We start from the raw sequence: 57,671 nt of genomic DNA, 5'->3' as shown, positions 1-57,671 counted from the left end.
GACGGAAGTCCAGCGACTCCTTGATGCTCTCTTCCACCAGCGCGGTGCCGCCGGGCGGCTCCATCATCGCAGCGGCCACGTCGCAGCTCGCGATGATCGAGTACTGCGGGCTGGTGCTGGTGTGCATCAGGTAGGCCTCGTTGAAGAGGTGCTTGTCCAGCTTTACCGACTGCGAGTCCTGCACGAGCACCTGCGAGGCCTGCGAGATGCCGGCCAGCAACTTGTGCGTGGACTGCGTCGCATACACCATGGCCTCCTTGGGGCGCAGGCGGTTCTTGCCCATCGCGTGGAACTGGCCATAGAAGTCATGGAAGGCCGCATGCGGCAGCCAAGCCTCGTCGAAGTGCAGCGTCGGGATGTAGCCGTCGAGCTTCTTCTTGATGGTCTCGGTGTTGTAGAGCACGCCGTCGTAGGTGCTCTGGGTCAGCGTGACGATGGAGGGCTTCACCGTGGCTGGGTCGATGTGCGCCAGCAGAGGGTTGGCGGCGATCTTGGCGCGAATGGTCTCCGGGCTGAACTCGCTCTCAGGGATGGGACCGATGATGCCGTAGTGGTTACGCGTCGGCGTCAGGAAGACAGGGATGGCGCCGCACATGATGATCGCGTGCAGGTTGCTCTTGTGGCAGTTGCGGTCGATGACGACCACGTCGCCCGGCGCCACCGTGTGGTGCCACACCATCTTGTTGGAAGTGGACGTGCCGTTGGTGACGAAGAAGCAGTGGTCCGCATTGAAGATGCGGGCGGCGTTCTTCTCGGACGCGGCAACAGGGCCGGTGTGGTCCAGCAGCTGACCGAGTTCTTCCACGGCATTGCAGACGTCGGCGCGCAGCATGTTCTCGCCGAAGAACTGGTGGAACATCTGGCCCACCGGGCTCTTCAGGAAGGCCACGCCACCAGAGTGGCCGGGGCAATGCCAGGAGTACGAGCCGTCGGCCGCGTAGTCCATCAGCGCCTTGAAGAACGGCGGCGCTAGGCCGTCAAGGTAGCTCTTGGCCTCGCGGATGATGTGGCGGGCCACAAACTCCGGCGTGTCCTCGAACATGTGGATGAAGCCGTGCAGTTCACGCAGCACGTCGTTGGGCAGGTGCTGGCTGGTGCGCGTCTCGCCGTAGACGTAGATCGGGATGTCTGGGTTGCGGAAGCGGATCTCGCCGATGAACTTGCGCAGGTTCAGCACGGCCGGATCGAGATCGGGGCCGGGCGTGAACTCCTCGTCGTCGATGGACAGGATGAAGGCCGACGCGCGGCTCTGCTGTTGAGCGAACTGCGACAGGTCGCCGTAGCTCGTCACGCCCAGCACCTCCATGCCCTCTTTCTGGATGGCCTCGGCCAGCGCGCGAATGCCCAAGCCCGAGGTGTTCTCGGAACGGTAGTCCTCGTCAATGATGACGATGGGAAAGTGAAAACGGATCATCGCGGCGCTCCAGTGGGCGGGCATCAAAAAATCGAAGCGGCGAAGTGTAGGGCCGCCATGTGCCTCGGCGATGAGGCAAGCCATCAAGAGACACCAGAGGCCGCCCCACATGGACAACAGGCATTGCCTGCGCCAGACAAACCATAGACGCGCTGCTGCCTCACCAACCAGCAGCGCCCTTCATCCCACACCAAGCACGCAAAGCCCTCAGGAATAGGTTATAATTGCTGGCTTGCAGGAGAGGTGGATGAGCGGTTTAAGTCGCACGCCTGGAAAGCGTGTGTGGGTTAATAGCCCACCGCGGGTTCGAATCCCGCCCTCTCCGCCAAGAGCTTGATCGGGCCCAATGGGCCCGATTTGCTTTCTGGCCAAGCCAGCCAAACTGCATTGCTGCAGTTCAGGCGCGAAAAAACGCAATTCGTCGCACATCACTGGCTTCGCTGCGGCACTTGCCGAACACTGCGGCCCACGCCTTGCAATCGCAAGGTCGGAGTTGGAAATGCGATCAAGCAAGGGATGGATTGCGCTCAGCCTCTCGCTGGGCCTGCTTGCTGGCGGGATGCCGGCACAAGCCAGTGAAGTCGTCAAACTCGCTCGTCTGGTGGTCAGCGGCAAGCGCGCGGCCACTGAACCCGTTCGCGCAGCGCAACCCGAGCAACGCACAACCCCAGGCAACAACCAGATGCAGAGCAGCAGTGGCGGCGGAGAAGACCCAGGAACCGCCCCGGCGCCCGCTCGCGGCATGTCCTGATACAGCGCAAAAAACAAAATGCGCCGAAACCCGCGAGGGCTTCGGCGCATTGCATTTTTGGCGGAGTGGACGGGGCTCGAACCCGCGACCCCCGGCGTGACAGGCCGGTATTCTAACCAACTGAACTACCACTCCGCGTGGGATGAATTTGATATTGTCTTTCCACAATATCCAAGCTTCATCAAACTCGCCCTGTCTTTCGACAGGATTTTCAAATTCCGTCTTGCGACTGAATTTGGCGTCCCCTAGGGGATTCGAACCCCTGTAATCACCGTGAAAGGGTGGTGTCCTAGGCCTCTAGACGAAGGGGACGTAACCTTCCAATTTTAAATCACGCTACCGATCAAACCGAAATTTGACTTGGTGGAGGTAAGCGGGATCGAACCGCTGACCTCTTGCATGCCATGCAAGCGCTCTCCCAGCTGAGCTATACCCCCGTGGAGCGTGACTCAAAAACGAGCGGCCAATAAATTGGCCGCTCGCTAATCGGGCAAACCCGATGGAAACCTTGGCGGAGTGGACGGGGCTCGAACCCGCGACCCCCGGCGTGACAGGCCGGTATTCTAACCAACTGAACTACCACTCCGCGTGGGATGAATTTGATATTGTCTTTCCACAATATCCAAGCTTCATCAAACTCGCCCTGCCTTTCGACAGGATTTTCAAATTCCGTCTTGCGACTGAATTTGGCGTCCCCTAGGGGATTCGAACCCCTGTAATCACCGTGAAAGGGTGGTGTCCTAGGCCTCTAGACGAAGGGGACGAATCCTTCATTACTTGAACCGCGCGCCACCTCGTGAGCAAGCTCATTTGGTGGAGGTAAGCGGGATCGAACCGCTGACCTCTTGCATGCCATGCAAGCGCTCTCCCAGCTGAGCTATACCCCCGTTGTTTTCAACGTCGTCGTTGCCGACTTGTCGTTAACAGCGCTGTTCAAGCGAGACCAAGAGTATATGACGAATTTCAGAGGGATTGCAAGCGTTCGAGAACTTTTTTCTGATCGAAGTGTTCAAGCACTGCATCCAGGCTGGGCGTTTGCGCGCGGCCGCACACCAGGACGCGCACCGGCACCGCCAGTTGCGGCATCTTCAGGCCAGCAGCCGTCAGCGTTTCCTTCAGTGCTTGCTGGATGTTCGCCTTGTTCCACTCGGCCACGGCGCCCAGACGCGCTGCCAGCGCGGCGATCGCCGGACGAACAGCCTCAGTCACATGCGTGGCAAGGTCTTCGGCCGACGGGGCCACGTTTACGAAGTACATGGCGAGCCAGTCGGCCAGCGCTGCAACAGTCGCACAGCGATCCTTGAACAGGCCCACCTTGGGCTGCACCTGCGCCACCGTGACGCTAATGCCCTTGCCGGCCAGTTGCGCCACGACCAGCGCGGCCAGACGCCCTTCGTCGATCTGCTTCACGTAGTGGCCGTTCACCCAGTCCAATTTGGCCGGGTCCCACTGGGCCGGGCTCTTGGACAGGTGCGTGCCGTCGAACCAGCTGACCATCTGCTCGGCCGAGAACAACTCGTCGTCACCGTGGCTCCAGCCCAGGCGGGCCAGGTAGTTCAGCATGCCTTCCGGCAGGTAGCCGTTGGCCGCGTAGTCCATCACGCTGACGGCGCCCCGGCGCTTGGACAACTTCAGGCCGTCGTCGCCCAGGATGATGGGCAGGTGGCCGAAGGACGGCAGCGGCGCGCCCAGCGCGTTGAAGATGTTGATCTGCCAGGGCGTGTTGTTGACGTGTTCGTCGCCACGGAAGACGTGGCTGATGCGCATGTCCCAGTCGTCGACGACGACGGCAAAGTTGTACGTCGGCACGCCATCTGTGCGGGCGATGATGAGGTCGTCGATCTCGCGGTTGTTGATCGTGATGGGGCCTTTGACGACGTCGTCCCACGTCACATCACCCTCGATGGGGTTGGCAAAGCGGACGACTGGCTTCACGCCTTCCGGCGGCGTCGGCAGCACCTTGCCGGGCTCGGGGCGCCAGCGACGGTCGTACAGCGTCTTCTCGCTGCGGGCCTTCTGGGCCTCGCGCATCTCGGTCAGCTCCTCGGGCGTCGCGTAGCAGCGGTACGCGCGGCCAGCGGCGATCAGCTGGTCGATGACGGCCTGGTAGCGGTCCAGGCGCTGCATCTGGTAGATCGGGCCCTCGTCGTAGCTCAGGCCCAGCCAGTTCATCGCGGCAATGATCTGGTCGACCGAGTCCTGCGTGGAGCGGGCGACGTCGGTGTCCTCGATGCGCAGCACGAATTCACCACCGTGGTGGCGGGCATACGCCCAGGAGTACAGCGCGGTGCGGGCCGTGCCCAGGTGCAGGAAGCCGGTGGGCGACGGCGCGATGCGCGTGCGGATCTTGTCGAAGGAACTCATTCGGGACTCGATGTTGTCGGGGTGCGCATTCAGCCTTCGCTGCCGCTCTGCAGCGCCAGGCGGCTGCGGGCGGCAGCGTCTTCCTCGTCGCCCTGCGACGTGCGCTGCTCGCGGATCGCGGCGAAGTCGGCCAGGCTGACGTCGCCAGTCACGTAGTGGCCGTCGAAGCAGCTGGCTTCGAAGCCGGCCAGACCGGGGCGCAGTGCGGCGACGACGCGCTTCATCGCATCCACGTCCTGGTAGATCAGTGCATCAGCGCCGATGTACGCGCGGATCTCCTCGATGCTGCGGCCGTGGGCGATCAGCTCCTCCTGCGTCGGCATGTCGATGCCGTAGACGTTGGGGAAGCGCACCGGCGGCGCGGCGGAGGCGAGGTAGACCTTGCGGGCGCCGGCGTCGCGGGCCATCTGCACGATCTCCTTGGACGTGGTGCCGCGCACGATGGAGTCGTCCACCAGCAGCACGTTGCGGCCCTTGAACTCGACGCCGATGGCGTTGAGCTTCTGACGCACGCTCTTCTTGCGGGCGCCCTGCCCCGGCATGATGAAGGTGCGGCCGACGTAGCGGTTCTTCACAAAGCCCTCGCGGTAGGGCTTGCCGATACGGTGCGCCAGCTGCATAGCTGACGGGCGGCTGCTCTCGGGGATGGGAATGACGACGTCGATCTCGTTCGGCGGCATCGTCGAGATGACGCGCTGCGCCAGCGTCTCGCCCATATTCAGGCGAGCCTGGTAAACGGAGATGCCATCCATGACCGAGTCGGGCCGCGCGAGGTAGACGAACTCGAACATACAGGGATTCAGCGCTGGCGCCTCATTGCACTGCTCGGTGTGCACCTTGCCGGTCAGGTCGACGAACAGCGCCTCGCCGGGCGCCAGGTCGCGCTCCAGCTGGTGGGCCGTGCCCTCCAGCGCCACGCTCTCGCTGGCGACCATGAAGTCGCCGTTGGCGCCGCGGCCGAAGCACAGCGGGCGGATGCCGAACGGGTCACGGAAGGCCAGCAGGCCTTGGCCGGCGATCAGTGCGATGACGGCGTAGCTGCCCTTGATGCGCTTTTGCACGGCGCGCACGGCGTTGAAGATTTCCTTGGGCGTCAGCGGCAGGTCGCGCGCGGCCAGCTCCAGCTCATGGGCCAGCACGTTGATCAGCACCTCGGTGTCGCTCTCCGTGTTGATGTGGCGGCGGTCGATGTCGAACAGCTCGTCCTTCAACGCGTGGGCGTTGGTCAGATTGCCGTTGTGCACGAGCACGATGCCGAACGGCGCATTGACATAGAAGGGCTGGGCCTCCTCCTCGCTGTATGCGTTGCCGGCGGTCGGGTAGCGCACCTGGCCCAGGCCGATGTTGCCCGGCAGCGCGCGCATGTTGCGGGTGCGGAACACGTCGCGCACCATGCCGCGGGCCTTGTGCATGAAGCACTTGTGGCCCTGCATCGTGACGATGCCGGCGGCGTCCTGGCCGCGGTGCTGCAGCAGCAGCAGCGCGTCATAGAGGAGCTGGTTGACGGGAGAGGCCGCGAGGGTGCCGACGATGCCGCACATGGCAGGGGTCCTTAATCAGTCAGTCGATGCCGCCCCAGGCGGAGTCATCGAGCGGGAAACAAAACGGGCAACAGGTTCGGGCAGCCAGGGCGTGGCCTCGCGCAGCACGCCGGCCAGCACCGGCGCCGCACGCGAGGCCTGCCAGGTGCTGGTTTCGGCCAGTGACGAGGCGCCGATGACGAGCACCAGCAACAACGCGATGAAGACGCCGCGCAGCGCGCCGAAACCGGCGCCGCCGAGGCGGTCCACCACCGACAGCGGCGTGGCGTGGATGAGCGTCTTGACCAGCCGAGTGGCCAGGCTCCACACGATGAGCACGAAGAAGAAAGCCAGCGCCAGCGACACGAGATGCAGCACGGCAGGCCCGAACTTGCCCTCGGGCAGAAAACTCTCGATGACGGGCGACAGCGGCGAAGCCGCGAAGTAGGCCACCACCCAGCCGGCCAGCGACATCACCTCGAACACCAGGCCGCGCCACAGGCCGATAGCGATCGACAGCAGCAACAACGCTGCCAGCGCGAGATCGACCCAGCTCAGCTCGACGTTCATGGCGTTCCGTCAGAGGGTCAGGATAGCGCCCGGCAAGCCGGCGCTCTTGAGCTTGGCGGAAGCGCGCTCGGCCTCATCGCGACTGGCGAACGGGCCCAGGCGCACGCGGAAGCGCTTGCCGTCGGCCGTGTCCACGGCCTGCGCGTAGGTCTTCAGGCCCAGCTTCTCGACCTTGCCACGCACCTCCTGCGCAGCCTTGCTCTCGCCATAGGCTCCGACCTGCACGATGTAGCGCGCCGCCGCCGGCTCCTTGCCCTCCAGCAAGGCCTGGGCGCGGGCGCCGTCATTGGCGGCTTTAGGCTTGTCGGCCGGCTTCTCGGCGACCTTGACCACAGGCTTCTCGACGGGCGGCTTGTCGACCGGCTTCTCGGCAAGCTTCTCCACCGGCTTCTCAGGGGGCTTGTCGACGGGTTTCTCCGCGACCCTGGGCTCGACGGGCAACTCCACGGCCGGGCTCGACGCAGGCGCCCTGGCCGGTGGTTCAGCCTGGCTCAGCGGCTCGCGCGTAGGCACGGTCAGCGGTGGCGCGGCCTCCTTGCGGGGGATCTCGATAGGCAGATCCACGGGAATGGGCCGCGGCTGGGTCTCGAAGATCAGCGGGAAGCCGACGACGCCGACGGCGACCAGCACCGCCGCACCGATCAGGCGGCGGCGCGCGCGCACGCGCAGGACCTGCACATCGTCCGCCGCGCCGGCCTTGGCTCCCGACTTGGACTTCTTGGGCGCCGCCGCAGTGGAGGCGGCGTCATCGCGCTTGAGGAAGGAAAACAGGCCCATCGGCGGCGTCTGGCTCAGTGGAGGGTGGGAGGCTGCGGCGCTATGGCGCCGGCGGTCACGCGCGGGATGCCCTGCTGCAACACGCCACCCACGGTGTAGAAGGAACCGAAGACCAGGATTCTATCGGCCGTGGTCGCGCCGGCCGCCGCCGCTTGAAGCGCATCCAGCGGCGTGGCGTGGGTGTGCGTCTCGACGCCGGGCGGCGTCTTCAGGCCAGCAGCCAGGAAAGCGGCTTCCAGCTGCCCGGCCGTCGCCGCGCGGGGAAGGGGCAAGTCGGTGAAATGCCAGACATCCACCAGCGGTGCGATGCGCGCCAGGATGCCGCCGAGGTCCTTGTCGGCCATCGCGCCAAACACGGCATGCGTGCGCGGGAAGAAGCCCATCTGGTCGAGGTTCTGCGCCAGCGCGGCGACAGCGTGCGGGTTGTGGGCAACGTCCAGCACGACGGCCGGCTGGCCGGCCAGCACCTGAAAGCGGCCCGGCAACTCGACTAGCGCGAGGCCCGTGCGCACTGCCTGTGCACTGATGGGCAGGCGGTCCGCCAACGCCTCGAAGGCGGCCAGCACGCCGGACGCGTTCAGCAACTGGTTCACGCCGCGCAGCGCCGGGTAGGACATGCCGGCGAAGCGCTTGCTGCGCCCTGCCCACTGCCACTGCGTGCGGTCGCCACTGAAGGTGAAGTCCTTGCCGAGCTGGCGCAGGTCGCAGCCGAGTTCGGCCGCGCGCGCGGCCAGCGACGCCGGCGGCACAGGATCACTGACGACGACCGGGCGGCCGGCGCGCATGATGCCGGCCTTCTCGCGGCCCACGCTTTCCCGGTCGGAGCCGAGGAACTCGGTATGGTCAAGGTCGATGCTGGTGATGACGGCGCAGTCGGCGTCTATGACGTTGACGGCATCCAGCCGGCCGCCCAGGCCCACTTCGAGAATGACGAGATCCAGCGGCTCGTGCTGCAGCCGCCGCATGATGGCCAGCGTCGTGAACTCGAAGTACGTCAGCGTGATGTCGCCGCGCGCGGCCTCGACGGCCTCGAAGTGCGCCTCCAGCGACTCGGCCTTCACGGGCTCGCCGCCCACGCGGCAGCGCTCCTGGAAGTGCACGAGGTGCGGCTTGATGTAGAGGCCCACCCGGTAGCCGGCGTGCAGCGCGATCGACTCCAGCATCGCGCAGGTCGAGCCCTTGCCATTGGTGCCGGCGACGACGACGGTCGGGCAGTCGAAGGCTATGCCCAGCCGCTCGCGCACAGTGGACACGCGGTCCAGCGTCATGTCGATGGTCTTGGGGTGCAGGCGCTCGCTGTGGGCGAGCCAGTCATCAAGCGTCATGGCGGATCACGGAAAAACAAAAGCCAGGCACGGGGCCTGGCTCGGAACTATCGCGACGTGGTTCAGGCGACCGCGTCGGCGCTCTGGCGTTGCAGCATGGCGAGCTGGCGGGCAATCGTCTCGCGCAGTTGGCGGCGGTCCACGATCATGTCGACGGCGCCCTTCTCCATCAGGAACTCGGCGCGCTGGAAACCCGGGGGCAGCTTCTCGCGCACGGTGTTCTCGATGACGCGCGGGCCGGCAAAGCCGATCAGCGCCTTGGGTTCGGCCAGCACGATGTCGCCGACGAAGGCGAACGACGCCGACACGCCGCCCATCGTCGGATCGGTAAGCACGCTGATGTAGGGCAGCTTGGCCTTGGCCAGGCGCGTCAGCGACGCGTTGGTCTTGGCCATCTGCATCAGGCTCAGCAAGCCTTCCTGCATCCGCGCGCCGCCGGTGGCGGTGAAGCAGATGAATGGCGTCTTCTGCTCGATGGCCGTCTCGACGCCGCGCACGAAGCGCTCGCCAACCACGGAGCCCATGGAGCCGCCCATGAAGTCGAACTCGAAGCAGGCCGCGACGACCGGCACGCTCATGACGGCGCCGCCGATGACGACCAGCGCGTCGGTCTCGCCGGTGTTCTCCAGCGCTTCCTTCAGGCGATCGGGGTACTTCTTGCTGTCCTTGAACTTCAGCGCGTCGACCGGCAGCACCTCCTGCCCGATCTCGTAGCGGCCTTCCGCGTCAAGGAAGGCATCCAGGCGCGGGCGCGCGCCGATGCGGTGGTGGTGCGAGCACTTGGGGCAGACATTGATGTTCTGCTCGAGGTCGGTCTTGTAGAGCACCGTCTCGCAGCTCGGGCACTTGATCCACAAGCCTTCGGGAACCGTGCGGCGGTCGGCCGGGTCACCTTGCTGGATCTTGGGCGGGAGCAGTTTGTCGAGCCAACTCATGGTCAGTCCTTCTTGTCGAGTGCGGCGCGGATTTCACGGATGAAGGCGGCGCCGGTGGAGGCCACATTATCGGCTGGCTGGCGTTCCAGCAGTTCGACCAGCTTGGAGCCGATGACCACCGCGTCCGAAACGTCGGCCACGGCGCGCGCCGTCGCGCCGTCACGGATGCCGAAGCCCACGCCCACCGGCGTGCTGACATGCCGGCGGATGCGGGGCACGGCTTCGGCGACGGCGGCGGTGTTCAGGTGCCCTGCCCCCGTCACGCCCTTCAAAGACACGTAGTAGACATAGCCGCTGGCAAGCTGGCCGACCTGGGCCATGCGAGCCTCGGTGGACGTAGGCGCGAGCAGGAAGATCGCATCCATGTTCGCCGCGCGCAGCCTAGCGGCAAATTCCTCGCACTCCTCCGGCGGGTAGTCGACGATGAGCACGCCGTCGACGCCGGCCACCGACGCATCGGCCACGAAGGCATCCAGGCCGTAACGCTCCACCGGGTTGGCATAGCCCATCAGCACGAGCGGCGTCTTGTCGTTGCGCACGCGGAACTCGCGGACGTAGTCCAGCACCTTGCGCAGGCCGATGCCGTGCTTCAGGGCACGCTCGCCAGCACGCTGGATGATGGGACCGTCGGCCATCGGGTCGGAGAACGGCACGCCCAACTCGATGACGTCGGCACCGGCCTCGGCCATGGCCAGCAGCAGGTCGACGGTGGCGGTCGGGTGCGGGTCACCGGCGGTGACGAAGGGGATCAGCGCCTTGCGGCCGTCGGCCTTCAGCGCGGCGAAAACGGTACCGATGCGGCTCATTGCTTCACCTTTTCGCCGGCTTGCGACGGGCGGTCGAAATAGGCGGCGCCGGACAGGTCGGCGACGGTGCCGATGTCCTTGTCGCCACGGCCAGAGAGGTTCACGAGCAGCACCTTGTCCTTCCCCAGCGTCGGCGCGAGCTTGATGGCATGCGCGACAGCGTGGCTGGATTCCAGTGCCGGGATGATGCCCTCGGTGCGGCACAGGCGGTGGAAGGCGGCGAGCGCCTCAGCGTCCGTCACGCCGACGTACTCGGCACGGCCGATGTCCTTCAGGTGCGCGTGCTCGGGGCCGACGCCGGGGTAGTCGAGACCCGCCGAGATCGAGTGCGTCTCGATGATCTGCCCGTCTTCGTCCTGCAGCAGGTAGGTGCGGTTGCCATGCAGAACGCCGGGCGTGCCGGCGGTGAGTGTGGCGGCATGCTTGCCGCTGGCCACGCCCTGCCCTTCAGCCTCGACGCCAATCAGGCGCACGTTCTCATGCGGGATGTAGGGGTGGAAGATGCCGATGGCATTCGAGCCGCCGCCCACGCAGGCGATGACGGCGTCCGGCTGGCGGCCGGTCATCTCGGGCATCTGCTCCAGGCACTCCAGGCCGATGACGCGCTGGAAGTCGCGCACCATCATGGGGTAGGGATGCGGGCCAGCCACGGTACCGATGATGTAGAAGGTGTTCTCGACGTTGGTGACCCAGTCACGCATCGCCTCGTTGAGCGCGTCCTTCAGCGTCTTGCTGCCGCTCTCCACGGGCACGACGGTCGCACCGAGCAGCTTCATGCGGTAGACATTCGGCGACTGGCGCTTGACGTCCTCGCTGCCCATGTAGACGACGCATTCCAGGCCGTAGCGGGCGCAGATCGTTGCCGTCGCCACGCCGTGCTGACCAGCGCCGGTCTCGGCGATGACGCGCGGCTTGCCCATGCGCTTGGCCAGCAGCGCCTGGCCGATGACGTTGTTGATCTTGTGCGCGCCGGTGTGGTTCAAGTCCTCGCGCTTCAGGTAGACCTGGGCGCCGCCCAGTTCGCGACTCAGGCGGTCAGCGTGATAGATCGGGCTGGGCCGGCCAACGAAGTGCTTGAGCTCGCGTTGGTACTCGGCCAGGAACTCGGGATCGTTTCGGTAGTGCGCGTAGGCGTCCTTCAACTGGTCCAGAGCATGGACGAGGGTCTCGGAGACGAAGCTGCCGCCAAACGTGGGCATGCCAGCATGGCGGAAATGCCCGGTCGCATCGGGCTGGTCGTAGGCAAACATGGTTTTTCCTCAGGTCAGTTCGGCATCGGCGCGGCGTACCGCGGTGCAAAACGCATGAATCAGGTCGGCGCTCTTGATGCCCTTGGACACCTCGACGCCGGAACTCACATCAACGGCCCAGGGCCGCACCCGTGCGATGCCATCGGCGACGTTTGCTGCATTCAACCCACCAGACAAAACGAGGCGAGAGCTGACGCTTGGAGGAATGAGTGACCAATCGAAGACCTTGCCGCCACCACCATAACCTTCGACGGGGGCGTCGAGCAGGATGGCCTGGGCGCTGGAAAAACGAGAACCGAAGTCTACCAAGTCGAAGCCCGGAGACACTGCGGCTGCACGCAGATAGGGCCGCTTGACGCGATCACAGTCGACAGGCGTCTCGTCGCCGTGGAACTGCACCAGCATGTTGGGCAGCGCGTCCAGCCCGGCCTGCAACTCGGCCTCCGTCGCGTTGACAAACAGGCCCACCGGCGTGACGAAGGGCGGCAGCAGCTTCGCGAGCGCCCTCGCCCGCTCCGGCGTCACGGCGCGCGGGCTCTTGGCGTAGAAGACGAAACCGATGGCGTCGGCGCCGGCCGCGACGGCGGCTTCGACGTCGACTTCGCGGGTCAGGCCGCAGATCTTGATGCGTGTAGTCATGTTTGCCCCTCGGCTGTCGGGTACGCCAGCCGATCCCCCGAGGGGATGCGGGCCGGCTTGGGGCGGCCCTGCGCTCGACCCGCCATCACGGCAGCCAATCCAGTGCGGCCACGTGCCGCGGAATGTCCAGCTCGGCGTCGTAGGTCGGGCCGAGGAAATAGAGCCCGTCGGGGGCGAAGGTCGGCGCCGCCACCTTGCGGTCACGGGCGGCCAACACGTCGGACACCCAGTCTGCCGACCGCGTGCCGCTGCCCACGGCCAGCAGGCAGCCCATCAGGTTGCGCACCATGTGGTGCAGGAAGGCGCTGGCCTCGAACTCGAAGCGCCAGTAGGCGCCGCGACGCTGCACGCTGATCTCGCGCAGCGTCTTGATGGGCGACGCCGCCTGGCATTCGGACGAGCGGAAGGACGAGAAGTCGTGTTCGCCGATCAGGCGCGCCGCCGCGGCTTCGAGCGCCGCCTGGTCCAGCGGCCGGAAGAACCAGCCGCACTGGCCCGACTCGATGGCTGGCCGCACAGGCGACTCCAGCAGCAGATAGGCGTAACGCCGGCCACGCGCGGAGTTGCGCGCATGGAAAGCGTCGCCTGGGAAGCGGCTCCACTGGATGGCGATGTCGGGCGGCAGGTAGCGGTTCACGCCACGCACCCACGAGAACGGCTCGCGCTCCACCTCGGTGTCGAAGTGGACGACCTGGTTGATGCCGTGCACGCCGGCATCCGTGCGGCCGGCGCACATCGTGCGGATGGGCTGGGCCGCGAAAGCGGACAGCCCCTTTTCGAGCGCGTCCTGCACGGTGCGGCCGCCCGGCTGGCTCTGCCAGCCGTTGTAGCCGCCACCGCGGTAGCTCACGCCAAGTGCAACTCTCATCAATCCTCGAATGAAAAACGCCCGGCCAGGCCGGGCGTCGAAGTATCGCGGCTGCGCTTCAGCGCAGTTCGTTCAGCATGACCTGCGCACGGTCACGCAGTGGGCCGCTGGCGCGCTGGATCAGCTCCTGCAGCACCTCACGGGCACCTTCGGTATCACCGATCTGGCGGAACTCATCGGCCAGCTCCAGCTGGCGCACCAGCGGATCGCCTTCGTCCTCACCCAGCGCATCCAGCGCGTCGGCCAGGTGGTCGGGCTCGGTGCTGCCGGGCTGCGTGGGCTCGCCCAGGTCGAAGTCGATGTCAGTGGACGCGACCGGCGCAGGCGCAGGGGACAGGTCGCCCATGCCGCTGAGGTCGAAGCTCAGGTCCGGCGCGGGCGGCGCGGTGCGCGTGCCGCGACTGGAGATGTCGAAGTCCATCGTCAGCGGCGCGTGCTCCACCGACGCCGGCATGGCCTGCGTGGCGGCCATCGCGTTGGGCGAGACCGGCTCGGGCGCATCCAGGTCCAGGTCCAGGGCCAGATCAAAACCGCTCACCGGGCCGGTGTCGGGGCCGCTGCGCGCCATGGCATCGGTGCCGAGGTGGGCCGCAGAGGCCGCCGTGGCCAGCGCAGCCCCGCTGGGCAGCGCCGTCTGCGGCAGCGTGCTGGCGTTCATGGGCTCGGGACGCTCAGGGCCGCCATCGTCATGCAGCAGCGGCGAACCGCCGGGCTGGTACAGCGGGTTGTCCGGGTCGATGCCACGGCCCAGCTCCTGCGCCTTGGCCCAGTCCTCGCCAGTGCCCTTGGTCTCGGCGTACAGCTGCACGGCGAGTTGCTCGAAGCCCTTGGTGTCGCGGCGCTTGGCGTAGACCTCCAGCAGCTTCAGGCGGATAGCCAGGCGCGTCGGGTTGGCGCGCAGGGCCTCCTTCAGGATTTCCTCAGCCTGCAGGTCGCGGCCGTAGGCCAGGTAGACATCGGCCTCGGCCACCGGGTCCACGTCGCCGATGGCGTCGAGCTGGCTGAGCGAATAGCTCATGGACGACTGGCCGCTGTTCTGCGCGTCCCGCGTGTCCACGCGCTGGCCGCCGGTGCCGCCGAAGAAGGAATCCGGCTGCAGGCGGCTCTCGTGGAAGCCGGTCTCGGAGGCATTGGCCGGGCGGCGTGCGCGCAGGCGCAGCAGGCCCAGCACGCCCAGCACAGCCACCAGCATGCCGGAGAGCGGCAGCACGATCGGGTTATCCAGCAGCTGCTCGATGATGCTCGGCGGCTCCGCGGCCGGCGGGGGCGGCAGCGGAGCGCTCGCGCGCAGGGCGGGCTTGGAGGCCGCAGCACTGGCCGCCACAACCGGCAACGGCGCGGAGGCCGACGCCGACGCGGGCTCGGCCGCGGCGACCACAGGCGCGGCGGGCAGCGCCGCAGGCGCCGGCTCTGCCGCCGGTGTGGCAGCGGCCGGCTTGGCGGCGCTGGACAGGCGCTTGAGCTCTTCCACATTGCGCGTCAGTTCGGCAACGCGGGCCGCTGCGTCCTTCTTCTCCGTGTCCTTGGAGACCTTGGCTTCCGCAGCGCTGGCCGGGCCGGCCTTGCTCAGCGTCAGCTTGTCCGGCGCAGGCGCGGCGGCGGGGCGGCGGTCGTCCACGGCGGCCTGCACCTGGCCCTTGGACTGGCGCTCGCTCTCCGCGCTCTGCAGCGTGGGCGCGGCAGAAGCCAGGCGCTGGCGATAGGCGGAGAAATCGGCACTCTGCGCCAGGATGATGCGGCGCGCCTCGGGAACCGAGACCGAGGCCAGTGACTCGCTGCCCGGCACCTGCAGCATGGAACCGGCCTTGAGCCGGTTCATGTTGCCGTCGATGAAGGCATCGGGGTTGTTGCGGAACAGGCCCACCAGCATCTGGTCCAGCGAGATGCCGCTGACCTGCGTGCGGCCTGCCACCTTGGACAGCGAGTCGCCCGCGCGCACGCGGTACTCGGACGCGGCCGTCACGGGCGGGCGAACCGCCGGCGCAGGTGCCGCCACTGGCGGCCGGGCTGTGGCCACCGGAGCCGGCGCCCGCAGCAGCGTGGTGGCCGATGCCGGCGCGGGTGCGGGCACGGCCTCACTGGACACCGCTGCAGGTGCCGCAGCAACCGCCGGCGGCGCCGTGATGACGGGGGCTGGCTTGGGCAGGCTCGGCGGATCGAACAGCAGCGTGTATTCACGCACCAGACGACCGCTGGACCAGTTCAGCTCCAGGATGACGTCAACGAAGGGCTCCTGAACCGCTCGATCGCTGGACACGCGCAGCACCGTGCGACCGTCGCGACGCACCACCTGCACCTGGGCAGAACTCAGCACCGCGTTGTAGTCGACCCCGCTGGAGCGGTAGGCATCGGGTGGCGCAACGCGCACCTTCAGCGTGGCGGCCTCCTCGGCGGACAGGCTGGTCACGTCGATCTCGGCACGCATGGTCTCACCAAGGGCCGACTGCACCGTCAGCTTGCCCAGGCCCAGCGCCTGCGCGCCGCCCGTGGCCACCAGCAGCGCCGCAGCGACAGCCAGGTGGTGACGGACGAAGCCGGTCGGGCGGACTCCCTCGAATGCGTCGCGGATGTGGTCTTTCAAGGCATTCCCCAAAGCAACAAGGCGGGGCAATGGGCCCCGCCTGTCTCGATCTTCAGCACGCGCTGCCCGGAACTTGTCTGCACGCTGGTTTGCACGCTGATCTGCACGGTGTCGCCTGCGTCGAGTTTTGAATCAAAAACACAACAACATCAAGCATATACGCTGAAATGCTCAAGGCCTATCTCATGTGTCGCTTGGTTTCAATATCGACGCCCGGGTGAACCCTAGGTCCAGGCGTAAAAGACCGTAAGCAAAAACGGGCCTTGCGGCCCGTTTCAGTTTCAGCGATCCAGCAGGATGCGCAACATGCGGCGCAGCGGCTCGGCCGCACCCCACAACAACTGGTCACCGATGGTGAAGGCGCCCACGTACTCGGGACCCATCGCCAGCTTGCGCACGCGGCCAACCGGAATAGTCATCGTGCCGGTGACGGCCACGGGCGTCAGGTGCTTGAGCGTGTCTTCGCGCGTGTTGAGCACGTATTGCACCCACTCGTTGTCGGCACGGATCATGGCCTCGATGTCGGCCAGAGGCACGTCCTTCTTCAGCTTGAAGGTGAGCGCCTGGCTGTGGCAGCGCATCGCGCCGACGCGCACGCAGAAGCCGTCGACCGGAATGCCATCGGAGCCGAGGATCTTGTTGGTCTCGGCCATGCCCTTCCACTCTTCCTTGGATTGGCCGTTGCCGAGGTCCTTGTCGATCCAGGGGATCAGCGAGCCGCCCAGCGGCACGCCGAAGTTGGCGGTTTCGTCAGCGCTCAGCGAACGCTGCTTGGAGATGACCTGGCGGTCGATCTCGAGGATGGCGCTCTTGGGATCGTCCAGCAGCGGCTTGACGGCGGCGTTCAGCGTGCCGTACTGCGTCAGCAGTTCGCGCATGTGCTGGGCACCGCCACCCGACGCGGCCTGGTAGGTCTGCGTGGACATCCACTCCACCAGCCCGGCCTTGTACAGCGCGCCTACGCCCATCAGCATGCAGCTGACGGTGCAGTTGCCGCCGACCCAGTTCTTGCCGCCGGCGGCCAGCGCCTGCTTGATGACCGGCATGTTGACCGGGTCGAGCACGATGACGGCGTCATCGTTCATGCGCAGCGACGAGGCGGCGTCGATCCAGTGGCCCGTCCAGCCCGCAGCGCGCAGCTTGGGGAAGACTTCGTTGGTGTAGTCGCCGCCCTGGGCGGTGATGATGATGTCGCAGCGCTTGAGCTGCTCGATGTCGAAGGCGTTCTGCAGCTTCGTCTCGTTCTTGGCCTGCGCGGGGGCGTTGCCACCGGCGTTGGAGGTCGAGAAGAACAGCGGCTCGATCAGATCGAAATCTGCTTCAGCGGTCATGCGGTCCATCAGAACCGAGCCCACCATGCCACGCCAGCCTACGAGGCCTACCAAGGTCGTCATCATCAAATCCTTTGTCTGTCGTTCACCAAACCCCATCCACTTCGGGCCCCGGCTCGTTCGCCGGGTTTGGTCGGGGCGAGACGAGACGGAGCGTTAGCTCTTAATGGTTTTGGTGGTCGTGATGGCTTTGACGACAGCGTCGCCCATCTCGCGGGTCGAGACCTTCGAGGCGCCTTCACTCCAGATGTCGGCAGTGCGCAAGCCCTGGGCCAGCACCGATTCCACCGCGGCTTCAATGCGAGCAGCGGCGTCGGGCAGGTTGAGGGAGAACTTGAGCATCATGGCAGCGGACAGGATTGTAGCCAGCGGATTGGCGATGCCCTTGCCCGCGATGTCCGGCGCGCTGCCGTGCGAGGGCTCGTAGAGGCCCTTGTTGTTCACGTCCAACGAGGCGGACGGCAGCATGCCGATCGAGCCCGTCAGCATCGCGGCTTCGTCGGACAGGATGTCGCCGAACATGTTGCCGGTCACGACGACGTCAAGCTTCTTCGGCGCCTTGACGAGCTGCATCGCGGCGTTGTCCACGTACATGTGGTCCAGCTCGACGTCCGGGTAGCTCTTGTGCACCCCGGTGACGACGTCCTTCCAAAGCTGCGAGGTCTCCAGCACGTTGGCCTTGTCGACGCTGGTCAGGCGCTTGCCACGCTTTTGCGCAGCCTGGAAGGCGACGTGGGCAATGCGCTCGATCTCCGGGCGCGAGTAGCGCATCGTGTCGAAGGCTTCCTCGGCGCCGGGGAAATGGCCGTCCACGGCCGTGCGGCGGCCACGCGGCTGGCCGAAGTAGATGTCGCCGGTCAGCTCGCGAATGATGAGGATGTCCAGGCCAGCCACCAGCTCTGGCTTCAGCGACGACGCATGTGTGAGCTGCTCGTAGCAGATGGCCGGGCGGAAGTTGGCGAACAGGCCCAGGGCCTTTCGCAGGCCGAGGATGGCCTGCTCGGGGCGCAGCGCGCGTTCGAGCTTGTCGTACTTCCAGTCGCCCACGGCGCCGAACAGCACGGCATCAGCCTCCTGGGCGAGCTTCAGCGTGGCGGCCGGCAGCGGATGGCCGCTGGTCTCGTAGGCCTTGCCGCCCACGTCGGCCCATTCGAGCGTCAGCGGCAGGTCAAGCGCCTGCAACACCTTGACGGCCTCGGCCATGATTTCCGGGCCGATGCCATCGCCGGGAAGGACTGCAATCTTCTTGGTCATGTCAGACGATTCGGTGGTTGAGCCAGGGCTTGGCGGCAATACGCTGGGCCTCGTAGCCGCGGATCTTGTCCGCGTGTTGGAGCGTCAGGCCGATCTCGTCGAGGCCGCCGATCAGGCACTCCTTGCGGAAGGGCTCGATGTCGAAGGGCAGCTCGGTGCCGTCCGCCTTCACGACGACCTGGCGCGGCAGGTCGACGGTCAGCTGGTAACCCGGGAAGGCCGCCACCTCGTCGAACAGGCGCGCGATGGCGCTCTCCGGCAGCACGATCGGCAGCAGGCCGTTCTTGAAGCAGTTGTTGAAGAAGATGTCCGCAAAGCTCGGTGCCAGGATGGCGCGGAAGCCGTACTGCTGCAGCGCCCACGGCGCGTGCTCGCGGCTGGAGCCGCAGCCGAAGTTGGCGCGGGCGATCAGCACGCTGGCCGCCGCGTAACGCGGCTGGTTCAGCACGAAGTCGGGGTTGGGCTTGCGGCTGGCCGGGTCCTGCCCCGGCTCGCCGTGGTCCAGGTAGCGCCATTCGTCGAACAGGTTGGGGCCAAAGCCCGAGCGCTTGATCGACTTCAGGAACTGCTTGGGGATGATCGCGTCGGTGTCGACGTTCTCGCGGTCCATGGGGGCCACCAGGCCCTGGTGGATGGTGAACTTTTCCATGTCAGGCGATCGTCCGAACGTCAACGAAATGGCCGCTCATCGCGGCGGCCGCCGCCATCGCCGGGCTGACCAGGTGGGTGCGCCCACCGGCGCCTTGGCGACCTTCGAAGTTGCGGTTGCTGGTGGAGGCGCAGCGCTCGCCCGGCTCCAGCCGGTCGGCGTTCATCGCCAGGCACATGGAGCAGCCCGGCTCGCGCCACTCGAAGCCGGCGGCCTTGAAGACCTGGTCCAGCCCTTCGGCCTCGGCCTGCGCCTTGACGAGGCCGGAGCCCGGCACGACGAGGGCCAGCTTGATGTTCTTGGCCACACGGCCGCCCACACGGCGCACCACGGCCGCGGCCTCGCGCATGTCCTCGATGCGGCTGTTGGTGCAGGAGCCGATGAAGACCTTGTCGACATGGATGTCGCTGAGGGCCTTGTTGGGCTCCAGCGCCATATAGGTCAGCGCGCGCTCGATGGCGCCGCGCTTGACGGCGTCCTTCTCCTTGTCGGGGTCGGGCACGCGCTCGTCCACGGACAGCACCATCTCGGGCGACGTGCCCCAGGTCACCTGCGGGCGAATCTGCGCCGCGTCCAGCTCGATGACCTTGTCGAAGTGCGCGCCGGCATCCGAATGCAGCGTGCGCCAGTACGCGACGGCCTGGTCCCACTCCACGCCCTGCGGCGAGAACGGGCGGCCCTTCACGTAGTTGATGGTCGTGTCGTCCACAGCGATGAGGCCGGCGCGGGCGCCGGCTTCGATGGCCATGTTGCAGACCGTCATGCGGCCTTCCATGCTCAGCGCGCGAATGGCCGAGCCGGCGAACTCGATGGTGAAGCCGTTGCCGCCGGCCGTGCCGATCTTGCCGATGATGGCCAGCACGATGTCCTTGGCGCCCACGCCCTTGGCGCACTGGCCTTCGACCTTGACGAGCAGGTTCTTGGCCTTCTTGGCCGACAGCGTCTGCGTGGCCAGCACATGCTCGACCTCGCTGGTGCCGATGCCATGCGCCAGCGCGCCGAAGGCGCCGTGCGTGGACGTGTGGCTGTCACCGCAGACGACGGTCATGCCGGGCAGCGTGGCGCCTTGTTCCGGGCCGATGACGTGCACGATGCCCTGGCGCTTGTCGCTCATCTTGAACTGCGTAAGCCCCAAGCGGTCGCAGTTGGCGTCCAGCGTGTCGACCTGCAGCTTGGAGACCGGGTCGGCGATCCCCTCGCTGCGGTCGGTCGTCGGCACGTTGTGGTCGCTGACGGCCAGGTTGGCCGACAGGCGCCAGACCTTGCGGCCGGCCAGGTCCAGGCCTTCGAAGGCCTGCGGGCTGGTCACCTCGTGGACGAGGTGGCGGTCGATGTAGAGCAGTGCCGTGCCATCCGGTTCGGAGTGCACCACATGCTCGTCCCAGAGCTTGTCGTAAAGGGTACGGGAGGTCATTGCTTTTCTCGGGGAATGAGGGTGTCCACGAAGCGTTGCACCACGGTGGGCAAGCGCTGTTGGCGCAGCACACCCAAGTAATAGTCGCGCTCGGCCCAGGGCTCTTCCAGCCGCAGGGCGCGCACGCCGAAGACGCGGGTAAAGCGCTCGGCCGGTTGTTCAGGCAGGACGGCGACACCAAGACCCGACTCGACGAGCTGGGCGATGCCGTCGAAGCCGCGCACCTGCAGGCGCGCGTTCAGCGTCTGGCCACGGGCGGCCGCCTGCTCGCGCATCAGCTCCTGCGCGCTGGCGCCGGCATGCAGGCCGATGAGGTCATAGGCCAGCAGGTCGTCGAAGCTGACCGTCTCGCGGTTGCTGAGCGGGTGCTTCAGCGGCACCAGCGCGGCCAGGCGGCTGCGGGCGAACACCCAGGTCTGCACGCGGTTATCCAGCACCGGCGCCGTGAAGATGCCCACGTCCGCGCGCCCTTCGGCGACTGCGGCCTGGACCTCGGCACTGGTCAGGTCCTCCAGGCTGATGCGGATCTGCGCATGGGCCTGAGAGAACTCGACGAGGTAGGGCGGCAGGCACTCGGCGATCGCGCTGGTGTTGGACGCGATGCGCAGATGGCCTTTGATGCCACGCGAGAACTCCATGACCTCGGTCTCAAGCGCGTAGAGCGACGCGTGCAGCGAGCGGATGTGGCGCACCAGCGCCCGGCCAGCCTCGGTCGGCTCCACGCCACGAGCGCGCCGCTCGAACAGCTGCACGCCGAGGCGGCTTTCCAGGTCGGACAAGCGCTTGCTCGCCGCAGCCAGCGCCAGGTGCTCCTGGGCCGCGCCGCGGGTGATCGAGCGCGTCTGCTCGATGGCCAGCACGAGATTGAGGGTGGTGAGGTCGTGGCGCATGGTCGTCTCCCGCTGAAGCATAGCCTTCGTGAATCGTCCAATTCTGCGCCAGAACCAGACCAAGGCTTCGCAATCAACGAATTTATATGCAGGCCACACGCAGGCGACAGCGGCACACAACTGGCCGGCCCCTCGGCGCTTGTTCGCATGATGCCGGGACAGGCCAGGCCCTAGGATGTCTGGACACATGACGCCCTCGCGCATCACCATCGGCATCCCGAGCTACAACCGCAAGGACGCGTTGCTCGAGGTGCTGTCACGGCTGGACGCGGCCTGCACGCCCGCGCATCGCGAGCGCATCAACGTGCTGGTCATCGACGACGACTCGCCCGACGGCGCCTTCGATGCCGTGCGCGCCCTGCCCTGCGCCCGGGACGGCGACTGGCTGCGGGTCATGAAGAACGAGGAGCGGGCCGGCTTCTGCGGCAACTTCTTCCACCTGATCCGCCACTGCCCGGGCGACTACCTGCTGGTGAGCACCGACGACGACTGGCTGCAGGCCGACGAGGTGCTGCGGCTGGCGCTGGACCTGGCCGAAGCACAGACCGCGCCTGCGTGGGTGACGCCGGTATTCCGCAACGCGGACGGCAGCCTGTACCGGGGCCGCGAGGCCGTCGGCCCCATCGCGCTGCACGACTACCGCAACTGCTGCAACCACCTGCCCGGCGTCACGCTGAACCGCGCCTGGGCACAGCGCCTGCTGCCGCTGATCGAGGCTGTGGCCAACCGGCGAGACAACGTCTACCCGCAGGCCTGCTTCAGCCTGGCACTGCTGCTGCTGGGCGCCCCCTGCCTGTACCACCCGGCCGAGCCGGTGCGCACCGGCCACAACCTGCCCTCGGGCATCGCTGGCTACAGCACGCTGGCGGCGCGCTGGCAACAGTTCACCTTCTTCGACGGCTACATCGGCGCGCTGCGCGCGCTGAGCTCGGCCGACGCCTTCCAGCAGGCGCGGTCACAGATCCACGAGTTCCACCGCCAGCAGCTGTTCCGCACGCTGGGCAACGGCCTGTCCGAGGAACGGCCTGACCTGCTGCCCTACTTCCTCGATGGCGCCCGACAGTTCCTGGCGCCAGCCGCCTGACCCGCCACCCCTGAGCAACCGACCCGATGCCCACCACCACGCTGGATCTCGGCTGCGGCCCCAACCCGCAGAACCCCTACAACGCCGACGAGGTGTACGGGCTGGACATCCGCCAGCTCGACAACCCGCGCATCCGCTCGGCCGACCTGTTCGTCCAGCCCATCCCCGGCCCGGACGAGGAGTTCGACTTCATCACCGCCTTCCACTTCATCGAGCACATGCCGCGCGTGCTGTACGTGGACGGCCGCACGATCTTCCCGTTCGTGCGCCTGATGAGCGAGATCCACCGCAAGCTCAAGCCCGGCGGCGTGTTCCTGTCGGCCACGCCCAGCTTCCCGCATCCGCAGGCCTGGCAGGATCCGACGCACGTCAACATCATTACGGCCGAGACCTTCCCGGTGTACTTCGCCGGGCCGGACCCGACCGCCCGCATCTACGGCTTCCAGGGCCGTTTCGACATGGTGAAGCAGGAACAGCGCGCCCACGTGCTGTTCTCCGAGCTGCGCCGCCCCCTCACCCCCTGACCACCAGGAAGACGCCGCATGAACCTCTGGCAAGACTTCAAGACCAACGACCAGAAGCTGATCCACAAGTGGGTGCACTACTTCCCGATCTACGAACGGCACCTGGCGCCCTTCCGCAACCGGACCATCACGGTGCTGGAGATCGGCGTGTTCAAGGGCGGCTCGCTGCAGATGTGGCAGCGCTTCCTCGGCCCCATGGCCACCATCGTCGGCATCGACATCAACCCCGAGTGCAAGCAGCATGAGGAGCCGGGCATTCATGTGCGCATCGGTGACCAGTCCGACCCGCAGTTCCTGCAGTCGCTGATCGACGAGTTCGGCACCTTCGACATCGTCATCGACGACGGCAGCCACCGCATGCAGCACCTGCTGAGGTCCTTCGAGTTCCTGTACCCGCGCATCGCCAAGAACGGCCTGTACATCGCGGAAGACCTGCACACCTGCTACTGGCCCGAGTACGGCGGCGGGCTGGACCAGCCGGACTCCTTCGTGAACGTCAGCAAGTCGCTGGTGGACAAGCTCAACGCCGACCACTCGCGCGGCCAGGTACCGCAGGACTTCTTCGCTCGCCACACCTTCGGCATCTCGTTCTACGACAGCGTCATCGTGTTCGAGCGCGGCACCATCCCGTTCAAAGCGGCGCCGACCATCGGCCGCGGCTGATCTCCCCCTGGGCCGGGCTCAAGGCCCGGCCTGGCGCAGCAGCCCGCGCAAGGCATTGCGGCTGTGCGCGCCGAAACGGCCCAGCAGCGTCGCGACCTGCTGCTGCAGCGCATCGCGCTGGCCTTGCATGTCGCGCGCCAGCTCCGGCCCCAGCTGCTCCTCATTGGCTGCAAAGTCGAAATTGGGGTCGGAGACAAATTTCGCCGGCGCGCCGACTACCACGGCCGCGTCCGTCGCCGGCCCGGCCGCATGCGCCTGCGCTGCCACCACCGCGCGCACATAGGCCGGGCTCCACGGCGGATAGTGCGCGTCCAGCAGCCCATCACGCAGCGCCTGTTCCAGCGGCCCATCCTGCTGGCGGCGGGCGGCGGCCATGATCCAGAGCGTCTGAAAATTCTCCAGCACGAAGTGCCGGTTGCTCTGCAGCACCACCAGACCCTGCCGGTCGGCCGGCGCGCCCAGCTGGGCCTTGAGGTTGACCCACATCATGTACGGCAGACTGGCTCCGGGCGCGGCGCTGGCGTGATAGGGCTGCGTCAGGTCCTGCACGTGGTGCAGCGCCAGCCCCGCGAAGCGCCAGCCCCAGTAGGCATGGCCGGTATGCCAGGCCAGCACGGCCAGGCCACCATACTGCTGCACGCGCAACTCGGTGAAGGTGCGCGCAAAGCTGGGCGCCAGCGTGTTGAACACCGCACCCTGATGAAAAAAGCCCATGTGGAACGGCGCCTGCGAGCCGATGGCCACGGCCGGGTTGCCGAAAGGTTGCCGGCCGAAGCCATAGGACGGCGCAGCTGGGCTGCCCGGGTTGTCGTCGAACAGATTCAGGTCGTGACCGTAGTCAGGCTCGTCGCAGGCCGAAGCCAGCACGGCCAGCGGCGCGACAGACTCCCCGGGCTGCAGCGCGACGAAGCGCTGTGTCGCTCCCTTGCTGTTGGGCACGGCGCTGACGGCGGCCGCACTCAATGGCGGCCGCTGCGGCTCGGGCTGGCGCGGGTCTTCCTGAAGGTACAGCGCCAACCGGGTGTCCGGCGACAGCCGCAGTGCGCGCAGCAAGGCCGCGCGCCGGTCGGCGTCGCTGCGAGCGGGGTCGGGCACGAAGCGCAGGGCCTCGGGGCGTGCGGCATGGCCCTGCAGGTGTTCAAGTGCCCAGGCTTCCTGGGCATCCAGCAGCTGCGCGATGGCCGGCTCCTGCGCGCGCAAGAAGTCAACCAGCGGCTCGGCTCGAACCAACTGCGCCTGGGCGACCTCGGGCATGCGCTCGAAGGCCCTGTAGCACATCGGGCTGTGGTTACCCCAGGCAAACGCCAGCGTGGGCAGCAGGGGCAAGGCAAGGATCAGCAGAGCGTGGCGCATCGGTCGGCAATCGCGGCGAAGGCGGCCATTCTGAGGGCTGATCGGCCAGGCAAAGCCTTGCGACCGAACCCGCGAAGCCGCTTGTGGCCACTCCGCCTTCCGGTGTGCCACGGGCCGGTCAGCCCAGCGCGGCACGCGCAAGTTTTGCTGCCGTGCAGACTACCGGCGCGCGCCGTGGAGCAGAAGCCGCCATCACGCAAGGCCGGCTTCGCGCGCCAGAGAAGCGCTCAGGCGGCGGGACGCTGGGCGCGCAGCGCGTACTGGAAGGGCATGGCGTCGCGCACAGCCTCTTCCGGGTCGCGCCCCAGCGCCGTCGCCATCTGCCGCACGCCGGCCAGCGCGCGCTCCCGCATCGGCGGCTCCACCACCATGCAGGGCTGGCAACGGTCCACCTGCAGGCCGGCGCCGTCGAAAAGCTGCAGCAGCGTCTGGCGGGTGAACCAGCGCAGGTGCGTGCGGTCCATCATGCCGGTGGCCTCATATTGGAAGAAGCCCATGTTGAGCCGCGCCTGCACGCTCCAGTGCTGGGCATTGGGCACGCTGGCCACCACGCAGCCGCCGGGCGCCAGCACGCGGGCCACCTCGGCCAGCACGCGCCAGGGGTCGCGCAGGTGTTCAAGCACGTCGCCGAACACCCAGCAGTCCTGGCCTTGGAGGCGGGCGAAGAACTCGGGGCCGGCGCTTTCGATGTCCAGCTGCAGCACCTCGTCGCAACGCTGGCGGGCCAGCTCGGCCGCCTTGGCGTCCAGCTCCAGGCCGATGAACTGCACGTCGGGCCGCTGCGCCTTGAGCGCCTGCGCCAGGCCGCCCGTGCTGCAGCCCACCTCCACGATGCGGCGCGCGCCCGGCGGGATGAGCGCCAACACCGTGGGGTTGAACCCCGGCGGCTCCAGCGCGGCCGGCGCGACGGGCGGCGGGGCCGCAGCCTCGGGCGCCGACGGCGCCCCAGCCTGGCGGGCACGCACCTCGGCCATCCATTCATCCAGGTGATAGCCCTGGGTGTTGATGACCGTGCCGCGGCCGACATGGTCGATGTAAACCTTGGCCGTACCGGGCGTCACGTCGTTGAGCGTCCAGTCCAGGTGGCGCAACAGACCTGACTGTCCGGCGTCGTGCAGCGCCAGCATGGGCGCGAACATCGGGGCGCCATGCTTGATGGGCAGTGGCCAGCGCTTCATCACCTCGATGTTGCACAGCATGCAGGGCGGGTGCAGATAGGGCACGGCGCCATAGGCATAGGGGATGTCGAAGCCCTCACGGTTGACGTAGGCCACACCGCCCACGCCATAGTGCTGCGGCTGCAGCTCCGCCAGCAAGGCCTCGATGAAGCCGTCGCGCAGCACGACGATGTCGCTGTCCAGGAACAGCGCCACCGACCCCAGCGGCAGGTGCTCCACCGCCCAGGCCATGCCGGGCCCGTGGTGGATGTTGTAGCCCTGCACGTGCAGGCTGACGCCGTCGAAGGGCGCGACCGCCGCGCGGATGGCGGGCACATGCTCGTCGCCGGAGCCGTCCACGACATGCACGGGGTTGGGATAGAAGCGCCGCAGCGACGACAGCAGCTGCGCAATCAGCGCCGGGCTGTTGTAAGAGACAACGACGATGGGAATCTGGCGGGCGTCCATCACGGCACTCCTCAGAACTTGTGGCTGGCCAGGAAGACCTGCCAGTGCGCGAGGAACTCGCCTTCGGCAGCCACATCGCCCTGGCTGAGCCGGCGCAGGATGTCGATGAAGGGCGCCACGTCGGCCTCCTGGCCGTAACGCTGCTGCAGCGGCGCCAGCAGGCCGGCATAGGCGCGGCGCGCCGAGTCCGCCCCAAGGCGGCCAATGCGCACGCCCCCCAGGGCCAGCGCCGCGTAGGCCAGGTGTGCCGCCTTCATGTGCTTGCCCAGCAACTGCGCGGAATGCCCCTCCCCGCCGGCACGGAACGCACCCAGCCGGTCCTGGATATAGACGACGGGATTGATCAGGCTGGCCGCCAGGAACAGGCCCAGGTCCCACAGCCCGGCGTAGGGCACGCCGCCGAAAGCCGGCTCGTGCAGCAGGTCGGCCGTCTCCTTGCGCATCACGCAGTTGGAGAACTCGCCCAGCCAGTTCTGGCAGTCCGGCACCGTGGTCGAGAACAGCACGGTCGCGTCCAGCAGCAGGCTGCGGTCGTTCGACAGCCAGACCGCCTTGGGCACCGGCATGCCCTCCACCGGCTGGCCGCGCTCGTTGGCATTCCAGCGCGCGCTGATGCTGCAGGGGTGGCGCCCGGTGGCGTGCACCATCATGTGGCGCATGTAGAAGTCCGGGTACAGCAGGTCGTCGTCCAGCAACAGATGACAGAACTCCGTGCTGCCGCCCCACAGCTTGACCAGGTGCTTGAAGTTTTCGTACGCCCCCGCGCGCGGGCCGGTGTGGATCTCGATGGGCAGCTTCTGCATGGCAAGCGCCATGGCGGGCGAGCGCAGCAGCGCACCGAACTCGCCCGAGGGGCTGTCGTCCGACACGATGACCCGGCTCGGCGCATGCGTCTGCGTGATCAAGCCCGTCAGCAGCTCGATGAGGTATTTGGTCTTGTAGGCCGGGATCAGCGTCGTGACATGCATGAAATAGTGCTCAAGTTACCCCCTGGCGAAGCGATTGGAGCGCCTAACGAGCCGGTCGATAGCGAAAAACAGGACAACTAAGCTCAAGCTGTTCAGGTCACTGCCGATATGGAAGAGTCCTAGCATTCCATCGACAAATTAACGTCTGAAGGATTTCCGTGCAGCCAGCCGGCGAACGTGGTCGATCTCCGACGGTACAACCGTCGCCACCTCGAGGGGCGGGCCGCCCTTCGTCCGTCTGCAGGTTAAAGATGCCGGCTGATTTGCCGAAATCCCGTTCAGGTTTTGCCTTCTTCACACTGCCCCGGTGCATTTCCGCGCGTCGCCAGCTGCTCGTTCACGAGCAGCGGACGGCGCGGACATCGGCACAGGCCCGATCCGTCAGCACGCCCAGCCGCGCCAACCTGAGGTAGAGAGAACATGTCGTCCATCATCAGCAGCCTCACCAGCGAACAGATCTCCGGCCTGACCTCGGCGACCCTGCGCGCGTTGAACTCGGAAGACTGGGCGGCCTTCGAGTCCAACCAGCTCCGGGCCCTGACCACCGCGCAGGTGTCCACGCTGTCCAGTTTCGCGATCCGCTCGCTGAGCTCGGAGCAGTTCGCGTTCTTCGAGACGGAAGACATCTCCCGGCTGACGACGGCAGCTTTGCAGGGCATGGTGTCGGAGGACGTGAAGTCCCTGGTCACCGAGCAGATGGCCGCGCTGACCACCACACAAGTCAGCAGCCTCAGCACCCAGCAATTCGCCGCCATCGAGACGGCTGACCTGCGCGCGTTGACCTCCGACGCATTCCGCGTGCTGACCTCGCGCCAGGTCGCCGCCCTCGCCTCCGAGCAGTTGGCGGCCATCGAGACCGCCGACCTCAACGCCTTGAGCACGGCCGCGCTGCGCGGTTTGGCCTCCGAGACCATCGACGCCTTCGGGTCCGACCAGATCCGCGCTTTCGGCACGGCCCAGATCCAGTCGCTGAGCACCCAGCAGTTGCGCGGGCTGAGCACCGAGCAGATGGCCGCGCTGGAAACCGATGATCTGCGCGCGCTGACAACCGCACAGCTGCGCGGGCTCTCCACCGACCAGCTCAATGCGCTGGGCACAGATCAGTTCGCCGCGCTGACGACGGGCCAGGTCGCCAACCTGACGACCGGCCAGGTCGCCAAGCTGGAGACGGCTGACCTGCGTGCGCTGAGCACCGACCAGTTCAAGGTGCTGAGCTCCGCCCAGGTGGGCGCCATGACCAGTGAGCAGCTGGCGGCCATCGAGACGGCCGATCTCGCCGTGATGACGACTGCCGCGCTGCGCGGCCTCGCGTCCGAGACCATCGACGCCTTCGGCTCCGACCAGATCCGCGCGCTGGGCACGGCCCAGATCCAGTCGCTCACCACCCAGCAGCTCAAGGGTCTGGCCACCGAGCAGATGGCGGCCCTGGAGACCGACGACCTGCGTGCGCTCACCACGGCGCAGATCCGTGCCCTGGGCACCGAACAGCTCAATGCACTGGGCACCGACCAGTTCGCCGCGATGACCACCGCCCAGGTGGCCAACCTGACGACGGCCCAGGTCTCCGACCTGGAGACGGCCGACCTGCGTGCGCTGACGACCGACCAGTTCAAGGCGCTCAGCTCTGCCCAGACAGCCGCCATGACCAGCGAGCAGCTGGCCGCCATCGAGACGGCCGACCTGGCCGTGCTGACCACGGCCGCGCTGCGTGGCATTGCATCGGAAACCATCGACGCCTTCGGCTCCGACCAGATCCGCGCCCTGGGCACCGCCCAGATCCAGTCGCTCACTACTCAGCAGCTCAAGGGCTTGGCCACCGAGCAGATGGCGGCCCTGGAGACCGACGACCTGCGTGCGCTGACCACAGCGCAGATCCGCGCGCTGGGCACCGAGCAGCTGAACGCGCTGGGCACCGACCAGATCGCCGCCATGACCACGGGCCAGGTCGCCAACCTGACCACGGCCCAGGTGGCCGGCATGGAAACCGCCGACCTGCGCGCGCTGACCAGCGACCAGTTCAAGGTATTGAGCTCCGCGCAAGTGGGCGCGATGACCAGCGAGCAGCTGGCCGCCATCGAGACCGCCGACCTCGCCGTGCTGACCACGGCAGCGCTGCGCGGCCTCACGTCCGAGAACATCGACGCCTTCGGCTCCGATCAGATCCGCGCTCTCGGCACGGCCCAGATCCAGTCGCTCACCACCCAGCAGCTCAAGGGCCTCTCTACCGAGCAGATGGCCGCGCTGGAGACCGACGACCTGCGGGCCATGACCACCGCGCAGATCCGCGCGCTGAGCACCGAGCAGCTCAACGCGTTGGGCACCGACCAGTTCGCGGCGCTGACCACCGGCCAGGTGGCCAACCTGACGACGGCCCAGGTCGGCAAGCTGGAGACGTCGGACCTGCGTGCACTGGGCACCGATCAGTTCAAGGTGCTGAGCTCCGCCCAGGTGGGCGCGATGAGCAGCGAACAATTGGCCGCCATCGAGACGGCCGACCTGGCCGTGCTGACCACGGCCGCGCTGCGTGGCATCGCGTCGGAGAGCATCGACGCCTTTGGCTCCGACCAGATTCGCGCGCTGGGCACGGCCCAGATCCAGTCGCTCACCACCCAGCAGCTCAAGGGCCTGGCCACCGAGCAGATGGCCGCGCTGGAGACCGATGACCTGCGCGCGCTCACCACGGCGCAGATCCGCGCGCTGGGCACCGAGCAGCTGAACGCGCTGGGCACCGACCAGATCGCCGCCATGACCACGGGCCAGGTCGCCAACCTGACCACGGCCCAGGTGGCCGGCATGGAAACCGCCGACCTGCGCGCGCTGACCAGCGACCAGTTCAAGGTGCTGAGCTCCGCCCAAGCGGGCGCGATGACCAGCGAGCAGCTGGCCGCCATCGAGACCGCCGACCTCGCCGTGCTGACCACGGCAGCGCTGCGCGGCCTCACGTCCGAGAACATCGACGCCTTTGGCTCCGATCAGATCCGCGCTCTCGGCACGGCCCAGATCCAGTCGCTCACCACCCAGCAGCTCAAGGGCCTCTCTACCGAGCAGATGGCCGCGCTGGAAACGGACGACCTGCGGGCCATGACCACCGCGCAGATCCGCGCGCTGAGCACCGAGCAGCTCAACGCGTTGGGCACCGACCAGTTCGCGTCGCTCACCACCGCGCAGGTCGCCAACCTCACCACCGCCCAGGTGTCTCACCTGGAAACCGCCGACCTGCGGGCGCTGACGACCGACCAGTTCAAGGCGCTCAGCTCCGCCCAGACGGCGGTGATGACCAGTGAACAGCTGGCCGCCATCGAGACCGCCGACCTCGCCGTGATGACCACGGCCGCGCTGCGCGGCATCACCTCCGAAACCATCGACGCCTTCGGCTCCGACCAGATCCGTGCGCTGGGCACGGCCCAGATCCAGGCGCTCACCACGCAACAGATCAAGGGCCTCTCCACCGAGCAGATGGCCGCGATGGAGTCCGAGGACCTGCGCGCCCTGAGCACGACCCAGGTCCGCGGCCTGGCGACCGACCAGCTCAACGCGCTGACCACCGAGCAGTTCGCCACGCCCACCACCATCCAGATCAGCAGCCTGACCACGGCCCAGGTGGCCGCGATGGAGACGGCCGACCTGCGCGCGCTGACGACCGACCAGTTCAAGTCCTTCAGCTCGGCACAGATCGCCGCGATGACCAGCGAGCAGCTGGCCGCCATCGAGACCGCCGACCTGGCCGTGCTGACCACCGCCGCGCTGCGCGGCATCGCGTCGGAAAACATCGACGCCTTCGGGTCCGACCAGATCCGCGCATTGGGCACCGCCCAGATCCAGTCGCTGACCACGCAGCAGCTCAAGGGCATCAGCACCGAGCAGATGGCCGCGCTGGAAACGGATGACCTGCGTGCGCTGACCACTGCGCAGCTGCGCAGCCTGTCCACCGACCAGCTCAATGCGCTGGGCACCGACCAGTTCACGTCGCTGACCACCGGCCAGGTCGCCAACCTGACGACGGCCCAGGTCGGCAAGCTGGAAACGTCCGACCTGCGTGCACTGGGCACCGACCAGTTCAAGGTGCTGAGCTCCGCCCAGGTGGGCGCGCTGACCAGCGAACAGCTGGCCGCCATCGAGACCGCCGACCTCGCTGTGATGACCACCTCGGCGCTGCGCGGCATCGCGTCCGAGAGCATCGATGCCTTCGGCTCCGACCAGATCCGTGCGCTGGGCACGGCCCAGATCGTGTCGCTGACGACCCAGCAGATCAAGGGCCTCTCCACCGAGCAGATGGCTGCCATGGAGACCGATGACCTGCGTGCGCTCAGCACGACGCAAGTCCGCGGCCTGGCCACCGACCAGCTCAATGCGCTGACCACCGAGCAGTTCGCCACGCCCACCACGGCCCAGATCAGCAGCCTGACCACGGCCCAGGTGGCCGCGATGGAGACGGCTGACCTGCGCGCGCTGACGACCGACCAGTTCAAGTCCTTCAGCTCGGCACAGATCGCCGCGATGACCAGCGAACAGCTGGCCGCCATCGAGACCGCTGACCTCGCGGTGCTGACCACCGCCGCGCTGCGCGGCATCGCGTCGGAGAACATCGACGCCTTCGGGTCCGACCAGATCCGCGCCCTGGGCACGGCCCAGATCCAGGCGCTGACCACGCAGCAGCTCAAGGGCATCAGCAGCGAGCAGATGGCCGCACTGGAAACGGATGACCTGCGTGCGCTGACCACTGCGCAGCTGCGCGGGCTGAGCAGCGAGCAGCTCAACGCGCTGGGCACCGACCAGTTCGCGGCGCTGACCACCGGCCAGGTCGCCAACCTGACGACGGCCCAGGTCGCCAAGCTGGAGACGTCCGACCTGCGTGCGCTGAGCACCGATCAGTTCAAGGTGCTGAGTTCTGCCCAGGTGGGCGCGCTGACCAGCGAACAGCTGGCCGCCATCGAGACCGCTGACCTTGCGGTGATGACGACCGCCGCGCTGCGCGGCCTCACCTCGGAGACCATCGACGCCTTTGGCTCCGACCAGATCCGCGCCCTGGGCACTGCCCAGATTCAGTCGCTCACCACCCAGCAGCTCAAGGGCCTGGCCACCGAGCAGATGGCCGCGCTGGAGACCGATGACCTGCGCGCCCTCACCACGGCGCAGATCCGTGCGCTGTCCAGCGAGCAGCTCAATGCGCTGGGCACCGATCAGTTCGCATCGCTCACCACCGGCCAGGTCGCAAACCTGACGACAGCCCAAGTCTCTGACCTGGAGACCGCCGACCTGCGCGCGCTGACGACCGACCAGTTCAAGGCCCTCAGCTCAGCCCAGATGGCGGCCATGACCAGCGAACAGCTGGCGGCCATCGAAACTGCCGACCTCGCCGTACTGACCACTGCGGCGCTGCGCGGCATCTCGTCCGAGACCATCGACGCCTTCGGCTCTGACCAGATCCAGGCGCTGGGCACGGCCCAGATCCAATCGCTGACCACGCAGCAGCTCAAGGGTCTGTCCACCGAGCAGATGGCGGCGCTGGAGACCGACGACCTGCGCGCCCTCACCACGGCGCAGATCCGGGCCCTGTCCACCGAGCAGCTCAACGCGCTGGGCACCGACCAGTTCGCGGCGCTGACCACCGGCCAGGTCGCCAACCTGACGACGACCCAGGTCGGCAAGCTGGAGACGTCCGACCTGCGCGCACTGAGCAGCGACCACTTCAAGGTGCTCAGCTCGGCCCAGGTGGGTGCGCTGTCCAGCGAGCAGCTGGCGGCCATCGAGACCGTCGACCTCGCGGTGCTGACCACCGCCGCGCTGCGCGGCCTGACGTCGGAGAACATCGACGCCTTCGGCTCCGACCAGATCCGCGCTCTGGGCACGGCCCAGATCCAGTCGCTGACGACGCAACAGCTCAAGGGCCTCAGCTCCGAGCAGATGGCCGCGCTGGAGACCGATGACCTGCGCGCGCTGACCACCACGCAGATCCGCGTGCTGTCCAGCGAACAGCTCAACGCGCTGGGCACCGACCAGTTCGCCGCGATGACCACCGCCCAGGTCGCCAACCTGACGACGGCCCAGGTCTCTGACCTGGAGACGGCCGACCTGCGCGCGCTGACGACCGACCAGTTCAAGGCGCTCAGCTCCGCCCAGATGGCGGCCATGACCAGCGAACAGCTGGCCGCCATCGAGACGGCTGACCTCGCCGTGCTGACCACGGCCGCGCTGCGCGGCATTGCATCGGAAACCATCGATGCCTTCGGCTCCGACCAGATCCGTGCGCTCGGCACGGCCCAGATCCAGTCGCTGACGACGCAGCAGCTCAAGGGCATCAGCACCGAGCAGATGGCCGCGCTGGAGACGGACGACCTCCGCGCGCTGACCACCACGCAGCTCCGCGCGCTCGCTACCGAGCAGCTCAACGCGCTGGGCACGGATCAGTTCGCCGCGATGACCACGGTGCAAGTGGCCAACCTGACGACGAGCCAGGTCGCCGCGATGGAAACATCCGACCTGCGCGCGCTGACGACCGACCAGTTCAAGGCGCTCAGCTCCGCCCAGACCGCGGTGATGACCAGCGAGCAGCTGGCCGCCATCGAGACGGCTGACCTCGCCGTGCTGACCACGGCGGCGCTGCGCGGCCTCACGTCGGAGAACATCGACGCATTCGGCTCCGACCAGATCCGCGCTCTGGGCACCGCCCAGATTCAGTCGCTGACCACCCAGCAACTCAAGGGCATCAGCTCCGAGCAGATGGCTGCGCTGGAGACCGACGACCTGCGCGCGCTGACGACCACGCAGCTGCGTGCGCTGTCCAGCGAACAACTCAACGCGCTGGGCACGGATCAGTTCGCCGCGCTGACCACGGTGCAGGTGGCCAACCTGACGACGGCTCAGGTCGCCAAGCTGGAAACGTCCGACCTGCGGGCCCTGACGACCGACCAGTTCAAGGTGCTGAGCTCCGCCCAGGTGGGCGCGCTGACCAGCGAGCAACTGGCTGCCATCGAGACGGCTGACCTGGCCGTGCTGACCACCGCCGCGCTGCGCGGCCTCGCGTCCGAGACCATCGATGCGTTCGGGTCCGACCAGATCCGCGCGTTCGGCACGGCCCAGATCCAGTCGCTGACCACGCAGCAGCTCAAGGGCCTGAGCTCCGAGCAGACCGCCGCGCTGGAGACCGATGACCTGCGCGCGCTGACGACCACGCAGCTGCGTGCGCTGTCCAGCGAACAACTCAACGCGCTGGGCACGGATCAGTTCGCCGCGCTGACCACGGTGCAGGTGGCCAACCTGACGACGGCTCAGGTCGCCAAGCTGGAGACGTCTGACCTGCGGGCGCTGACGACCGACCAGTTCAAGGTGCTGAGCTCCGCCCAGGTGGGAGCGCTGACCAGCGAGCAACTGGCCGCCATCGAGACGGCTGACCTCGCCGTGCTGACCACGGCCGCCCTGCAAGGCCTCACGTCCGAGACTATCGACGCCTTTGGCACCGACCAGATCCGCGCGCTCGGCACGGCGCAGATCCAGTCGCTGACGACGCAGCAGCTCAAGGGCATCAGCACCGAGCAGATGGCCGCGCTGGAGACCGATGACCTGCGCGCCATGACCACCGCACAGATCCGCTCGCTGAGCACCGAGCAGCTCAATGCGCTGGGCACCGACCAGTTCGCCGCGATGACCACCGGCCAGATCGCCAACCTGACGACGGTCCAGGTCGCCAAGCTGGAGACGTCCGACCTGCGCGCACTGACAACCGACCAGTTCAAGGTGCTGAGCTCGGCCCAGGTGGGGGCGCTGACCAGTGAACAACTGGCCGCCATCGAAACGGCCGACCTGGCCGTGTTGACCACGGCCGCGCTGCGCGGCCTCGCCTCCGAGACCATCGATGCCTTCGGCTCCGACCAGATCCGCGCGTTCGGCACGGCCCAGATCCAGTCGCTGACCACGCAGCAGCTCAAGGGCCTCAGCTCCGAGCAGACGGCAGCACTGGAGACCGACGACCTGCGCGCCTTGACCACGGCCCAGATCCGCGCGCTGAGCACCGAACAGCTCAACGCGCTGGGCACGGATCAGATCGCCTCCATGACGACCACCCAGGTGGCCAACCTCACCACCGCCCAGGTGGCCGGCATGGAAACCGCTGACCTGCGGGCGCTGACGACCGACCAGTTCAAGGTGCTGAGCTCGGCCCAGATGGAGGCGATGAGCACCGAACAGATCGCCGCCCTGGAAACCCAGGACATCGCCAACCTGACGACGGCAGCCCTGCGCGGCCTGGGCTCGGACGAGATCGGCGCCTTCGGCACCGACCAGATCGTGGCCCTGGGCACCGCACAGATCGCGTCCTTCACGACGCAGCAGCTCGACGGGCTGGAGACCGCGCAGATCCGCGTGTTCGAAACGGCTGACATCTCGGCGTTCAGCACGCTGCAGCTGCGCAGCCTGACCAGCGAGCAGTTCGCCGGCTTTGAGTCGGCCCAGCTGACGGCCATGAGCACGGCTCAGCTGAACTCGCTGACGTCGGACCAGCTGAGCGCACTGCAGACCTCCGAGATCGCCGCCTTCGACAGCGTGGACATCGCGTCGTTCAGCACCTCGGCCCTGCGCGGCCTGGGTACCGAACACATCGTCGCGCTGGCCAGCGAGGACCTGAAGGCGCTGAACTCGGCGCAGGTCACGGCGCTGAGCACCGAACAGCTGCATGCCATCACCAGCGAGCAGATCGTCGGCCTGGATGCGGCCGACCTCGGCCAGCTGTCCATGGCCCAGGCCGGGGCGTTCACGTCGGAGGCCATCCAGGCCCTGAGCAGTGAGCAGACCAACGCGCTGGTGCCGGCCCAGGTCTCGCCGATCATCCTTGACCTGGACGGCGACGGCGTCGAAACGGTCGCGGCGGCTCAGGGCGTCAGCTACGACCTGCTGGGACGCGGTGTCTGGCAGCAATGGGGCTGGGTGGGCGGCGGCGACGGCCTGCTGGTGCGTGACATCAACCGCGACGGCGTCATCAACGACGGCAAGGAGCTGTTCGGCGAAGGCACCGTGCTGGCCGATGGCAGTCGCGCCAAGGATGGCTATGCCGCCATGGCGGCCCTGGACAGCAACCAGGACGGCAAGCTCGACGCAGCCGATGTCAACTACAGCCAGCTGCAGATCTGGGTCGATGCCGACACCGACGGCATCACCGACAGCGGCGAACTGAAGTCGCTGGCCGAGCTGGGCATCGCCAGCCTGAGCCTGCAGTCGCAGAGCTCCACGGCGCTGGACAACGGCAACCTGATTGGCCTGGTGGGCAACTACCAGACGACTGACGGCGCCACCCACGAGATGGCGGACGTGTGGTTCACTCGGGATGCCAGCGCCGGCAGCAGCACGAGCGGGCCGGTGAGCGCCGACGAAAGCACCGTGCAGCTGCAGCTCAGCGATGTGCTGGCCGCGCCCAGCGAGCTGACCCTGCCGGGCGACACGCCGACGGACACGCTGGTCACCAGCACCGTGCAGCCGGTCGAGCCGCTGCTCGTCAAGCCCCGGCCGCAGGACGAGGACGAGCTGAACCGCCAGCCGCCGCTGATCTGATCAGCAGTCGCTGACCCGGCCAGGAGGGCGCCCGCGAGGGCGCCCTTCTTTTTTGTCGCCGCCCTGCCCGCCAGCTGCCCGATGATCCGGGCCAGCACGGCCCCTGCATCCCATGACCGAACATCACGACGCCCCCCAGATACACCCGCTCGCCGACGTGCAAAGCCCGCATCTCGGGCCGCGCACCCGCGTCTGGCAGTTCTGCGTCATCCTGCCCGGCGCCCGCATCGGCGCCGACTGCAACATCAACGCCCAGGTGCTGGTGGAGAACGATGTCGTGGTGGGCGACCGTGTGACACTGAAATCCGGCGTGCAGCTGTGGGACGGCCTGCGCGTCGAGGACGATGTGTTCATCGGCCCCAACGCCACCTTCACGAACGACCGCGTGCCGCGCTCGCGCCAGCGCCCGGCCGCGTTTCAGCAGACGGTTATCGAGCGCGGCGCATCCATCGGCGCGAATGCCACCATCCTGGGCGGCGTGCGCATCGGCACCGGCGCGCTGATTGGCGCCGGCAGCGTGGTCACCAGGGACGTGCCCGCCGGCGAGCTGTGGGTGGGCAACCCGGCCCGCTCCCGCGGGCCGGTGCCGCCGCAGCGGTAGGTCGGGTCGTCGCGCCCCGCCGTGTTGCCAGCCTCACGCCGGCTGATGGCGGGTCGCGACCCGCCCTACGCGGCCGCGCGCACCGCACGGATCACCCGTGCCACCTGCTCGTCCGTCATGCCCGGCCACAGCGGCAGGCTCAGCACGCGGCGGTGCATGGCCTCGCTGATCGGGAAATCACCGTCACCGTAGCCCAGCTCCGCGTAGGCCGGCTGGCGGTGCGGCGGGATCGGGTAGTGAATCAGGGAGCCGATGTTCTGCTTCGCCAGTCCGGCCTGCAGCCGGTCACGCGCCTCGTGTTGCACGACGAAAAGATGCCAGGCCGGCACCAGCCCCTTGGGCACCACGGGCAGCTGTAGCGGCGCGCCGTGCAGGCCGTCCAGCAGCATCGCGGCCAGCCGGCGGCGCTCCTCGGTCTGGGCCTGCAGCAGCGGCAGCTTAGCCGCCAGCACGGCGGCCTGGATCTCGTCCAGCCGCGAATTCCGGCCCTTGACCTCGTTGTGATACTTCACCTGGGAACCGTAGTTGCGCAGCACACGCACCTGCGCCATCAGCGCCGCGTCATCGCCAGTGATGCCGCCGCCGTCGCCCATCGCGCCCAGGTTCTTGCCGGGGTAGAAGCTCCAGGCCGACAGGTCCGCCAGGCTGCCCACCGGGCGGCCCTGGTAGACGGCCGCGTGCGCCTGGGCGCAGTCGTCCAGCACCTTCAGGCCGTGCCGCGCCGCGACCGCGTTGATGGCATCCATGTCGGCCGGCAGGCCGTACAGGTGCACCGGCAGCAAGGCCTTGGTGCGCGGCGTGATGGCGGCGGCGAGGCGCGCCGGGTCGAGGTTGTAGGTGAGCGGATCGGGCTCCACTGGCACCGGCGTCGCGCCGCACTGGCTGACGGCCAGCCAGGTCGCGATGTAGGTGTTGGACGGCACGATGACCTCGTCGCCCGGCCCCACGCCCAGCGCCTCCAGCGCCAGCGCCAGCGCATCCAGCCCGTTGGCCACACCCGCGCAATCAGCCGTGCCGACGCTCGCGGCATAAGCGCGCTCGAAAGCCTTCAGCTCCTCGCCCAGCAGGAACCAGCCACTGCCGGCCACGCGCAGCAGCGCCGCATCGATGGCGCCTTGGGCCGCGCGGTAGACCGGCTGCAGGTCCAGGAAGGGGATGGGTGCGTCAACCATGGCGGTGCGTGGCGACGGCGGCGAGGTAGTCGTCATAGCTGCGAAGGTAGTCGGCCGGGTCGTAGGGGTCGGAGGCCAGCACCAGCAGCACCGCATCGGCACTGAAGCGGTACTGGATGCCCCAGACCATGGGCGGGATGTGCAAGCCCAGCAGCGGGCTGTCCAGCAGCACCTCGTCGCGGTGCTCGCCGTCGTCCAGCACCACGCTGAGGCTGCCCTTCACACAGACCAGGAACTGGTGGCAGGCCTTGTGCGCATGCTCGCCCCGCACCTCGCGGCTGGGCACGTCGTAGACGAGGAAGAAGCGCTGCGGCACGAAGGGCAGCTGCGCGTCCACCTGGCCCACGGTCAGCGAGCCGCGCATATCGATGACCTTGGGCAGCTTCACCAGCGCAGCGCCGGGCACCTGCAGCGTCAGGTCATCGGCGTTCACGCGCCGGGCCGGCTCGGCCGGCCGTGTGCCGGTGTCCACATAGCCCACCACATGCGCCGGATTGCCGGCCACGATGGCATGCGGCGGCACATCGCGGGTGACGACGGCGCCGTCCTGCACCATGGCGCCCGCGCCTATGGTCAGCCCGGGCCGGATGGTGGCGTTGGCGCCGATGCTCGCGCCCTTGCGCACCCAGGTCCGCAGCGGCTGCTCGGGGCGCTGCTTGCTGCGCGGGAAGGGGTCGTTGGAGAAGGTGACGTTGGGGCCGATGAAGACGTCATCGTCCACCTGCACGCCGTCCCACAGCTGCACGCCGCACTTGACCGTCACCCGGTCGCCGAGCTGCACCGCGTTCTCGATGAAGACGTGGTCGCAGATGTTGGCGTCGCGCCCGATGCGGGCGCCGGGCAGGATGTGGGCGAACGCCCAGACGCGGCTGCCCACGCCGATGTGCGGGCTCTCCACCAGGGCCTGGGCGTGGATGAAGGGAGCATCAGTCGTCATACCGGCACGCTAACAGGTCACGGCGCCCGCACAAGCGCGGAGATCGCCGGGCTTCACCTGGCTGGTCATGCCTTGCATCCGCAATGGTTCGCGGCGGCCGCAAAATGCATCGTCCGCCGGCCGCTTTTCACCGGATTTGTACCCTCAAGTCCTGGGACAGTGGCTGTTGCAAGCTCTCGCCCTTTCGTCGCCGGACCGCCCGGTTCCGCCACGCAACCTCGTCAGGCCCGTCACCATGCTCAACGGCAAGTCCATCCTCATCACCGGCGCCACAGGCTCGTTCGGCAAGGCCTTCGTCGACACGGTGTTCCAGCGCTACCCGGACGTGCGCCGTGTCGTGGTGTTCTCGCGCGACGAGCTCAAGCAGTTCGAGATGTCGCAGCGCTTCGGCGAGCGCGCCTACCCTGCCATCCGCTACTTCCTCGGCGATGTGCGCGACGCGCCGCGCGTGCGTCGCGCGCTGGAAGGCGTGGACATCGTCATCCACGCCGCCGCGCTCAAGCAGGTACCGGCCGCCGAGTACAACCCCTTCGAGTGCATCAAGACCAACATCCTTGGAGCGCAGAACCTCATCGAGGGATGCATGGACAACGAGGTGGAGCGCGTCGTGGCGCTGTCCACCGACAAGGCCGCCGCGCCCATCAACCTGTACGGCGCCACCAAGCTGTGCTCGGACAAGCTGTTCATCGCGGCAAACAACATCCGCGGCTCGCGCCAGACCCGCTACTCGGTGGTGCGTTACGGCAATGTGATGGGCAGCCGCGGCTCGGTCATCCCTTTCTTCCTGGACAAGCGCGGCAGCGGCGTGCTGCCCATCACCGACCCGCAGATGACCCGCTTCAACATCTCGCTGCAGGACGGCGTGGAGATGGTGCTGTGGGCACTGCAGCACGCGCAGGGCGGCGAGATCTTCGTGCCCAAGATCCCGTCCTACCGCATCACCGACGTCGCGCAGGCCGTGGGGCCGGAGTGCCGCCAGGAGATCGTCGGCGTACGACCCGGCGAGAAGATTCACGAGGAAATGATCACCGCCGGCGACAGCTACCAGACCGTGGACCTGGGCGACTACTACGCCATCCTGCCGGCCGGTAGTGACATCGACGACTACTGCCGCACCACCCGCGCCAGCCGCGTGCCCGCCGGCTTCGCCTACGACAGCGGCAGCAACAGCGACTTCCTGAGCGTGGAGCAGCTGCGCGAGCTGATCCGCACGCACATGCCGGAAGCGCGCCTCTGACATGAGCCTGCTCCCCCTCCCCTACAGCCGCCAGCACATCGATGACGACGACATCGCGGCCGTCACTGCCGTGCTGCGCTCGGACTTCCTGACCCAGGGCCAGCAGTTGCCGGCCTTCGAGGCCGAATTCGCCGCTGTCCATCAGGTACCCCATGCGCTGGCGGTCGGCAATGCGACGCAGGCGCTGCACATCGCTTGCCTGGCGCTGGGCGTGAGCGCTGGCAGCCGGGTCTGGACCTGCACCAACAGCTTCCTCGCCTCCGCCAACTGCGCTCGCTACTGTGGCGCCGAGGTGGACTTCGTCGACATCGACCCCGCCACGCGCCAGATCAGCACGGCCGGGCTGGCCGCCAAGCTGGAAGCCGCCGCAGCCACAGGCACGCTGCCGCAGGTCCTCATCCCGGTCGACTTCGCCGGCCTGCCCTGCGACTGGCCGGCGCTGCGTGCGCTGGCAGATCGCTACGGCTTCCATCTGCTGCAGGACGGCTCCCATGCCACCGGCGCCACGCTGGACGGCAAGCCCATGGCTTCCGACTGGGCCGACATCAGCGTGTTCAGCTTCCACGCCGTCAAGGTGGTGACCACGGCCGAGGGCGGCATGGTCTGCACCCGCGACGCGGCGCTGGCCCGCACGATGGACAGGCTGCGCTCACATGGCATGGTGCGCGACCCCGCCCAGATGCTCGCCCAGGCAGACGGCCCGTGGAGCTACGAGCAGCAGACGCTTGGCTACAACTACCGCATGACAGAGCTGCAGGCCGCGCTCGGCCGCTCGCAGCTGCGCCGCCTGCCCGACATGCAGGCCCGCCGCGAGGCGCTGGCTCAGCGCTACGACCGCATCCTGCGCGAGCTGCCACTGACCCTGCCGCCCCGGCGCGACGGCGCGCAATCAGCTTGGCATCTCTACGCCGTCGAGCTACACGACGCAACACGCCGCCAGGCCGTGTTCGAAGGCCTGCGCGCGCGCGGCATCGGCGTGCAGGTGCACTACATCCCCATCCACACCCAGCCCTATTACCAGGCTCTGGGCTTCAAGCGGGGCGACTACCCCCGGGCAGAGGACTACTACGCCCGCACCATCTCGCTGCCGCTGTTCCCGGCCATGACCGACGCCGACCAGGACCGCGTCGTGGCCGCACTGCGCGAGCTGCTGGCCTGCTGACATGCAGCTCGCGCTCGGCACCGTCCAGTTCGGCCTGGCCTATGGCGCCGTGGGCAGCGGCCACATGGTGGCGCCCGACACGGCCGCCGCCATCCTGGATGCCGCCTGGCAGGCCGGCGTGCGCTGCCTGGACACGGCCGCCGCCTATGGCGATATCGAGGCGCGCCTGGCCGCGCTGTGCGGGCCGCACCCGTTTCGCATCATCAGCAAGATCGCACCGCTGGGTGCCATCGCGGCCGCCGAGCGCGCGGATGCGGTGCAGGCCAGCGTGCAGCGCTCCATCGCCCGCCTGGGTGACAGGCTGGATGGCCTGCTCTTCCACAGCGTGGCGGACCTGGAAGCCGAGGGCGGCGATGCGCTATGGGCCACGGCCCGCGCGGCGCTGCGCCAGGCCGGGCGACCGCTGAAGCTGGGCGTGTCCGGCTACGCGCCCGAGGAACTACAGCGGCTACGCCGACGCCTGGACCTCGAGCTGGCCCAGTTGCCCGGCAACGCACTAGACCAGCGCCTGACCAGCGGCCATGACTTCAGCGGCATCGAGCTGCACCTGCGCTCAGCCTTCCTTCAGGGCCTGCTGCTGGCGCCCGAGCGCGGCGCCCGGCGCGTGCCGGCCGCTGCGGCCGCGCTGGCACGCTGGCGCCAGCACTGCGATGCCGCCGGCCTCGCGCCGGTGGAGGCGGCACTCGGTGTGGCGCAAGGCCTACCCGGCGTGGCGGCCTGCGTCGTCGGCGTAGAGACCGTCGCCCAATTCCAGGAAATTGCCGGCGCCTGGGCCCGCAGCCGGCCGCTGTACTGGCCCGAAGTGGCCAGCCCAGAGCCCGACGCCTGGGACCCGCGGCGCTGGCCAGCGGGCTGAGCAGCCCGGCGCGCCGGGCGCTGCATCGCAACAAAACGGCGCGCTTTCGCCGTCAAATCCCGGCGCCTTCCCCGGCGAGGGCGGACATACTGGCCTTCCCGCCACTGTGTGTCCGCCATGAACGTCGTTGCCATCATTCAGGCCCGCATGAGTTCCACGCGCTTGCCCGGCAAGGTACTGATGCCGCTGGCCGGCCGGGCCGTGCTGGCCCACGTGGTGGAGCGGGTTCGGCATGCCCGCCGCGTGAACGCGGTCGTCGTGGCCACGTCCACCGACGCCAGCGACGACGCCATCCAGGCCTGGTGCGAAGCAGCCGGCGTGGCCTGCTGGCGCGGCAGCCTGAACGACGTGCTGGATCGCTACCACCAGGCCGCCCAGGCCCACCAGGCCGACGCCATCGTGCGCATCACCGCCGACTGCCCGGCGCTGGATCCGGCCATCGTCGACGAGGTGGTGGACGCCTTCATCACCGGCGGCTACGACTTCTGCGGCCTGGCCGGCGAGTTCCCCGACGGGCTGGACTGCACCGTGTTCGCGGCCAAGGCCATCGCCCGCGCCCACCGGGAGGCGCGGCTCCCGTCCGAGCGCGAGCATGTGGGGCCCTACATCGAGCAACACCCGGAGTGGTTCAAGAACGGCGCCGTGCGCAAGTTCACCGGCCTGGCCCACCACCGCTGGACGCTGGACGAGCCACGCGACTACGAATTCCTGCAGGCCGTGTTCTCGCGCCTGTACCGCGACGGCGCCCCGCCCTTCGGCGCGGCCGACGTGCTGGCCCTGCTGGCACGCGAGCCCGCCCTGATGAGCCTGAACGCCGACATCACCCGCAACGCGGGCTACCTGAAATCCCTGCAAGCCGACAAGCAACAAGACCATGTACAGCCTTGACGACCTGAAGAACGGCCGCGGTGCGGCGCTGTACCGCCATGCCAAGGAACTGATCCCCGGCGGCACGCAGTTGCTGTCCAAGCGGCCCGAGATGTTCGCACCGGACGTCTGGCCGTCCTACTACAGCAAGGCCAAGGGCTGCCGCGTGTGGGACCTGGACGGCCGCGAGTTCATCGACATGTCCATCATGGCCGTCGGCGCCTGCATCCTGGGCTATGCCGACGACGAGGTGGACGATGCCGTCGTGGCCGCCATCCGCAGCGGCGTCAACAGCTCACTGAACTGCCCCGAGGAAGTGGAACTGGCCGAGGCGCTGATCGAGCTGCATCCCTGGGCCGGCATGGTGCGCTACGCGCGCAGCGGCGGCGAGGCCATGAGCATGGCCGTGCGCATCGCGCGCGCGCAGACCCGGCGCGACATCGTGCTGTTCAGCGGCTACCACGGCTGGAACGACTGGTACCTGGCTGCAAACCTCGGCGAGACCGACGGCCTGGACGGTCAGCTGATGCCTGGCCTGCAGCCCAACGGTGTGCCGCGCGGCCTGGCCGGGACGGCCATCCCCTTCCACTTCAACGACATCGCTTCGCTGCGCGACACGATCAAAGGCAAGGAAAAGCAGATCGCCGCGATCGTCATCGAGCCCGCGCGCGGCGAGGAGGCGCCGGGCGAGTACCTGCGCAAGTTGCGCGAGATCGCGGACGAAATCGGTGCCGTGCTCGTGTTCGACGAGATCACCAGCGGCTACCGCATGTGCGCCGGCGGCATCCACCGCCGCTATGGCATCAACCCCGACATCGCGGTGTTCGCCAAGTCCATGGCCAACGGCTACGCGATGGCCGCCGTGCTGGGCACGGAGCGCGTCATGCAGGCCGCGCAGACCACCTTCATCTCCAGCACCAACTGGACCGACCGCGTCGGCCCCACGGCCGCGCTGGCGACGCTGCGCAAGTACCAGCGCGAACGCGCTGAAGAGCGACTCATCGCTCTGGGCAACCAGACCAAGGCCATCTGGGCCACCGCCGCCGCCAAGGCGGGCCTGGCCATCAACGTGTCCGGCCTGCCCACGCTGGCGGCCTTCGGCTTCCAGCATCCGCAGGCCGTGGCACTGAACACCCGCTTCACCATCGAGATGCTGCAGCGCGGCTTCCTGGGCTTCCGGCAGTTCAAGGCCTCGCTGGCCCACGGCGACACTGAGATGAGCGCCTACGCCCAGGCCTGCGACGAGGTGTTCGCACGGCTGGCCGCGCTGCCCGCCGACGCCCTGCTGGAGACGCCGCCGCACCACGCCGGCTTCCAGCGCCTGACCAAGGAGTGACGCCATGAACGCGCACAGCCCTCAAGCCGTACAGCAGTCCTGGCAGGACGCTGCCGGCCGCGTGCACGCCGGCCCGGTGCACGAGGCCGTCGGCGACTTCAGCGTCGTGGACTGCGCCTGCTGCGGCTTCAAGCACGTGCTGCCCCTGCCCACGCCGGAGCAGCTGCGCGAGGTCTACGCCCACGACTACTACACGCAGGAGAAGCCCGCCTACATCGAGCACTACCTGCAGGACAAGCCCTGGTGGGACGCCGTCTATGCCGAGCGCTACCAGCGCCTGGAAGGCTGGCTCCCCGGCACGCGGCGCCGCCTGCTGGACGTGGGCTCGGGCCCGGGCCTGTTCCTGCTCAACGGCCGCGAGCGCGGCTGGCAGGTACGCGGCATCGAGCCCTCGGCACAGGCCGCCGCACACAGCCGCGACAGCCTCGGCCTGGACGTGCAGGAGGGCTTCCTGGACGAGAACAGCGTGGGCGGGATGGGCCGCTACGACGCGCTGAACCTCGGCGAGGTGCTGGAACATCTGCCCGACCCGGCCGGCATGCTGAGCCTGGCGCACCGCCTGCTGGATGAGGACGGCGTGCTGTGCACGGTCGTGCCAAACGACTTCAACCCGGTGCAACAGCTGCTGCGCGAACAGCAGGGCTTCAAGCCCTGGTGGGTCGCCCCGCCGCATCACCTGAACTACTTCGACCACGCCTCGCTGTCAGCGCTCGTCGCGCGCTGCGGCTTCGAGGTGCTGCATGTCGAGTCCACCTTTCCCATCGACCTGTTCCTGCTGATGGGCCAGAACTACATCGGCAACGACACGCTGGGCCGCCAGGTGCATGGCCAGCGCAAGCAGCTGGAGCAGGCGCTGCTGGGCGGCGGCGCGGGCGAGCTCAAGGCCCGCCTGTACAAGGCTTTCGCCGACTGCGGCATCGGGCGCGAGGTCGTCCTGTTTGCCCGCAAGAAGTGCCAGAGAATGCGCCCGCCGGCCGAGACGCCCCAACCTCAGGAACACCCCTCAACGTGAAGACGATTCTTCTGCTCGGCGCCGGCCAGGAACAGGCCCTCGCCATCGAGCAAGCCCGCGCGCTGGGCTACCGCACCGTCGCCTGCGATGGCGCAGCCTCAGCCCCCGGGCTGGCACTGGCCGACGTGAGCAGGGTCTGCGACATCCGGGATGTCGCGGCGCTGCTGCCCATCGCGCGCGCTGAACGCATTGACGGCGTGTTCTGCCATGCGGTTGAGATCCCCGAGGTGGTGGCCGCCGTGGCCCGCGAGCTGGGCCTGCCGGGGCTGGCCCCCGAGACGGCGCACCGCTGCACCGACAAGCATGCGCGCATCGCCGCGCTGCAGCGCGCCGGCATCCCGGTGGCCGGTTTTGCGGCCGTGAGGTCGGCGGGCGAACTGCAACGGTTGGCGCGCGAGTTCGGCTTCCCGCTGGTGCTCAAGCCGGTGGACAACGCCGGCTCGCGCGGCGTGTGCCGCGTCGACACCGAGGCCCAGCTGCTGCCGGCTTACGACGACGCGATGCGCTACACCGGCAACCCCGAGGTGCTGGTGGAGCGCGTGCTGCGCGGCCCGCAGATCTCCACCGAGTCGGTGGTGCACGGCGGGCGCATCCACACCTTCGCGTTCGCCGACCGCAACTACGAGCGCGAGGACTTCTACGCGCCCTACTTCATCGAAAACGGCATCAACTTCCCGAGCCGCCTGCCGCAGGCCGACCAGGACGCCGTGCTGGCGCTGGTTGAGCGCACCATCGCCGCGCTGGACATCGACTTCGGGGCCGCCAAGGGCGACCTCATCCTGCACGAGGGCCGGCCGCATGTCATCGAGATGGCCTGCCGCACGTCCGGCGGCTGGTTCGGCGCCGGCAGCATCCCGGCCGCGACCGGCGTCAACGCCATCAAGCCGCTGCTGCAGATGGCCGTGGGCGACGCGCCCGACATCGACGCGCTGACGCCCCGCCAGCAGCTGGGCTGCGCGCAGCGCTACTGGATCCCGCAGGGCGACGCGGTGTTCCGCGCCGCGGGCAACTTCGACGCCGTGCGCGCCATGCCCGGCGTGCAGATGTTCAACACCTTCTTTCCCACCCCGGGCACCCGCCTGCACAAGGCGCAAAACCACGCACAGCGCCACGCGCAGGTGATCTGCACGGCCGCCACGCGCGAGGAAGCCATCGCGCGCGCCGAGGCCGCGATCGCCGCCATCGACGTGGTGCTGGAGACCGCATGAAACGCATCGAACACGATGGCCAGCCACTCAACCTCGTGTTGATCGGCAGCGGCCACTACATGACCGGCCAGACCACGCTATCCGGCCGCAAGGCCACCGACAAGGACTTCGGCGTGCTGCTGCCCAGCGCCCTGCACCTGCGCGAGCGCGGCTGGGTGGGGCGCATCGCGCTGTGCGGCCAGAACGGCGACAAGCTGCAGACCATACGCGAACGCATCGCGCACTGGGGCACCGACCCGGGCATCGACGCCAGCTTTGAGGCCTACCCCGGCCCGGGCCAGATGGACAGCGGCGCCTACCTGCGCGCGCTGGACGAGATGCCACGCCCCTGCGCGGCCGTCATCGCCGTGCCCGACGAGCTGCACGCGGAGGTCATGCTGGCCTGCGCCGCGCGCAACATCCCCTTCCTCATCGTCAAGCCCGCCGTCACCCGGCTGGCAGACCTGCACCGCGTGCTGGACCACCTGCCCGACGATCTGCTCGCGATGGTGGACTATCACAAGGTCTACGACGAGGCCAACCTGCTGCTGCTGGATGACCTGCGCCAGGGCCTCTACGGCCGCGTCCACCATGTGTCGTCGCTGATGAGCCAGCGCCGCGACATGATCGAGATCTACGGCCGTTGGCTGCAGCGCAACCCGCGCTGCAACATCAACCATTACCTGGGCTCGCACTACATCCACATGACCGGTTTCCTGACTGGAGCCGAGCCGCTGGACGTGCGCGCTACGCAGCAGTTCGGCTTCATCCGCGAGCACCACGGGCTGGAGGTGGCCGACACCATCCAGACCCAGATCCGCTGGCGCGCGACCGACGGCCACGAGTTCGTCAGCTACCACGTGGCCGGCTGGGCCGACCCGTCGCAGACTGAGTCCATGACCTACCAGGAAATGCACCTGCTGACCGAGAACGGCCATGTGTTCTCCGACCAGCGCTACCGCGGCACCCGCCGCGTGCTGGCCGGCCCGGGCATGCAGGCGCCCAACCCGCATTTCTTCAACCTGTCGCGCGCGCTCACGGGCGGCTGGAACTTGGAAACCAAGTACGGCTACCAGAGCGTGCGCGCCTTCGTGGAGCTGGCCCTGGCCGGCGGCGGCGCCAGCGCGGGCATGCACCTGCCGACGCTGGCCGAATCCGAGCGCGTGACCGGCATCCTGGAGGCCGCCGACCTCAGCCTGGCCAACGGCTCCGCCATCGTCGCGCTGCAGCGCGAGGCCGGCCGCCTGCAGGTGCGCCACTGAGCGCCTGACGCTCGCACATCAAGGAAGCGTGATGGTCAAATTCATCGCCGAAGTCTCCAGCAACCACAGCCGCGACATCGAGCGCTGCTACCGCTTCATCGAGGCCTCGGCCCAGGCGGGCTGTGAGGCGGTCAAGTTCCAGTTGTTCCGCATCGACCAGCTGTTCGCCCCGGAGATCCTCGCCAAGTCCGAGACCCACAGCCGCCGCCGCCAGTGGGAGCTGCCGCTGGAGTTCCTGCCGCTGCTGGCCCAACGCTCGCGCGACTGCGGCATCCAGTTCTCCTGCACGCCCTTCTACCTGGAGGCCGTAGCGGAGCTGGAACCGCACGTGGACTTCTACAAGATCGCCTCCTACGAGCTGCTGTGGGACGAACTGCTGGCCGCCTGCGCAGCCACGGGCAAGCCGGTCGTGCTGTCCACCGGCATGGCGACCATGGACGAGATCCTGCATGCGGTCGACGTGCTCAAGCGCAACGGCTGCGCTGCTCCCACGCTGCTTCACTGCACCTCCGCCTACCCGACGCCCTACCAGGACGCCAACCTTGCCGCCATCGACACGCTGCGCCAGGCCACCGGCTGCGAGGTGGGCTGGTCGGACCACACAGTCGAGCCCGGCGTCATCCACCGCGCCATCCACCGCTACGACGCCCGCGTCGTCGAGTTCCACATCGACCTGGACCGCCAGGGCGAGGAGTACGCCGCCGGCCACTGCTGGCTGCCGGAACAGATCGGCCGCGTCATCACCGAGGTCGCTCACGCGCTGGGCGCGGATGGCGACGGCATCAAGGCGCCGGTGCCGTCGGAGCTGCCCGACCGCCTGTGGCGCGCCGACCCGTCAGACGGTCTGCGCCCGTTCAAGGTGCTGCGCCAGACCTGGCAGCCCGCCTGAGTGGCCGCCCGGCTGCTGCTGGCCTGCCACGCCGGACCGGGCGTGGGGCTGGGCCACCTGACGCGCTGCCTGGTGGCCGCACGCGCCTTGCGGCGCAGTCTGGGCGCAAGCGTGCAACTGCTGGTGCAGGGCGAGCCGCTCGCGCGGGATGACCTGGCCGCGTTCCCGCACCGCTTCCTGCCGGCCGATGCCGACCTCGGCGCCGCGCTGGACGCGCACTGCCAGGCCGAGGCCATCGACGTGCTGCTGCTGGACCTGCAGCCGCAGCGCGTGCCGCCCGGGCTGGCCCAGCACCTGCGCGACTGGCGCGCCGCCGGCCGGCGCATCGTCGCCATCGACGGCCTGCTGGCCTGGCGGCCGCTGCTGGACCTGATCTTCCTGCCTGCCTACCGCTTCGAGCCGCCGGCCGACCTGGCCGATGGCGCGCCCATCCTGTTCGGCTGGGACTGCCTGCTGCTGGACCCGCTCCCCGCCACGCCCGCGCGCCCTCCCGGCCGAAACGTGCTGGCGCTCACCGGCGGCAGCGACGCCACCGGCCTGGGCCGCCACTGGCCGGCCGCGCTGGACGCCGCGCTGCCGGCCGATGCCAGGCTGCACTGGGTCACGGGGCCGTTCTCCGCAGCGCCCGCGCTGCCCGCTGCGCCGCGCCTGGCCGCCCTCGTCGAGCACCACGCACCAGCCGGGCTCGGCCCGCTGATGGCTGCGGCCGATTTCGCCGTCACGGTCTTCGGCGTCAGCTGCTTTGAGCTGCTGCAGCGCGGCGTGCCCACCGTCGTGTTCTCGCCTTACGGTCGCAAGGACGACGCCGAGCTCGCCGGCATCGCCGCCCTGGACATCGCCCTCGTGGCCCGCGACGAGCACGACGCCACCCGTCAGCTCGCCGCGCTGATGCAAGACCCGGCACGCGCCGCCGCGCTGTCGCGCAACGCGCGCCGCCAGCTCCATACTCCCGGCGGCGAGCGGCTGGCTCGCGCCCTCCAGGACCTGCTCCCCTGACCATGCCCCAAGGCTATCTGCTGTTCCACCTGAACCTGGCGTTCTCGTCCATCAAGACGGAGCTGCGCCCGCAGGTCATCGAGAAGTGTTACTGGCCGCTGCTGCGGCTGGCCGAGACGCGGACGCTGCCCATGGGCATCGAGCTGACCGGCTGGACGCTAACGCAGATTGCCGCGCTGGACCCGGCCTGGGTGGCCAAGTTCGCTTCGCTGCTGAAGGCCGGCCGCTGCGAACTCGTCGGCAGCGGCTGGACGCAGATGATCGGCCCGCTGGCCGCGCCCGAGGCCAACCGCTGGAACCAGCGCCTGGGCCTGCAGGCCTACCGCGACCTGCTGGGCGTGGCGCCCGCCATCGTGCTGGTCAACGAGATGGCCTATTCCACCGGCATGGTGGACGTGTATGCCGAGGCCGGCTACCAGGGCCTGGTGATGGACCGCGACAACGTGCGCCTGGCGCTGGGCCTGGCCGGTGCGCCGCTGAGCGCCACCCCCACCCACGCCCTGGGCTGCGGCGAGCCGGCACAGGCCACAGCGCTGCCGGTGCTGTGGGGCGACTCCATCCTGTTCCAGAGCCTGCAACGCGTCGTGCATGGCGACAAGCCCATGGCCGAGTACCTCGCCTATGTCGAGCGCCGCGCCGAGCGCGACGGCACGGTGCTGCCCATCTACTGCAACGACGCCGAGATCTTCGACTTCCGGCCTGGCCGCTTCACCACCGAGGCCGTGCTGACGGGCGACAGCGAATGGGACAAGCTCGCCCATCTGTGCGACCGGCTGGAGGCCGACCTGGGCCTGCAGTGGCTCAGCCCGTCGGCCGCGCTGGCGGCAGTGCAGGCAAGCCTGCCGCGCCAGGCCCGTGTGCTGTCGTCTGTGGCCCACCCAATCCCGGTCAAGAAGCAGGCCAAGTACAACATCAACCGCTGGGCGGTGACGGGACGGGACGACCTCGCGCTGAACAGCGACTGCCACCGCCTGTGCGCGGCGCTGCTGGCCGCCGGCAACACGGTGCCCGAGGACTGGCGCACGCTGTGCGAACTGTGGGCCAGCGACCTGCGCACCCACATCACGGAGCCGCGCTGGGCCCAGGCCCAGGAGCGCCGCCAGGCCTTGCTGCAACGCCTGGGCCTGCACGACGCGCCAGCCGCCGAAGCGGCCATCGCCTGGCAGCAGCTGGCCGCCTTCACGGCCCCGGTCGGCGTGACGCTGGGCAGCGACGACTCCGGCATCCTGCTGACGCTTCGCACGGCCCACACTGCACTGACGCTGAACCAGCGCCGCGGCCTGACGCTGCAGTCGCTGGCCTTTGCGGCCCAGGGCTGGCGCCCGGTGATCGGCACGCTGGCCCAGGGGCATTTCGACAGCATCGAGCTGGGCGCGGACTTCTACTCCGGCGGCGTGCTGCTGGAGTCACCCGTCAACCGGGCGCGGCTGACCGACCTGGAATGGGTACAGCCCGAGGCCGCGCTGCACGACGGCGAGCTGCTGCTGCGCGCCCGGCTGCCGTTCGCGGGCGGCGTGCTGGAGAAGCGCCTTGCGGTCTCGCTGCAGACGGACGCAGTGCGGCTGGGCTATCACTTCGAGGGCGTCGAGCGGCCGCTGGGCAGCCTGCGCGTGGGCGTACTGACGCTGCTGCACGAGCAGCTGGCCGAACCGCTGACGCTGCACTGCCGCCAGGGCGGCGCCGAGGAGCAATTCACGCTGGACCGTCCCTGCAGCCATGCGGTGGCCGCGTCCACGCTGGTGTCCAGCACGGCGGCCTTCGGCGCCACTGACGGCCGGCTGCGGCTGACCGACGCACGCGGCCCGGTGCTGACACTGCAATGGGACCCGGCGCGCTGCGCCGCCGCGCCCATGCTGACGCACCAGGACGCCAGCCCCACACCGTTCACGCGGCTGAAGTTCTCGCTTGCCGAGCTGGACGACACGACGCGGCCGGGTGGCACGCTGCGGGACTTCGAGCTGACGTTGACGCCGGGCTGAGCGGCGGCTCAGTCGCCCAGCCAGTCGCGCAGCGGCCGGGCGCCGGCCTGGGAGTCGCGCACGCGCTGCTGCTGCGTGCGCAGGAACTCATGCAGGCAGGCCGGGTTGGCGGCCATCACGCGCAGCCGGTCCAGCAGCTCGACCGGATGCATGCGCGGCGCCACGGCGCGGTCGACGATCTTCCACTCGTCGCTGGCCAGCGGCCGGATCTCGGCCTGCAGGACGCCCACGCCCGCGCGCAGCACCTCGTGCAAGCCGGACGTCGGCATGTCGTAGCCCAGCAGCAGGTCGCAGCCGGCCGCAAAATCCACCAGCGAGCCTTGGGTGTCGGCCAGCAGAGGCTCCAGCGGCAGCGCCAGGCGCTGCGCCAGCATCTGCAGCGGCGTCTCGGCCAGGCGGGCGCGCAGGCGCGGCTGCAGGCCGAGTACCCGGCAGCCGGCCAGCAACTCGGCCAGGCCGGCGGCATAGTCCTCGAAGCTCAGCAGGCTCACGCCGTTGGCGCTCAGGCCGTTGAGCACCACGCCCACCGTCTTCAGCGCGGCGGGCGGCGGCGGCGGCTCGGGCCAGCCGCCCGGGTAAGCCAGGCGCCTGGCCGGCAGCTGCCGGCCGCCGAAGTCCAGACAGGGCCCGTCCTGCAGGCCATGGTGCAAGCACAGCGCGTCCAGCCCGTCGATGTTGAACACCGGCTGGTTGAACACCTTGGAGTGCGGCACCAGCGTGACCGGGATAGCGTGGCTGGCCGCGAAGCTCAGCAGCGCGCCATGGATGGTGGCGTCATGGTTGGAAAGCAGCAAGCGGCGTGGCAGGCAGCCGGCGAAGTGCTGCTCCAGCCAGAAGCACAGCAGCGCCTGAGCCTCCAGCGCCTGCCACAGCGCGGTGACCTGCACGTCGCGAAAGCCCTTGTGCGTGATGACGGGCTGCAGGTGCTCGCGCAGCACCTCGCAGACCGGCCCGGCCAGTGCGTCCAGCGCCGCCAGCCGCTCGGGCGGCAGCAGGCCGCGCACCTCGCGGGCGTCCACCAGGCCGCTCGCGGGCAGCCCCTCCAGCGGCACGTCGTACACCTCGGCGCTGAGCAGGCCGCAGCGCAGCCCGCTGGCCAGGATCTCCTCGCTGAAGTGGGCGGCGTCGTGAAAACAGGTCGGCAGGTGGGCCAGCAGCTCCACGCCGGCCGGCAGCTGCCGCAGGTCGGGCAGTTGCCCGCCTTCCAACGTCGGCACGTCAACAAGGTAGGCCGCATGCGGCTTGCCGCGTGCCACCAGCTGCTCCATCAGCATCAGCCCCGGCACGAAGGAATGGCCACCGTAGCGATGCGGCTGGCGCGGCAGGATCACATGCCAGCGCTCGGGCTCGTGCGCCGCCAGCACCTGCTGCCACACACCGCGATAACCCAGCGCTGTCCAGAACAGCTGCTGGTAGCGATGCGTGGACCAGGGCACCTGGCGGCTGGCCGGCACCAGCTGCGCCAGCCACGGCGCCAGCGCCTGGCCCAGCGCCCGCGCCCGCGCCAGCGCCTCGGCCAGTGCGCCGCGGGCCACGGCGGCATCCACCCGCGTGAAGACCTGCGGCTCGGGCAGCGGGAAGCTGATCACGCGACCGCACAGCAAGGGATCGGCGACCAGCAACTCGGCCTGCTGCTGCTCGCTCAGCGCGGCGGCACTGGGCAGGTCCAGCCGGTGGGCGACTGCAATCAGCCCGGCCATCGCGGGCCCTCGCAGCGCTGCGGCGCCGCGCGCCGGCTTCCATAGCTCACTGGCCGCAACACCATCCCCCCACAAGCTGCCATATTCTGCGCACCCGCCCTCGCGGCGAGCGCCCTCAACGCAGCGCCGCCATCACACCCGGCCCCAGGGACCACAGCATGGCCAGCGCCTGCTGGGCCTCAAACAGCGTGCTGAGCTGGGCCACGCGCAGAGAATAGTAGTCGGCCTCGGCGCCCATCACGTCGAACAGCGAGCGCCGCCCCATCTGCTGCCACTGCACCAGCGTCGCGGCGCGCAAGCGTTCGCTGCTGCGCAGGATCTCGACGATGCGGCGCGAGCGGTCCAGCGCCGCCTCGGCGGAGCCGTGCAGGTCGCTCATCTGGTAGACCTTGGCGTTGAGCGCGTCGCGCACCTGGGCTTCAGCGGCCGCAGCGCGCTTGGCGGCGGCCTGCTCGGCCGCGTGCTGGCCGGGCTGCAGCAAAGGCACGGTCAGGCTGACGCCGGCATTCCATTCGCCGGCCTTGGTGCCGCGGTTGGTGGCGGTGGCCACGGTGGCGCCGCCCAGGTTGACCTGCGGCTTGCCCTGGGCGTTCACGCTTTCAGCGTAGCGGCGCTGCGCCCGCGAGTTGGCCTGCAGCGAGAGCATGTCGGGCGACTGCGCCGCCGCGAGCTTGAGCGCCTCGATGTCGGGCAGCTGGTTCAGCACGGTGGCGTAGCTGGCGCTGGGCGGCAGCTCGTCACCGACCAGGCGCTTGAGGCGAAACTCGGTAGAGCGCAGCGCGCTGACCGTCTGCTCCATGGACAACTCGGCCGTCATTTGACTTTTCTGCGCCTGGATCAGCTCGCTGGCCCGGCCCTTGTCGATCTTGACGATACCCTCCAGCGCCTCGACCAGACAGGCCATGCGGCGCATGTACTGGCGGTAGATCTGGGCCTGCAGCAGCAGCCGGCCGCGGTCCAGCGAGTTGTTGACGACCTGGATCGCGATCTGCTGCTCGGCGCTGAACAGGCCCTGGCGCGAGGCCTCGGCCAGCTGACCGCGCCAGGCGCTGGTGTAGGCCGCGCGGCCGGCATCCCACAGCGGCATGCTGAAGCCCAGCGACACCTGGGACTGCACCTGCTGGCGGTGCTGGCCGCCAACATGCTGGCCGGCCGCGGCGCCGCTGACCGTTGCATTGACGCTGGGCCGGTAGGCCTCGCTGGCCTGCACCCAGTCCTCGCGAGCCGCCTGCGCCAGCAGCGTGGCCGCGCCGATCTGCTCGCTGCGCTGCAGCGCCGTGTCCACCAGCGAGACCAGCTGGCCGCGCGGGTCGGTGGACGAGATGGACAGGTCCACGCCCTTGGTGCGGTCGCTGACGGTGGCCGAGTCGTCGTCGACACAGCGCACCTGCGCGGCGACGGGCGCAGCGATGCCGCAGGCCAGGGCCAGCAGCAGGAGGCGGTGGAAGGCGGGCATGGGTCGGATGCGGCAGCGGGACGTCAGCCCTCACTAGACCATGTGCGGCTCGGCGCTGAAGCCGCGAGAAGCGGGGCTGCGCAGGGCTACTTCGCGCCGGGCGGCGGCCGCCTCAGCGCTCGCGCAGCGCTTCCTGCGAGCGCATCAGCGGCCGCAGCAGGTAACTCAGCACCGTGCGCTCCCCGGTCTTGATCTCGACCGTGGCGCTCATACCCGGAATGACCGGCAGCGGCTTGCCGTTGCGCTGCAGGTTGTTGCGCTCCGCGCGCAGCAGGGCGCGGTAGTAGCGCGCGTCGCCGGCCGCGTTGGGCTTGTCGTTGTCGCCCAGCGTGTCGGCGCTGATGACCTCGATCTTGCCCTCCAGCCCACCGTGCACGTTGTAGTCGTAGCCGGTGATCTTCATGATGGCGCGCTGGCCGATCTGGATGAAGCCCACCTCGCTGGGCGGGATGCGCGCCTCGATCAGCACCGTGGGGCCCAGCGGCACGATCTCCATGATGGGCGCACCACTGGTGACCACGCCGCCCAGCGTCGTGATGCGGATGTTCTTCACGATGCCATGCACCGGCGAGCGCAGCACCGTGCGCTTCATCGCGTCCTGGCGCACCACCTGCTGTTCCTCCAGCGCCGCCAGTTCGTTCTCCTGGCGCGTCAGCTCCTGGCTGGCTTCCTGGCGGAAGCGGCTCACCCGCTCCTGGCGCTGCTGGCGCAGGTCGTTGATCTGGCGGTTCACGCGCATGACTTCCACCTCGGACATCAGCCCCTTGGCCGACAGGTCCTGCGCCACCTTCAGCTCGCGGGCCAGCAGGCCGACGCTGCGGTCCAGGCTGGACACGGCCTCGTCCAGCAGGCGCTGCCGGGCCTCGAAGGCCTGCCGCTCCAGCGCCACGGCCTCGGATGTCGCCGGCAGGTCAGCGGGCAGCTCGAACTTGCCGCCATAGGCCTCGGCCCGCAGCCGCGCGATCGCCACCCGCATCGCCGTGCGGCGTAGCACGCCCTCGTTCTCCTGGGCTTCGACGCGGGTCGGATCCAGCCGCGCCAGCTCCTGGCCGGACTGCACCTCCTCGCCCTCGCGCACCTTCAACTCCGCCAGCAGGCCGCTGTCCAGGCTGGCGATGACCTGCTCGCGCGCCTCGGGCACCACGCGGCCCTGCACGCGGCTGACCTGGTCCACCTCCGCGATGCTGGCCCAGGCGATGGCCGCCACCAGCGCAGCCGCCAGCAGGTAGAGCGCCCACATCGAGCGCGGCAGCGGCTCGTCGGCGAGCGCGCCAGCCAGCGCGCTGGTGAACATGCCGTCTCGTTGACTGCCTCCCGCCATCAGCGACTCTCAACCGCCTAGACGGAAGCCTGGCGCTGCACCGGCTGGGCGCTCGGGTGCATGTGCACCTGAGGCTGCTGCTCGGCCGCCGGGCGCACGCCGGACAGCGCCGCCAGCACCTTGTCGCGCGGGCCGTCCAGCACGACCTTGCCGTTGTCCATCACCACGACGCGGCTGACCAACTCCAGCACCGCCGGCCGGTGCGTCACCGCAACCAGCGTGACGCCCTCCGAGGCCTGCTTGAGCTGGCGCAGGAAGCTGGTCTCGGACTGCGCGTCCATGGAGCTGGTGGGCTCGTCCATCAGCAGGATCTTGGGTTTGTTGACCAGCGCCCGCGCCAGCGCCACCAGCTGCCGCTGGCCACCGGACAGCAAGGCGCCCATCTCGCCCACCTGCAGGTCCCAGCCCTGGGGGTGGGCAGCGACCAGCCGGTCCAGCCCGGTCAGCTTGGCGACTTCCACCAAGCGCGCTGCGTCCACGTCGCCGCGGCCCATCAGCACGTTGTCACGCAGCGAGCCGTGGAACAGCCGCGGCTCCTGCGACACGAAGCCCACATGGGCGCGGTACTCGGCCGGGTCGACCTGGCGCAGGTCGATGCCCTCCACC

43 protein-coding genes and 7 tRNA genes (2 of these 50 running past the window's edge) are annotated in these 57,671 nt (G+C 68.6%); 18 read left to right on the top strand and 32 right to left on the bottom strand.

From position 1 onward, the window contains the following. A protein-coding gene (locus tag ACG0Z3_RS01820) for an Orn/Lys/Arg family decarboxylase (RefSeq protein WP_394394764.1) crosses the window boundary here: on the bottom strand, window positions 1-1,414 show its 5' portion. Its footprint begins 854 nt before the window's first position; the window shows 1,414 of its 2,268 coding nt (coding positions 1-1,414); its start codon is at window positions 1,412-1,414; its stop codon lies off the left edge, out of view. Window positions 1,415-1,651: 237 nt separating this feature from the next. Here ACG0Z3_RS01820 and ACG0Z3_RS01815 point away from each other — a divergent pair. Further along, window positions 1,652-1,742: transfer RNA gene (locus ACG0Z3_RS01815), tRNA-Ser, on the top strand. A gap of 18 nt (window positions 1,743-1,760) precedes the next feature. Beyond that, window positions 1,761-2,165, top strand: a complete 405-nt coding sequence (locus ACG0Z3_RS01810; protein ID WP_394394762.1) for a hypothetical protein — start codon at window positions 1,761-1,763, stop codon at window positions 2,163-2,165. Between the two features lie 58 nt (window positions 2,166-2,223). On the opposite strand, the gene ACG0Z3_RS01805 is transcribed toward ACG0Z3_RS01810, so the two are convergent. The 22 genes from ACG0Z3_RS01805 to ACG0Z3_RS01700 form a co-directional block, all read right to left on the bottom strand. Further along, window positions 2,224-2,300, bottom strand: a tRNA-Asp gene (locus tag ACG0Z3_RS01805). Between the two features lie 101 nt (window positions 2,301-2,401). Beyond that, window positions 2,402-2,477: transfer RNA gene (locus ACG0Z3_RS01800), tRNA-Glu, on the bottom strand. 49 nt (window positions 2,478-2,526) lie between these two features. Further along, window positions 2,527-2,602: transfer RNA gene (locus tag ACG0Z3_RS01795), tRNA-Ala, on the bottom strand. Window positions 2,603-2,674: 72 nt separating this feature from the next. Beyond that, window positions 2,675-2,751, bottom strand: a tRNA-Asp gene (locus ACG0Z3_RS01790). A gap of 101 nt (window positions 2,752-2,852) precedes the next feature. After that, window positions 2,853-2,928, bottom strand: a tRNA-Glu gene (locus tag ACG0Z3_RS01785). Between the two features lie 48 nt (window positions 2,929-2,976). Beyond that, window positions 2,977-3,052: transfer RNA gene (locus ACG0Z3_RS01780), tRNA-Ala, on the bottom strand. A gap of 76 nt (window positions 3,053-3,128) precedes the next feature. After that, complete coding sequence (gltX, locus tag ACG0Z3_RS01775; protein WP_394394761.1) at window positions 3,129-4,529, bottom strand: glutamate--tRNA ligase; 1,401 nt, start codon at window positions 4,527-4,529, stop codon at window positions 3,129-3,131. A 29-nt stretch (window positions 4,530-4,558) separates the two neighbouring features. After that, a complete protein-coding gene (gene purF, locus ACG0Z3_RS01770; RefSeq protein ID WP_394394760.1) occupies window positions 4,559-6,070 on the bottom strand; it encodes an amidophosphoribosyltransferase in 1,512 nt (503 codons plus the stop codon). Window positions 6,071-6,085: 15 nt separating this feature from the next. Further along, window positions 6,086-6,619, bottom strand: coding sequence for a CvpA family protein (locus ACG0Z3_RS01765; protein WP_394394759.1), 534 nt, complete (start codon window positions 6,617-6,619; stop codon window positions 6,086-6,088). Between the two features lie 9 nt (window positions 6,620-6,628). Further along, complete coding sequence (locus ACG0Z3_RS01760; protein WP_394394758.1) at window positions 6,629-7,396, bottom strand: SPOR domain-containing protein; 768 nt, start codon at window positions 7,394-7,396, stop codon at window positions 6,629-6,631. Between the two features lie 14 nt (window positions 7,397-7,410). Beyond that, window positions 7,411-8,721 carry a bifunctional tetrahydrofolate synthase/dihydrofolate synthase gene (gene folC / locus ACG0Z3_RS01755; RefSeq protein ID WP_394394756.1) on the bottom strand — a complete coding sequence of 437 codons (1,311 nt, stop codon included), beginning with the start codon at window positions 8,719-8,721 and terminating at the stop codon, window positions 7,411-7,413. 62 nt (window positions 8,722-8,783) lie between these two features. Next, window positions 8,784-9,656, bottom strand: coding sequence for an acetyl-CoA carboxylase, carboxyltransferase subunit beta (gene accD / locus ACG0Z3_RS01750; RefSeq protein WP_394394755.1), 873 nt, complete (start codon window positions 9,654-9,656; stop codon window positions 8,784-8,786). A gap of 2 nt (window positions 9,657-9,658) precedes the next feature. After that, window positions 9,659-10,462 (bottom strand): tryptophan synthase subunit alpha, encoded by an 804-nt coding sequence (gene trpA, locus ACG0Z3_RS01745; protein ID WP_394394754.1) that lies wholly within the window; start codon window positions 10,460-10,462, stop codon window positions 9,659-9,661. After that, the gene (trpB, locus tag ACG0Z3_RS01740; RefSeq protein WP_394394753.1) at window positions 10,459-11,712 is read right to left on the bottom strand and encodes a tryptophan synthase subunit beta; all 1,254 of its coding nucleotides are present in this window, start codon (window positions 11,710-11,712) and stop codon (window positions 10,459-10,461) included. The genes trpA and trpB overlap by 4 nt, the downstream gene beginning before the upstream one ends. Before the next feature lie 9 nt (window positions 11,713-11,721). Then, on the bottom strand, window positions 11,722-12,351 hold the full coding sequence (locus tag ACG0Z3_RS01735; protein ID WP_394394752.1) for a phosphoribosylanthranilate isomerase: 630 nt from the start codon (window positions 12,349-12,351) through the stop codon (window positions 11,722-11,724). A gap of 85 nt (window positions 12,352-12,436) precedes the next feature. Beyond that, window positions 12,437-13,219, bottom strand: coding sequence for a tRNA pseudouridine(38-40) synthase TruA (truA, locus tag ACG0Z3_RS01730; RefSeq protein WP_394394751.1), 783 nt, complete (start codon window positions 13,217-13,219; stop codon window positions 12,437-12,439). Between the two features lie 58 nt (window positions 13,220-13,277). Next, entirely contained in the window at window positions 13,278-15,800 is a 2,523-nt protein-coding gene (locus ACG0Z3_RS01725; RefSeq protein ID WP_394394749.1) for a FimV/HubP family polar landmark protein, read from the bottom strand. Window positions 15,801-16,081: 281 nt separating this feature from the next. Next, window positions 16,082-17,194: an aspartate-semialdehyde dehydrogenase gene (gene asd, locus ACG0Z3_RS01720; RefSeq protein ID WP_394394748.1), complete on the bottom strand. Its 1,113-nt coding sequence runs from the start codon at window positions 17,192-17,194 to the stop codon at window positions 16,082-16,084. 93 nt (window positions 17,195-17,287) lie between these two features. Continuing rightward, entirely contained in the window at window positions 17,288-18,385 is a 1,098-nt protein-coding gene (leuB, locus tag ACG0Z3_RS01715) for a 3-isopropylmalate dehydrogenase (protein ID WP_394394747.1), read from the bottom strand. Between the two features lies 1 nt (window position 18,386). Further along, window positions 18,387-19,034: a 3-isopropylmalate dehydratase small subunit gene (leuD, locus tag ACG0Z3_RS01710; RefSeq protein ID WP_394394746.1), complete on the bottom strand. Its 648-nt coding sequence runs from the start codon at window positions 19,032-19,034 to the stop codon at window positions 18,387-18,389. 1 nt (window position 19,035) lies between these two features. After that, complete coding sequence (gene leuC, locus ACG0Z3_RS01705; protein ID WP_394394744.1) at window positions 19,036-20,448, bottom strand: 3-isopropylmalate dehydratase large subunit; 1,413 nt, start codon at window positions 20,446-20,448, stop codon at window positions 19,036-19,038. After that, the gene (locus ACG0Z3_RS01700) at window positions 20,445-21,338 is read right to left on the bottom strand and encodes a LysR family transcriptional regulator (protein ID WP_394394743.1); all 894 of its coding nucleotides are present in this window, start codon (window positions 21,336-21,338) and stop codon (window positions 20,445-20,447) included. The genes leuC and ACG0Z3_RS01700 overlap by 4 nt, the downstream gene beginning before the upstream one ends. Window positions 21,339-21,525: 187 nt before the next feature. On the opposite strand from ACG0Z3_RS01700, the gene ACG0Z3_RS01695 reads away from it, so the two are divergent. The 3 genes from ACG0Z3_RS01695 to ACG0Z3_RS01685 are packed head-to-tail and all read left to right on the top strand — an operon-like array spanning window position 21,526 to window position 23,609. Further along, on the top strand, window positions 21,526-22,422 hold the full coding sequence (locus ACG0Z3_RS01695; protein ID WP_394394741.1) for a glycosyltransferase family 2 protein: 897 nt from the start codon (window positions 21,526-21,528) through the stop codon (window positions 22,420-22,422). A 26-nt stretch (window positions 22,423-22,448) separates the two neighbouring features. After that, window positions 22,449-22,946 (top strand): methyltransferase domain-containing protein, encoded by a 498-nt coding sequence (locus ACG0Z3_RS01690; RefSeq protein WP_394394740.1) that lies wholly within the window; start codon window positions 22,449-22,451, stop codon window positions 22,944-22,946. A gap of 18 nt (window positions 22,947-22,964) precedes the next feature. After that, on the top strand, window positions 22,965-23,609 hold the full coding sequence (locus ACG0Z3_RS01685; protein WP_394394738.1) for a class I SAM-dependent methyltransferase: 645 nt from the start codon (window positions 22,965-22,967) through the stop codon (window positions 23,607-23,609). An 18-nt stretch (window positions 23,610-23,627) separates the two neighbouring features. On the opposite strand, the gene ACG0Z3_RS01680 is transcribed toward ACG0Z3_RS01685, so the two are convergent. From ACG0Z3_RS01680 to ACG0Z3_RS01670, 3 genes are all read right to left on the bottom strand, one after another. Further along, window positions 23,628-24,962 carry a phospholipase C/P1 nuclease family protein gene (locus tag ACG0Z3_RS01680; RefSeq protein ID WP_394394736.1) on the bottom strand — a complete coding sequence of 445 codons (1,335 nt, stop codon included), beginning with the start codon at window positions 24,960-24,962 and terminating at the stop codon, window positions 23,628-23,630. A 227-nt stretch (window positions 24,963-25,189) separates the two neighbouring features. Further along, complete coding sequence (locus ACG0Z3_RS01675; protein WP_394394734.1) at window positions 25,190-26,587, bottom strand: methyltransferase domain-containing protein; 1,398 nt, start codon at window positions 26,585-26,587, stop codon at window positions 25,190-25,192. A gap of 11 nt (window positions 26,588-26,598) precedes the next feature. Continuing rightward, window positions 26,599-27,555, bottom strand: coding sequence for a glycosyltransferase family protein (locus ACG0Z3_RS01670; RefSeq protein ID WP_394394732.1), 957 nt, complete (start codon window positions 27,553-27,555; stop codon window positions 26,599-26,601). 420 nt (window positions 27,556-27,975) lie between these two features. Between ACG0Z3_RS01670 and ACG0Z3_RS01665 the strand changes: the two genes are divergently transcribed. Both ACG0Z3_RS01665 and ACG0Z3_RS01660 read left to right on the top strand, forming a co-directional pair. Next, window positions 27,976-37,095 carry a hypothetical protein gene (locus ACG0Z3_RS01665; protein ID WP_394394730.1) on the top strand — a complete coding sequence of 3,040 codons (9,120 nt, stop codon included), beginning with the start codon at window positions 27,976-27,978 and terminating at the stop codon, window positions 37,093-37,095. A gap of 112 nt (window positions 37,096-37,207) precedes the next feature. After that, window positions 37,208-37,696 carry an acyltransferase gene (locus ACG0Z3_RS01660; RefSeq protein WP_394394728.1) on the top strand — a complete coding sequence of 163 codons (489 nt, stop codon included), beginning with the start codon at window positions 37,208-37,210 and terminating at the stop codon, window positions 37,694-37,696. A 65-nt stretch (window positions 37,697-37,761) separates the two neighbouring features. Here ACG0Z3_RS01660 and ACG0Z3_RS01655 read toward each other — a convergent pair whose 3' ends face one another. Together ACG0Z3_RS01655 and ACG0Z3_RS01650 are read right to left on the bottom strand one after the other, a co-directional pair. Then, complete coding sequence (locus ACG0Z3_RS01655) at window positions 37,762-38,868, bottom strand: DegT/DnrJ/EryC1/StrS family aminotransferase (protein ID WP_394394726.1); 1,107 nt, start codon at window positions 38,866-38,868, stop codon at window positions 37,762-37,764. Next, a complete protein-coding gene (locus ACG0Z3_RS01650) occupies window positions 38,861-39,805 on the bottom strand; it encodes a WxcM-like domain-containing protein (protein ID WP_394394724.1) in 945 nt (314 codons plus the stop codon). Before ACG0Z3_RS01650 ends, ACG0Z3_RS01655 begins: the two co-directional genes overlap by 8 nt. A 235-nt stretch (window positions 39,806-40,040) precedes the next feature. On the opposite strand from ACG0Z3_RS01650, the gene pseB reads away from it, so the two are divergent. The 11 genes from pseB to ACG0Z3_RS01595 all read left to right on the top strand — a co-directional run bounded on the left by pseB (window position 40,041) and on the right by ACG0Z3_RS01595 (window position 52,588). Beyond that, window positions 40,041-41,042 (top strand): UDP-N-acetylglucosamine 4,6-dehydratase (inverting), encoded by a 1,002-nt coding sequence (pseB, locus tag ACG0Z3_RS01645; protein WP_394394722.1) that lies wholly within the window; start codon window positions 40,041-40,043, stop codon window positions 41,040-41,042. 1 nt (window position 41,043) lies between these two features. Next, complete coding sequence (gene pseC, locus ACG0Z3_RS01640) at window positions 41,044-42,204, top strand: UDP-4-amino-4,6-dideoxy-N-acetyl-beta-L-altrosamine transaminase (RefSeq protein WP_394394720.1); 1,161 nt, start codon at window positions 41,044-41,046, stop codon at window positions 42,202-42,204. Between the two features lies 1 nt (window position 42,205). Next, window positions 42,206-43,060 (top strand): aldo/keto reductase, encoded by an 855-nt coding sequence (locus ACG0Z3_RS01635; RefSeq protein WP_394394718.1) that lies wholly within the window; start codon window positions 42,206-42,208, stop codon window positions 43,058-43,060. Between the two features lie 117 nt (window positions 43,061-43,177). Further along, a complete protein-coding gene (locus ACG0Z3_RS01630; protein ID WP_394394716.1) occupies window positions 43,178-43,948 on the top strand; it encodes a cytidylyltransferase domain-containing protein in 771 nt (256 codons plus the stop codon). Beyond that, window positions 43,935-45,263 carry an aminotransferase class III-fold pyridoxal phosphate-dependent enzyme gene (locus ACG0Z3_RS01625; protein WP_394394714.1) on the top strand — a complete coding sequence of 443 codons (1,329 nt, stop codon included), beginning with the start codon at window positions 43,935-43,937 and terminating at the stop codon, window positions 45,261-45,263. The genes ACG0Z3_RS01630 and ACG0Z3_RS01625 overlap by 14 nt, the downstream gene beginning before the upstream one ends. Window positions 45,264-45,267: 4 nt before the next feature. Further along, the gene (locus ACG0Z3_RS01620) at window positions 45,268-46,275 is read left to right on the top strand and encodes a class I SAM-dependent methyltransferase (protein ID WP_394394712.1); all 1,008 of its coding nucleotides are present in this window, start codon (window positions 45,268-45,270) and stop codon (window positions 46,273-46,275) included. Next, a complete protein-coding gene (locus ACG0Z3_RS01615; RefSeq protein ID WP_394394711.1) occupies window positions 46,272-47,483 on the top strand; it encodes an ATP-grasp domain-containing protein in 1,212 nt (403 codons plus the stop codon). Before ACG0Z3_RS01620 ends, ACG0Z3_RS01615 begins: the two co-directional genes overlap by 4 nt. Continuing rightward, window positions 47,480-48,724, top strand: coding sequence for a Gfo/Idh/MocA family oxidoreductase (locus ACG0Z3_RS01610; RefSeq protein ID WP_394394710.1), 1,245 nt, complete (start codon window positions 47,480-47,482; stop codon window positions 48,722-48,724). Before ACG0Z3_RS01615 ends, ACG0Z3_RS01610 begins: the two co-directional genes overlap by 4 nt. A 31-nt stretch (window positions 48,725-48,755) precedes the next feature. Next, window positions 48,756-49,613, top strand: a complete 858-nt coding sequence (locus ACG0Z3_RS01605; protein ID WP_394394709.1) for an N-acetylneuraminate synthase family protein — start codon at window positions 48,756-48,758, stop codon at window positions 49,611-49,613. Continuing rightward, the gene (locus ACG0Z3_RS01600; protein ID WP_394394707.1) at window positions 49,614-50,609 is read left to right on the top strand and encodes a hypothetical protein; all 996 of its coding nucleotides are present in this window, start codon (window positions 49,614-49,616) and stop codon (window positions 50,607-50,609) included. It begins immediately after the preceding gene. A 2-nt stretch (window positions 50,610-50,611) separates the two neighbouring features. Further along, complete coding sequence (locus ACG0Z3_RS01595) at window positions 50,612-52,588, top strand: hypothetical protein (protein WP_394394706.1); 1,977 nt, start codon at window positions 50,612-50,614, stop codon at window positions 52,586-52,588. A gap of 8 nt (window positions 52,589-52,596) precedes the next feature. Here ACG0Z3_RS01595 and ACG0Z3_RS01590 read toward each other — a convergent pair whose 3' ends face one another. The 4 genes from ACG0Z3_RS01590 to ACG0Z3_RS01575 all read right to left on the bottom strand — a co-directional run. After that, window positions 52,597-54,288: a hypothetical protein gene (locus ACG0Z3_RS01590; protein WP_394394705.1), complete on the bottom strand. Its 1,692-nt coding sequence runs from the start codon at window positions 54,286-54,288 to the stop codon at window positions 52,597-52,599. A gap of 115 nt (window positions 54,289-54,403) precedes the next feature. Continuing rightward, window positions 54,404-55,744: a TolC family protein gene (locus ACG0Z3_RS01585; protein ID WP_394394704.1), complete on the bottom strand. Its 1,341-nt coding sequence runs from the start codon at window positions 55,742-55,744 to the stop codon at window positions 54,404-54,406. Between the two features lie 112 nt (window positions 55,745-55,856). Then, a complete protein-coding gene (locus tag ACG0Z3_RS01580; RefSeq protein ID WP_394394703.1) occupies window positions 55,857-57,038 on the bottom strand; it encodes an HlyD family type I secretion periplasmic adaptor subunit in 1,182 nt (393 codons plus the stop codon). A 44-nt stretch (window positions 57,039-57,082) separates the two neighbouring features. Continuing rightward, on the bottom strand, window positions 57,083-57,671 hold the final stretch of the coding sequence (locus ACG0Z3_RS01575) for a type I secretion system permease/ATPase (protein WP_394394702.1). The gene runs 1,745 nt beyond the window's last position; only the last 589 of its 2,334 coding nucleotides appear in the window; the start codon falls outside the window, past its right edge; the stop codon is at window positions 57,083-57,085.

Origin of the sequence: Pelomonas margarita (genome assembly GCF_043555875.1) — a bacterium.
Taxonomy (GTDB): Bacteria; Pseudomonadota; Gammaproteobacteria; order Burkholderiales; family Burkholderiaceae_C; genus Pelomonas; species Pelomonas margarita.
The sequence above is the reverse complement of the archived record's forward strand: the minus strand, read 5'-3'. Positions and strand labels throughout refer to the sequence as shown.

Coding starts and splice junctions, on each gene's coding strand:
- ACG0Z3_RS01810 (WP_394394762.1), top strand. CDS start 1,761: ATGGGCCCGATTTGCTTTCTGGCCAAGCCAGCCAAACTGCATTGCTGC.
- gltX (WP_394394761.1), bottom strand. CDS start 4,529: ATGAGTTCCTTCGACAAGATCCGCACGCGCATCGCGCCGTCGCCCACC.
- purF (WP_394394760.1), bottom strand. CDS start 6,070: ATGTGCGGCATCGTCGGCACCCTCGCGGCCTCTCCCGTCAACCAGCTC.
- ACG0Z3_RS01765 (WP_394394759.1), bottom strand. CDS start 6,619: ATGAACGTCGAGCTGAGCTGGGTCGATCTCGCGCTGGCAGCGTTGTTG.
- ACG0Z3_RS01760 (WP_394394758.1), bottom strand. CDS start 7,396: ATGGGCCTGTTTTCCTTCCTCAAGCGCGATGACGCCGCCTCCACTGCG.
- folC (WP_394394756.1), bottom strand. CDS start 8,721: ATGACGCTTGATGACTGGCTCGCCCACAGCGAGCGCCTGCACCCCAAG.
- accD (WP_394394755.1), bottom strand. CDS start 9,656: ATGAGTTGGCTCGACAAACTGCTCCCGCCCAAGATCCAGCAAGGTGAC.
- trpA (WP_394394754.1), bottom strand. CDS start 10,462: ATGAGCCGCATCGGTACCGTTTTCGCCGCGCTGAAGGCCGACGGCCGC.
- trpB (WP_394394753.1), bottom strand. CDS start 11,712: ATGTTTGCCTACGACCAGCCCGATGCGACCGGGCATTTCCGCCATGCT.
- ACG0Z3_RS01735 (WP_394394752.1), bottom strand. CDS start 12,351: ATGACTACACGCATCAAGATCTGCGGCCTGACCCGCGAAGTCGACGTC.
- truA (WP_394394751.1), bottom strand. CDS start 13,219: ATGAGAGTTGCACTTGGCGTGAGCTACCGCGGTGGCGGCTACAACGGC.
- asd (WP_394394748.1), bottom strand. CDS start 17,194: ATGACGACCTTGGTAGGCCTCGTAGGCTGGCGTGGCATGGTGGGCTCG.
- leuB (WP_394394747.1), bottom strand. CDS start 18,385: ATGACCAAGAAGATTGCAGTCCTTCCCGGCGATGGCATCGGCCCGGAA.
- leuD (WP_394394746.1), bottom strand. CDS start 19,034: ATGGAAAAGTTCACCATCCACCAGGGCCTGGTGGCCCCCATGGACCGC.
- leuC (WP_394394744.1), bottom strand. CDS start 20,448: ATGACCTCCCGTACCCTTTACGACAAGCTCTGGGACGAGCATGTGGTG.
- ACG0Z3_RS01700 (WP_394394743.1), bottom strand. CDS start 21,338: ATGCGCCACGACCTCACCACCCTCAATCTCGTGCTGGCCATCGAGCAG.
- ACG0Z3_RS01695 (WP_394394741.1), top strand. CDS start 21,526: ATGACGCCCTCGCGCATCACCATCGGCATCCCGAGCTACAACCGCAAG.
- ACG0Z3_RS01690 (WP_394394740.1), top strand. CDS start 22,449: ATGCCCACCACCACGCTGGATCTCGGCTGCGGCCCCAACCCGCAGAAC.
- ACG0Z3_RS01685 (WP_394394738.1), top strand. CDS start 22,965: ATGAACCTCTGGCAAGACTTCAAGACCAACGACCAGAAGCTGATCCAC.
- ACG0Z3_RS01680 (WP_394394736.1), bottom strand. CDS start 24,962: ATGCGCCACGCTCTGCTGATCCTTGCCTTGCCCCTGCTGCCCACGCTG.
- ACG0Z3_RS01675 (WP_394394734.1), bottom strand. CDS start 26,587: ATGGACGCCCGCCAGATTCCCATCGTCGTTGTCTCTTACAACAGCCCG.
- ACG0Z3_RS01670 (WP_394394732.1), bottom strand. CDS start 27,555: ATGCATGTCACGACGCTGATCCCGGCCTACAAGACCAAATACCTCATC.
- ACG0Z3_RS01665 (WP_394394730.1), top strand. CDS start 27,976: ATGTCGTCCATCATCAGCAGCCTCACCAGCGAACAGATCTCCGGCCTG.
- ACG0Z3_RS01660 (WP_394394728.1), top strand. CDS start 37,208: ATGACCGAACATCACGACGCCCCCCAGATACACCCGCTCGCCGACGTG.
- ACG0Z3_RS01655 (WP_394394726.1), bottom strand. CDS start 38,868: ATGGTTGACGCACCCATCCCCTTCCTGGACCTGCAGCCGGTCTACCGC.
- ACG0Z3_RS01650 (WP_394394724.1), bottom strand. CDS start 39,805: ATGACGACTGATGCTCCCTTCATCCACGCCCAGGCCCTGGTGGAGAGC.
- pseB (WP_394394722.1), top strand. CDS start 40,041: ATGCTCAACGGCAAGTCCATCCTCATCACCGGCGCCACAGGCTCGTTC.
- pseC (WP_394394720.1), top strand. CDS start 41,044: ATGAGCCTGCTCCCCCTCCCCTACAGCCGCCAGCACATCGATGACGAC.
- ACG0Z3_RS01635 (WP_394394718.1), top strand. CDS start 42,206: ATGCAGCTCGCGCTCGGCACCGTCCAGTTCGGCCTGGCCTATGGCGCC.
- ACG0Z3_RS01630 (WP_394394716.1), top strand. CDS start 43,178: ATGAACGTCGTTGCCATCATTCAGGCCCGCATGAGTTCCACGCGCTTG.
- ACG0Z3_RS01625 (WP_394394714.1), top strand. CDS start 43,935: ATGTACAGCCTTGACGACCTGAAGAACGGCCGCGGTGCGGCGCTGTAC.
- ACG0Z3_RS01620 (WP_394394712.1), top strand. CDS start 45,268: ATGAACGCGCACAGCCCTCAAGCCGTACAGCAGTCCTGGCAGGACGCT.
- ACG0Z3_RS01610 (WP_394394710.1), top strand. CDS start 47,480: ATGAAACGCATCGAACACGATGGCCAGCCACTCAACCTCGTGTTGATC.
- ACG0Z3_RS01605 (WP_394394709.1), top strand. CDS start 48,756: ATGGTCAAATTCATCGCCGAAGTCTCCAGCAACCACAGCCGCGACATC.
- ACG0Z3_RS01595 (WP_394394706.1), top strand. CDS start 50,612: ATGCCCCAAGGCTATCTGCTGTTCCACCTGAACCTGGCGTTCTCGTCC.
- ACG0Z3_RS01590 (WP_394394705.1), bottom strand. CDS start 54,288: ATGGCCGGGCTGATTGCAGTCGCCCACCGGCTGGACCTGCCCAGTGCC.
- ACG0Z3_RS01585 (WP_394394704.1), bottom strand. CDS start 55,744: ATGCCCGCCTTCCACCGCCTCCTGCTGCTGGCCCTGGCCTGCGGCATC.
- ACG0Z3_RS01580 (WP_394394703.1), bottom strand. CDS start 57,038: ATGTTCACCAGCGCGCTGGCTGGCGCGCTCGCCGACGAGCCGCTGCCG.